This window comes from Leucobacter sp. USHLN154 (assembly GCF_037145595.1).
Taxonomy (GTDB): domain Bacteria; phylum Actinomycetota; class Actinomycetes; order Actinomycetales; family Microbacteriaceae; genus Leucobacter; species Leucobacter alluvii.
The window spans coordinates 344,405-393,924 of record NZ_JBBCXF010000003.1; the positions used below are offsets into that span (position 1 = coordinate 344,405).

The 49,520-nt window shown below is 67.4% G+C and carries 43 protein-coding genes and 2 rRNA genes (1 of these 45 cut by a window edge); 7 read left to right on the plus strand and 38 right to left on the minus strand.

The features are described 5' to 3' along the window. Positions 1-603, minus strand: partial view of an acyltransferase gene (locus WFH23_RS07735; RefSeq protein ID WP_336662113.1) — the 5' portion only. Its footprint begins 477 nt before the window's first position; only the first 603 of its 1,080 coding nucleotides appear in the window; its start codon is at positions 601-603; the stop codon falls past the left edge of the window. 189 nt (positions 604-792) lie between these two features. Between WFH23_RS07735 and WFH23_RS07740 the strand changes: the two genes are divergently transcribed. Next, the gene (locus tag WFH23_RS07740; protein WP_336662114.1) at positions 793-2,319 is read left to right on the plus strand and encodes a glycosyltransferase family 2 protein; all 1,527 of its coding nucleotides are present in this window, start codon (positions 793-795) and stop codon (positions 2,317-2,319) included. Between the two features lie 11 nt (positions 2,320-2,330). Here WFH23_RS07740 and WFH23_RS07745 read toward each other — a convergent pair whose 3' ends face one another. The 20 genes from WFH23_RS07745 to WFH23_RS07840 form a co-directional block, all read right to left on the minus strand. Then, on the minus strand, positions 2,331-3,248 hold the full coding sequence (locus tag WFH23_RS07745) for an RluA family pseudouridine synthase (protein ID WP_090149345.1): 918 nt from the start codon (positions 3,246-3,248) through the stop codon (positions 2,331-2,333). Continuing rightward, a complete protein-coding gene (lspA, locus tag WFH23_RS07750; protein ID WP_336662115.1) occupies positions 3,235-3,837 on the minus strand; it encodes a signal peptidase II in 603 nt (200 codons plus the stop codon). Before lspA ends, WFH23_RS07745 begins: the two co-directional genes overlap by 14 nt. An 8-nt stretch (positions 3,838-3,845) precedes the next feature. After that, entirely contained in the window at positions 3,846-4,541 is a 696-nt protein-coding gene (locus WFH23_RS07755) for a DivIVA domain-containing protein (protein ID WP_090149351.1), read from the minus strand. Between the two features lie 90 nt (positions 4,542-4,631). After that, positions 4,632-4,925, minus strand: coding sequence for a YggT family protein (locus WFH23_RS07760; RefSeq protein ID WP_090149359.1), 294 nt, complete (start codon positions 4,923-4,925; stop codon positions 4,632-4,634). A 2-nt stretch (positions 4,926-4,927) separates the two neighbouring features. Next, positions 4,928-5,425 (minus strand): cell division protein SepF, encoded by a 498-nt coding sequence (locus WFH23_RS07765; protein WP_090149362.1) that lies wholly within the window; start codon positions 5,423-5,425, stop codon positions 4,928-4,930. 30 nt (positions 5,426-5,455) lie between these two features. Beyond that, on the minus strand, positions 5,456-6,151 hold the full coding sequence (locus WFH23_RS07770; protein ID WP_336662116.1) for a YggS family pyridoxal phosphate-dependent enzyme: 696 nt from the start codon (positions 6,149-6,151) through the stop codon (positions 5,456-5,458). Positions 6,152-6,156: 5 nt separating this feature from the next. After that, entirely contained in the window at positions 6,157-7,389 is a 1,233-nt protein-coding gene (gene ftsZ / locus WFH23_RS07775; protein ID WP_090149370.1) for a cell division protein FtsZ, read from the minus strand. 145 nt (positions 7,390-7,534) lie between these two features. Continuing rightward, positions 7,535-8,572, minus strand: a complete 1,038-nt coding sequence (locus WFH23_RS07780) for an FtsQ-type POTRA domain-containing protein (RefSeq protein WP_336662117.1) — start codon at positions 8,570-8,572, stop codon at positions 7,535-7,537. 122 nt (positions 8,573-8,694) lie between these two features. Continuing rightward, positions 8,695-10,116 (minus strand): UDP-N-acetylmuramate--L-alanine ligase, encoded by a 1,422-nt coding sequence (gene murC, locus WFH23_RS07785; RefSeq protein WP_336662118.1) that lies wholly within the window; start codon positions 10,114-10,116, stop codon positions 8,695-8,697. Positions 10,117-10,202: 86 nt separating this feature from the next. Beyond that, the gene (locus WFH23_RS07790; protein ID WP_090149380.1) at positions 10,203-11,285 is read right to left on the minus strand and encodes a glycosyltransferase; all 1,083 of its coding nucleotides are present in this window, start codon (positions 11,283-11,285) and stop codon (positions 10,203-10,205) included. Next, complete coding sequence (ftsW, locus tag WFH23_RS07795) at positions 11,282-12,478, minus strand: putative lipid II flippase FtsW (RefSeq protein WP_090149383.1); 1,197 nt, start codon at positions 12,476-12,478, stop codon at positions 11,282-11,284. Before ftsW ends, WFH23_RS07790 begins: the two co-directional genes overlap by 4 nt. Then, the gene (gene murD, locus WFH23_RS07800) at positions 12,478-13,986 is read right to left on the minus strand and encodes a UDP-N-acetylmuramoyl-L-alanine--D-glutamate ligase (protein ID WP_336662119.1); all 1,509 of its coding nucleotides are present in this window, start codon (positions 13,984-13,986) and stop codon (positions 12,478-12,480) included. The genes ftsW and murD overlap by 1 nt, the downstream gene beginning before the upstream one ends. A gap of 11 nt (positions 13,987-13,997) precedes the next feature. Next, entirely contained in the window at positions 13,998-15,086 is a 1,089-nt protein-coding gene (mraY, locus tag WFH23_RS07805) for a phospho-N-acetylmuramoyl-pentapeptide-transferase (RefSeq protein ID WP_090149390.1), read from the minus strand. Continuing rightward, positions 15,083-16,492 (minus strand): UDP-N-acetylmuramoyl-tripeptide--D-alanyl-D-alanine ligase, encoded by a 1,410-nt coding sequence (locus WFH23_RS07810; RefSeq protein WP_336662120.1) that lies wholly within the window; start codon positions 16,490-16,492, stop codon positions 15,083-15,085. Before WFH23_RS07810 ends, mraY begins: the two co-directional genes overlap by 4 nt. Further along, positions 16,489-18,045 (minus strand): Mur ligase family protein, encoded by a 1,557-nt coding sequence (locus WFH23_RS07815; RefSeq protein ID WP_336662121.1) that lies wholly within the window; start codon positions 18,043-18,045, stop codon positions 16,489-16,491. The genes WFH23_RS07810 and WFH23_RS07815 overlap by 4 nt, the downstream gene beginning before the upstream one ends. A 23-nt stretch (positions 18,046-18,068) precedes the next feature. Further along, positions 18,069-19,865, minus strand: a complete 1,797-nt coding sequence (locus tag WFH23_RS07820) for a peptidoglycan D,D-transpeptidase FtsI family protein (RefSeq protein WP_336662123.1) — start codon at positions 19,863-19,865, stop codon at positions 18,069-18,071. A 28-nt stretch (positions 19,866-19,893) separates the two neighbouring features. Next, positions 19,894-20,502, minus strand: a complete 609-nt coding sequence (locus tag WFH23_RS07825; RefSeq protein WP_336662124.1) for a hypothetical protein — start codon at positions 20,500-20,502, stop codon at positions 19,894-19,896. Beyond that, positions 20,499-21,482 carry a 16S rRNA (cytosine(1402)-N(4))-methyltransferase RsmH gene (rsmH, locus tag WFH23_RS07830; RefSeq protein WP_336662125.1) on the minus strand — a complete coding sequence of 328 codons (984 nt, stop codon included), beginning with the start codon at positions 21,480-21,482 and terminating at the stop codon, positions 20,499-20,501. The genes WFH23_RS07825 and rsmH overlap by 4 nt, the downstream gene beginning before the upstream one ends. Before the next feature lie 12 nt (positions 21,483-21,494). After that, the gene (gene mraZ / locus WFH23_RS07835; RefSeq protein WP_090149408.1) at positions 21,495-21,926 is read right to left on the minus strand and encodes a division/cell wall cluster transcriptional repressor MraZ; all 432 of its coding nucleotides are present in this window, start codon (positions 21,924-21,926) and stop codon (positions 21,495-21,497) included. A gap of 458 nt (positions 21,927-22,384) precedes the next feature. Then, a complete protein-coding gene (locus WFH23_RS07840; protein WP_336662126.1) occupies positions 22,385-22,768 on the minus strand; it encodes a DUF3040 domain-containing protein in 384 nt (127 codons plus the stop codon). Between the two features lie 74 nt (positions 22,769-22,842). On the opposite strand from WFH23_RS07840, the gene WFH23_RS07845 reads away from it, so the two are divergent. Next, entirely contained in the window at positions 22,843-23,943 is a 1,101-nt protein-coding gene (locus WFH23_RS07845) for a polyprenyl synthetase family protein (RefSeq protein ID WP_336662127.1), read from the plus strand. A gap of 51 nt (positions 23,944-23,994) precedes the next feature. Here WFH23_RS07845 and WFH23_RS07850 read toward each other — a convergent pair whose 3' ends face one another. Continuing rightward, positions 23,995-24,360, minus strand: a complete 366-nt coding sequence (locus WFH23_RS07850; protein ID WP_370567870.1) for an Rv2175c family DNA-binding protein — start codon at positions 24,358-24,360, stop codon at positions 23,995-23,997. Between the two features lie 94 nt (positions 24,361-24,454). Between WFH23_RS07850 and pknB the strand changes: the two genes are divergently transcribed. After that, positions 24,455-26,410 (plus strand): Stk1 family PASTA domain-containing Ser/Thr kinase, encoded by a 1,956-nt coding sequence (pknB, locus tag WFH23_RS07855; RefSeq protein WP_336662128.1) that lies wholly within the window; start codon positions 24,455-24,457, stop codon positions 26,408-26,410. Positions 26,411-26,468: 58 nt separating this feature from the next. Here pknB and WFH23_RS07860 read toward each other — a convergent pair whose 3' ends face one another. Then, positions 26,469-27,836 (minus strand): class II 3-deoxy-7-phosphoheptulonate synthase, encoded by a 1,368-nt coding sequence (locus WFH23_RS07860; protein ID WP_090149426.1) that lies wholly within the window; start codon positions 27,834-27,836, stop codon positions 26,469-26,471. Between the two features lie 117 nt (positions 27,837-27,953). Beyond that, on the minus strand, positions 27,954-28,625 hold the full coding sequence (locus WFH23_RS07865; protein ID WP_200328648.1) for a 1-acyl-sn-glycerol-3-phosphate acyltransferase: 672 nt from the start codon (positions 28,623-28,625) through the stop codon (positions 27,954-27,956). Between the two features lie 119 nt (positions 28,626-28,744). Here WFH23_RS07865 and WFH23_RS07870 point away from each other — a divergent pair, with 119 nt between their 5' ends. After that, positions 28,745-30,595 carry an AMP-dependent synthetase/ligase gene (locus WFH23_RS07870; RefSeq protein ID WP_234037031.1) on the plus strand — a complete coding sequence of 617 codons (1,851 nt, stop codon included), beginning with the start codon at positions 28,745-28,747 and terminating at the stop codon, positions 30,593-30,595. A 48-nt stretch (positions 30,596-30,643) separates the two neighbouring features. On the opposite strand, the gene def is transcribed toward WFH23_RS07870, so the two are convergent. Together def and WFH23_RS07880 are read right to left on the minus strand one after the other, a co-directional pair. After that, positions 30,644-31,135 carry a peptide deformylase gene (def, locus tag WFH23_RS07875; protein ID WP_090149436.1) on the minus strand — a complete coding sequence of 164 codons (492 nt, stop codon included), beginning with the start codon at positions 31,133-31,135 and terminating at the stop codon, positions 30,644-30,646. 57 nt (positions 31,136-31,192) lie between these two features. Continuing rightward, a complete protein-coding gene (locus tag WFH23_RS07880) occupies positions 31,193-34,600 on the minus strand; it encodes a pyruvate carboxylase (RefSeq protein ID WP_336662129.1) in 3,408 nt (1,135 codons plus the stop codon). Between the two features lie 209 nt (positions 34,601-34,809). On the opposite strand from WFH23_RS07880, the gene WFH23_RS07885 reads away from it, so the two are divergent. Further along, positions 34,810-35,637, plus strand: coding sequence for an AAA family ATPase (locus WFH23_RS07885; protein ID WP_090149443.1), 828 nt, complete (start codon positions 34,810-34,812; stop codon positions 35,635-35,637). A gap of 154 nt (positions 35,638-35,791) precedes the next feature. Here the strand turns inward: WFH23_RS07885 and WFH23_RS07890 are convergent, their stop codons facing one another. From WFH23_RS07890 to WFH23_RS07905, 4 genes are all read right to left on the minus strand, one after another. Beyond that, positions 35,792-36,358, minus strand: coding sequence for a MerR family transcriptional regulator (locus tag WFH23_RS07890; RefSeq protein WP_090149858.1), 567 nt, complete (start codon positions 36,356-36,358; stop codon positions 35,792-35,794). Positions 36,359-36,592: 234 nt separating this feature from the next. Beyond that, positions 36,593-37,270 (minus strand): transcriptional regulator FtsR, encoded by a 678-nt coding sequence (gene ftsR, locus WFH23_RS07895; protein ID WP_336662130.1) that lies wholly within the window; start codon positions 37,268-37,270, stop codon positions 36,593-36,595. A 1-nt stretch (position 37,271) separates the two neighbouring features. Beyond that, the gene (locus tag WFH23_RS07900; protein ID WP_090149863.1) at positions 37,272-37,736 is read right to left on the minus strand and encodes an FHA domain-containing protein; all 465 of its coding nucleotides are present in this window, start codon (positions 37,734-37,736) and stop codon (positions 37,272-37,274) included. 139 nt (positions 37,737-37,875) lie between these two features. Then, positions 37,876-39,354: a helix-turn-helix domain-containing protein gene (locus WFH23_RS07905; RefSeq protein ID WP_090149450.1), complete on the minus strand. Its 1,479-nt coding sequence runs from the start codon at positions 39,352-39,354 to the stop codon at positions 37,876-37,878. A 138-nt stretch (positions 39,355-39,492) separates the two neighbouring features. Between WFH23_RS07905 and aceA the strand changes: the two genes are divergently transcribed. Together aceA and aceB are read left to right on the plus strand one after the other, a co-directional pair. Beyond that, positions 39,493-40,797 (plus strand): isocitrate lyase, encoded by a 1,305-nt coding sequence (aceA, locus tag WFH23_RS07910; protein ID WP_090149453.1) that lies wholly within the window; start codon positions 39,493-39,495, stop codon positions 40,795-40,797. Between the two features lie 52 nt (positions 40,798-40,849). Then, a complete protein-coding gene (aceB, locus tag WFH23_RS07915) occupies positions 40,850-42,526 on the plus strand; it encodes a malate synthase A (RefSeq protein WP_336662131.1) in 1,677 nt (558 codons plus the stop codon). A gap of 77 nt (positions 42,527-42,603) precedes the next feature. Here the strand turns inward: aceB and mnhG are convergent, their stop codons facing one another. The 8 genes from mnhG to WFH23_RS07955 form a co-directional block, all read right to left on the minus strand. Beyond that, positions 42,604-43,014, minus strand: coding sequence for a monovalent cation/H(+) antiporter subunit G (gene mnhG / locus WFH23_RS07920; RefSeq protein ID WP_090149461.1), 411 nt, complete (start codon positions 43,012-43,014; stop codon positions 42,604-42,606). After that, the gene (locus tag WFH23_RS07925) at positions 43,007-43,318 is read right to left on the minus strand and encodes a monovalent cation/H+ antiporter complex subunit F (RefSeq protein WP_090149466.1); all 312 of its coding nucleotides are present in this window, start codon (positions 43,316-43,318) and stop codon (positions 43,007-43,009) included. Before WFH23_RS07925 ends, mnhG begins: the two co-directional genes overlap by 8 nt. Next, on the minus strand, positions 43,315-43,893 hold the full coding sequence (locus WFH23_RS07930; RefSeq protein ID WP_090149470.1) for a Na+/H+ antiporter subunit E: 579 nt from the start codon (positions 43,891-43,893) through the stop codon (positions 43,315-43,317). The genes WFH23_RS07925 and WFH23_RS07930 overlap by 4 nt, the downstream gene beginning before the upstream one ends. After that, on the minus strand, positions 43,886-45,562 hold the full coding sequence (locus WFH23_RS07935; protein WP_090149475.1) for a Na+/H+ antiporter subunit D: 1,677 nt from the start codon (positions 45,560-45,562) through the stop codon (positions 43,886-43,888). The genes WFH23_RS07930 and WFH23_RS07935 overlap by 8 nt, the downstream gene beginning before the upstream one ends. Continuing rightward, positions 45,559-46,068, minus strand: a complete 510-nt coding sequence (locus WFH23_RS07940) for a Na(+)/H(+) antiporter subunit C (protein WP_336662132.1) — start codon at positions 46,066-46,068, stop codon at positions 45,559-45,561. The genes WFH23_RS07935 and WFH23_RS07940 overlap by 4 nt, the downstream gene beginning before the upstream one ends. Continuing rightward, complete coding sequence (locus WFH23_RS07945; RefSeq protein ID WP_090149866.1) at positions 46,065-48,956, minus strand: Na+/H+ antiporter subunit A; 2,892 nt, start codon at positions 48,954-48,956, stop codon at positions 46,065-46,067. Before WFH23_RS07945 ends, WFH23_RS07940 begins: the two co-directional genes overlap by 4 nt. A gap of 220 nt (positions 48,957-49,176) precedes the next feature. Further along, positions 49,177-49,293: ribosomal RNA gene (gene rrf, locus WFH23_RS07950) — 5S ribosomal RNA — on the minus strand. Between the two features lie 132 nt (positions 49,294-49,425). Next, positions 49,426-49,520: ribosomal RNA gene (locus tag WFH23_RS07955) — 23S ribosomal RNA — on the minus strand; the annotation flags it as partial.

A 49,520-nucleotide genomic window follows, 5' to 3' on the forward strand; every position in this document is an offset into this window, starting at 1 on the left:
GAGATCGAATCGCATGGAGCCGAGCACGTCGGCGAGGAGCTCTCCGGCGACCGGGATTCCCGTGAGCAGCGGAAGCACGCCGGCGAACGGGATGGCGAGCGCGACGAAGTACCAGGCGACACGGCGGTCCTCGATGACGGTGCGCAGAATCGGCGTTCCGAGGTTCAACCCGAGCAGGGCCAGCAGGAACCAGAGATGGAAGTGCCCGGTGACCGCGGCGCGCAGGAAGTCGGTCGCGTCGCCGTCGCCGCCGGGACCGTATACGCCGAGGGCGGCGTACGCTGTCGACCACACCGCATAGGCGATGAGCAGTCGGGGAATGCGTCGCCTGAAGAGCGAACGGCGCGATACCCGCTTCTCCGGATCGAGGAACAGCGCCCCCGAGATCATGAAGAAGATCGGCACGGAGAAGCGCAGTGCGCTGTTGATCCAGGTCAACTGCTCCCAGGGGGCCGAATCGGGCGGAATGGCGTGCCACTCCGTGATCGCGGCGTGGATCATGACGACCGCGATGATCGCGACGCAGCGGAGCACGTCGAAGTACTCGATGCGGTTCGAGGCCGAGCGCGTCGAAGGCGCACCGTTCCCCGTTTGCCGTCTCATGCCCACCCACGATAACAAAGCCGGCTCGGCCGGGGTCGCAGGAATCGATCGGGGGAATGCTACGCCGCGCACGGAGCGCCCGGCCGACAGGTTCCTCGACGGCGAGCGGGAGTAGGGTGAACCAGAGACGCGGCGCGATCGTCCCGCGTATCCCGGCCCGTCCTGCGCACCCGAATTCGAGGAGAGAATGTGACCGAGACCGCGCCCACCGTGAGCGTCGTGATCCCCGTGTACAACTCGATGCCGTACCTCACCGGAACTCTCGACTCCCTCCTGGCGCAGGAACTCGACTCGTTCGAGATCATCGCCATCGATGACGGGTCGATGGACGGCTCTGAAACCGAGCTCGACCGGTACGCTGCGGCTGACTCGCGCATCACGGTCGTGCATCAGCCCAACAGCGGGTGGCCGGGAATGCCGCGCAACCGCGGCCTCGAGCGAGCACGCGGCAGGTACGTGCTGTTCATGGACGCCGATGACACCATGTCGCCCGATGCGCTCGCGCGAATGGTCGCCCAGGCCGATGCGCACGACGCCGACATCGTCATTCCACGATTCGAGGGCACCGGCGGGCGCCACGTCCAGGCGCTGTTCGAGCGGCATCCCGAAGGGCCGATCGAGCTCGCCAGAGCCATGGAGACGCTTTCGCCCCAGAAGCTGTTCCGTCGCGAGATGCTCGAGCGGCTCGAATTGCGCTTCCCCGAGGGCCGTGTTCGCCTCGAAGACGGGATCTTCGTCACTCGCGCCTATGTCGAGGCTCGGCGCATCATGTTCTGCGGGGACTCGCCCCTGTACTTCATCGCCCTGCGCGACGACGGGCGGAACATCTCGAGCCAGAGCATCGACCCTGACAATTACGTCTCGTCGTGCCGCAGGATCGCGGAGACCCTCATCGAAGGAGCCGCCGACCCCGATGATGCGCGTGCGCTGGTGCGTCAGTTCTTCGGCAGGAAAGGTCTCCGCTTCTACGCGCCGAAACGCTGGCTCGCGATGGACGAGGGTGGGCGCGCTCACTGGGTGGCGCTGCATCGCGAGTTCTTGCGCGACCTCTTGCCGCCTTCCACGGATGCGCAGGTGACGCACCCAACGGATCGCCGCAAAGTGGAGCTGATCCGAGACGGTGACGTCGAAGGACTCGACCGGCTGATCCGGGCTGCCGCGATGCTCGAGCACACCGCGCTCGTATCGGGCGTCCGTGCCTTGCCTGGTGGGATCGAGGTCACGGTCACGGTTCGGCTGGACCATGACGAGGCACCTGCAGGAGCGGCAGGATCAGGCCTCCGCGTGCGCGTCGCGGATCGCCTCTACCGCCTGGTGCGCCCGCTCGTCACCCGCCGCCTCGTGCGGGGAACGAGCCGGCTCGCCGCGCGATTCCTGCTGTGGAATCGGCCGCACGCCATGCTGCTCCTCTCCGGGCGCAAGCGTGGCCGCGCCACGGCCGTGCCCGGAAGACTGGCGCCTCCCGAGCCGCGGACCGCCGAGGGGACGTACCGCGCGCGCGAGCCGCGGTACCGATTCGTGCTTCCGCATGACCTCCTGCGGCGATACCGAGGAGAACGCGTCGACGCGTGGACGGTGCTCTCCGGCCCGCATCGAGTGAGCGGCGACCGCTGCCGAGTGACCGCGCCGCCGGCGCTGGACCGTCGCGTCGACGGTATTCGCGCGTACGCGACGAATCGAGGCAACTTCAGTCTGCAGGTGCCCGGTCGGGGGTGACCCGACCTGGCTCAGCCCTCCAGCGCGTCGAGTGCGCGCTGGAGATCGGCGGGGTAAGCGCTTTCGAACTGCACGGGCTCGCCGGTTCCCGGATGCCTGAAACCGAGTCGCTTGGCGTGGAGCCACTGGCGGCTCAGCTGCAGACGGGCTGAGAGCGTCGGGTCGGCACCGTACATGCTGTCGCCGACGCATGGGTGCCGCTGCGCCGACATGTGCACTCGGATCTGATGGGTGCGTCCCGTCTCGAGCCGAATCTCGAGCAGGCTCGCGTAGGGGAACGCTTCGATCGTCTCGTAGTGCGTGACCGACGGCTTCCCGTCGCGCGTCACGGCGAACTTCCACTCGTGGCCAGGATGCCGGCCGATGGGCCCCTCGATCGTGCCCGCGAACGGATCGGGGTGCCCTTGCACCACGGCGTGGTAGATCTTCTCCACTTCGCGCTCTTTGAAGGCGCGTTTCAGCTCGCTGTAGGCGCGCTCGCTCTTCGCCACCACCATCAGACCACTCGTTCCGGCGTCGAGGCGGTGCACGACGCCCTGGCGCTCCGCCGGACCGGAGGTGGCGATGCGATAGCCGGCCCCCGCGAGTGCGCCGACCACCGTTGGCCCTTGCCAGCCGAGCGAGGGATGAGCCGCGACTCCCGCTGGTTTGTCGACCACCACGATGTCGTCGTCATCGTGCACGATGCCGAGGTCGGGAAGCACGACGGGAACCACTTCTGGCCCTCGCTTCTCCTCCCAGCTGACCTCGAGCCAGCCGCCGGCCGTCAGACGATCGGATTTGCCGAGTTCGCGCCCGTCGAGCTGGACGCCTCCCCCGTTTGCGATCTCCGCGGCGAAACTGCGGGAGAAGCCGAGGAGTTTCGCGAGCGCCGCATCGACGCGATCACCCGCCAGACCATCCGGAACCGGCAGGCTACGCTGCTCCATCGGTCTCCTCCGACGTCTGATCGGCCGCGGCCCGCCCGCGAAGGCGCGGACTTCCGTCGATGTTCACTCCGAGGAGCGAGATGATCACGAAGAGCACCATTCCCGACACGATCGCGATATCGGCGATGTTGTAGATCGCCTCGTTGAACCCCAGCCACATCCAGGGGGTCGATATGAAATCGATGACGTGCCCCTGCGGGAAGCCGGGCTCACGAGTCAGCCGGTCCGTGAGGTTTCCCAGTACGCCGCCGAGCAGCAGGCCGAGGAAGAGCCCCCAGGGGATCGACCGGAGTCGTCGGATCTGCCAGAGAATCACAACGACGACGATTGCCGCGAGAATCGTGAAGATCCACGTCGAGCCTGTTGCGAAGGAGAAGGCCGCGCCGGGATTTCTCACGAAGTGCCAGCGCAGGAACTCGCCGAGCACGGGCACGGTCTGCCCTTCGACGAGATGGGCAACCACCCAGTTCTTGACGAGCTGGTCGGCCGCGAACACTGCTGCCGCCACTCCGATGAGGAGCAGCGGCACCAGCGCTCGACGCCGTGACCGCGACGCGATACTCGCGATCGGCTCAGTAGCGTCGCTCACGCTCCCGGTTACTGGAGACCGTCGGGTGCGCCGGCGGGCTCGGGCGAGCCGTCGAGGCCGCGCAGCTGCGACTGGATGTACGAGCGCAGCGTCGAGCGGTACTCGCTCTCGAACTGACGAAGATCCTTGATCTTGAACTGGAGGTCGCTGCGCTCTTCACCGAGCTGGCGGAGTTCCTCGGAACGCTGCTTCTGCGCCTCGTCGACGAGCTGCTTCGCGGTGCGCTCGGCGTCCTGGATCATCTGGTCGCGCTTGGCCTCAGCCTCGGAGATGAGCTTGTCTCGAGTGGCTTCGCCCTCGTGCACGTGCTTGTCGTGGAGCTCGAGTGCGAGCTGCAGCATCGCGCTCGACTTCACGGCATCCGGCTGCGGGACGGCGGTGTTGTCGGCGACGGCCTGGCTCGCAGCTGGCGCGGCCTGCTGCGGCGCGGGGGCCGGAGCCTCCACGACGATCGTCTGCTCTGACGCTGCACCCTCTGAGTCGGAGTCGGAGTCCTCCGTGGCGCGGGTGCCCGACTCTGCGGCTGCGAGCTTGGCGGTGAGCTCTTCGATCTGCGAGCGCAGCTCCGCCTTCTCCTGCTCGTGCTGACGGAGCTCCTCGACGATCGTGTCCAGGAAATCATCGACTTGATCGAGATCGTATCCGTCGCGGAACTTGGTGATCGTGAACTTCTGATTCACGACATCTTCGGGAGTCAAGGCCATCGTTACGTCTCTTTCGCTTCGGGACCACTGCCGTGGTCTAGAACAACGCTAGCAAATAAAGTCGGGTTCGCGCAGGTGCACCGGTCGCGGCTACCAGGCGGAGAGGATCGCGATCAGGATCAGGCAGGAGATCATCGTGAGCAACCATCCCAGATCGAGGGCGACCCGGCCGAGCCGAATCGGAGGGAATACCTTGCGGAACATACGGATCGGCGGGTCTGTCACCGTGTACACCAGCTCCACGAGCACGGCCCAGAGCCCTCGCGGCCGGAATTGCCGGTTGAGCACCATGACCCAGTCGAGAATGAAGCGCGCCCAGAGCACGAATGTGAAGATCCTGAGTGCCAGCCGGAGAATGAAGGCGATCGCTGCGACGATCTCCACGCTCAGGCCGAGGGAGCTACGAAGAACGATCCGCTGTCGTTCTTCTGCGAGTGGTCGCTGCCGGTCTCGATGTGCTCGGGCGACAGCAGGAACACCTTGCTCGTCACGCGCTCGATGCGTCCGTTGAGCCCCATGGTCAGTCCGCTCGCGAAGTCGATCAGCCGCTTCGCGTCGCCGTCGGTCATGCGGGACACGTTGACGATGACGGGGATGCCGTCGCGGAAGCTCTCGGCGATCACCTGGGCGTCGGCGTAGGCCGTGGGGTGCACGGTCAGGATCTCGTTCATCGGCTGGCTCGACGGCTGACGGGTCGGTGTGACGCGGCGCAGCGGTGTGACCGCAGCGCGCTGCGCGGGGGGCCGCGCTGCCTCCGGCTTCGGTGCCGGTGCGGTCTGCGCAGCACGCGGGGCCGCCGGCTGCGCCGACTCGGTGTTCTGGGCGTCGAGGTCTTCCTCGGCGAGGCCCAGGAACACCATGGTCTTCTTCAGCGGGTTGCTCATGTTTTCTCCCAACGGTGCGGTGGTTCGAGACTATCGGGGCTCCGGGCGTTTCCCGGTGATTGCGCTTCCGATTCTGAGGTGTGTCGCGCCCGCCGCAATGGCTTCGCGATAGTCGTGCGTCATTCCTGCGGAGATGGCCGTGGCGCCCGGCGCGACCGCGCGCACGCGCTCCGAATAGCCGGCCAGTCGTTCGAACGCGGCCGGTGCCGGCTCCTCGAGCGGTGCCACCGCCATCACTCCACGCAAATGCAGCGCGGGTGCGCGGAGCACGTGCTCAGCGAGCCGTTCGAGCTCGGCAGGAGCGGCGCCGCCGCGAGCGGGGTCTTCCGTGAGGTTCACCTGGATGAAGACTTCGATCTCGCGCTCCATGTCGGCGATCGCATCGACGAGGCGCTCCCGGTCGATCGAGTGGATCGCATGCGCATACCTCGCTGCTTGACGGGCCTTCTTCGTCTGGAGCTGTCCGACGAAGTGCCAGCGCAGATCGAGTTCCGCGAGCTGCTCGGCCTTCGCCTGAGCCTCCTGGTGTCGATTCTCGCCGACGTCCCGCACGCCCAGGTCGGCGAGTGCCGCGACCAGCTCGACCGGATGGAACTTGGTCACCACGATGAGATCGATCTCGTCCGAGCTGCGCCCGGCGTCGCGGCACGCGTCCGCAATTCCTGATTGCACCTGGTGCAGACGATCGCCCAGGCCGGGGAAGCCTCGGTCGCTGGCTTCACTCATGCGGGTTACCTCAGGAACTCGGGAATGTCGAGGTCGTCGTCGTCATCGCCGTCGAAGGCGGGATCGGAGATCTGCGCCTCCACGGGCGGATTCGAGAGCACCTCTCCGAACTGCCCCGTCGGCGGGTTCTTCGACCCGGCATCCCCTGACGCGGAGAATCCGGCGTACCCCGCGCCGACGCCTGCAGCCGCGCCGCCGCCTGCTGCTGCGGTTGCTGGCGCTGCGACCTCATCGAGGCTCTCGACGTGACTGCCGCGACGACCCCGCTCCGAGTTGGCGACGGGAGCCGGCGTCTCATCGTCGAAGCCGGCAGCGATCACGGTCACGCGCACCTCGTCTCCGAGGGTGTCGTCGATCACCGTTCCGAAGATGATGTTCGCCTCGGGGTGCACCACATCCTGCACCAGCGTCGATGCCTCGTAGATCTCGCTCAGGGCGAGGTTCGACGAGCCTTGGATCGAGAGCAGCACGCCGTGCGCGCCTTCGACGGAGGCTTCGAGCAGCGGCGAGGCCACGGCGAGCTCCGCCGCTTTGATGGCGCGATCCGCTCCGCGGGCGGAGCCGATGCCCATGAGCGCGGCACCGGCGCCCTGCATGACCGATTTCACATCGGCGAAGTCGAGGTTGATGAGACCCGGAGTCGTGATGAGGTCGGTGATGCCCGACACGCCGGCGAGGAGCACCTGGTCGGCCGCGGCGAACGCCTCGATCATGCTGATGCCGGGCTCGCTGATGTCGAGCAGGCGATCGTTGGGAACCACGATGAGCGTGTCGACGGCCTCGCGCAGCGTGTGCACGCCCGAGTCGGCCTGAGCAGCTCGGCGCTTGCCCTCGAAGCTGAACGGCCGCGTGACCACGCCGATGGTGAGTGCGCCGATGGACTTCGCGATGCGAGCCACGACCGGGGCGGCCCCCGTACCCGTGCCTCCGCCCTCGCCTGCGGTGACGAATACCATGTCGGCACCGGCGAGTGCCTCTTCGATCTCCTCGGCGTGATCCTCGGCCGCACGGCGCCCCACCTCGGGATCGGCGCCGGCGCCGAGACCGCGCGTGAGCTCGCGGCCGACGTCGAGCTTGACGTCGGCATCGCTGAGGAGCAGCGCCTGCGCATCGGTGTTGACGGCGATGAACTCGACGCCCCGCAGTCCGAGCTCGATCATCCGGTTGACTGCGTTCACGCCGCCGCCGCCGACGCCGACGACCTTGATCACCGCAAGGTAGTTCTGGTTCGCTGACACGTGGTTCCTCCGCCCCTAACCTTCAACCTTTACTCGAGGTTAAGAGTTAGTATTGCCGTATACATTTCCTGCGCACCACCGTATGGGCCAGGAGCATGCGGCAACGCCTGACACGCCGCGAGCCCCTCGAAAGAAACCGCTCGCGCTACTCGAAGACGGGCGCTTCGGTCGCTGAGACATCGATTCGCGTCACCGGCTGCCCGGCGAGAGAGGCGAGCATCGCCTGCAGCACCACCGCCTTGCGTCGGCTCTCGTCGGCATCCCCCCAGAGCACCGTGATGCCGCTCGCGAGCGTGAACGTCACATCCTGAGCGCTCGAGGCGCTGGCGCTCGTGATCTGCGCGCGCAGATCCGCAGGCATGTCGCGGAGTGCGCGCGACGCCGACCGGAAGGCCGCGGAGCCCCGGTCCGTGAGCGCTCCTGCGCCGACCGGCACGCCCGCGGGTGCAGCATCCGCAGCCCCGAGCAGCACCCCGGCGGCGTCGTAGAGCTCGACGCCATCGGCCCCTGCGACCGAGATCACGGGCACTCGCTCTTCGATCCGCACGACCAGCGTGTGCGGCGGCACCCGCTCCACTGCGTAGCGCTGGATCAGGGGGAAGGGTTCGAGGGCGCGATGCACCTCGGCATCGTCGATCAGTGCGAGAGGCCGCCCCTCGAACCGCTCGAGTGCGCTGTGCACATCCGCGGCGTTCACGCTCTCCGCGCCGGTCACCTCGACGGTCTTCACCGCCATCAGAGGCGTGAAGACTCCGGCACCGACGAACAGGGCGAGCGCGCCGACGGCTGCGAACGCGATGATCCAGTGGCGCCTCCGACCGCGGGCCTCCGCCGAGAAGCGTCGCCGCTCGCGTCGAGCCTGCCGCTTCCGCAGGCGCGCCGCAGCTGCCACCCGGCGCTCCGCCTCGCGCACCGGGTCCGGTTCGCTTCCGCGAAACCGATCGAGACCGGAGCGAGCACGGGTGTCCAGTGCTCCGAGATCGACCGTCGGGTGCTCGTCGGAGAGACGAACGGCTCGCGCACCGTCGATCGCCCCGGAAGCACGCCCCTGGAGATCTTCCTCCGCCCGAGTGGCGGAGTCCGGAGCCTCCTGCTCAGGAGGCGCGTGTCTCGAAGCGCGCACATCGCTCAGATCGATGGTCGGCGAGACTCCGGTTTCAGGGACGTGAGCGCGCGCCGGCACCCGGCTCAGCCGAGGCCCGAGTCGCCCCGCAGCTTCTGAGACCTCGGCCGGAGGCCGCCCGGCGGGCGGCTCCGGCTCCGGACGCGGTTGATCGGGCGTCCGATCGAAACCGCCGGGGCGCTTCACCGGGCCTCGAGCTCGAACCGGTCGCGCAGCGCCTCAACCACTTGAGGAATGATGCGGTACACCGTGCCGCAGCTCATCGTCACCATGACGTCGCCCGGACGGGCGATGCGCGCGAGGTAGTCCGCGGCATCCTGCCACTCCGGCAGGTACGCCACGCGATCCGCGTCCGCGAAGTCATCGGAGACGAGTGCGCCCGTGACCTCCGGGACCGGGTCCTCGCGCGCTCCGTCGACGGCGAGCACCACCGTGTGGTCGGCCCCGCGCTCGAGCACCTCGGCGAACTCCCGATGGAACATGCGCGTGCGGCTGAAGAGGTGGGGCTGGTGGATCGCGATGAGGCGACCCTCGCCGACGACCGCGCGGGCGGAGTCGAGCAGCGCCGCGACCTCCGTGGGGTGGTGGGCGTAGTCGTCGTACACGCGCACGCCCTGCACCTCGGCATGGAACTCGAAGCGGCGCTTCGTGCCGCCGAACGCGGCGATCGCCTCGAGCGCGGCGCCCGGCTCGAACCCCAGGCCGGTGAGCACGGCGAGCGCGCCAACCGCGTTGACGGCGTTGTGCTTGCCGTATACGGCGAGCTGCGCCTCGTAGCGGTGCGCATCGATTTCCACCGCGAACCGAACGGGGCCCGAATCATCGATCTCGACGATGCGAACGTCGGCGCCGGGGGTCTCGCCGAACGTGCGGACCGGCGCGTGCCCGCCCTGGTGCTGCAGCGTGGCGAGCACTTCGCGCGCCCCCGGGTCGTCGGCGGAGATGACGATCTGCTCGCGCGCACCGCGCATGAAATCGACGAAGGCCTGCATGAAGGCCTCCCGCGATCCGTAGAAGTCGAGATGCTCCGGATCGACGTTGGTGACGAGCGCGACGGCGGTGTCGTAGAGCAGGAAGGACTTATCGGATTCATCCGCCTCGATCACGAAGAGATCATCGCCGCCAGTGCCGGAACTCACGCCGAGCGCTTCGATCACGCCGCCGTTCACGAACGACGGATCCGCACCCGCGCCGAGCAGGCCGGTCACGATCATGCCGGTCGACGTCGTCTTGCCGTGCGCACCGGCGACCGCGACGACGCGTGCGCTCCTCGCGAGCCAGGCCAGCGCCTGGGACCGGTGCAGCACCGGGAGCCCCTGGGCGAGGGCGCGCTGGTACTCCGGATTGTCCGTCCAGAGCGCCCCGGTGACCACGAGCGTGTCGGCATCGCCGACGTTGTCCGCATCATGACCGATAGAGACCGGGATGCCGAGCTCGACCAGAGCGTCCGTCGAGTAGTTGGCGCTTCGATCAGAGCCGGTGACCGTGACGCCGGCTTGGTGCATCATGCGAGCGATACCGCTCATGCCCGAACCGCCGATACCGACGAAATGGACCTGCCCGAGGTCTTCGGGGATCTCCAGTTCGAGATCGGGATAGATCATGGCGCCTCCTCAGCACGAATCGACAGTCAAGCGTACCGCGATGCGAGGCGCCCGTCGCCGAGGACCCGCTGAGCGATCGAAGTCGCTCATGTTCCAGCGGCGCCCACGGCCTCCCGCACGAGTTCGAGCAAGCGCTCAGTGCCGTCCAGCGCGCCGGCTGAGCGAGCGCGCCGCGACATCGCTTCGAGTCGGGCGTCGTCAAGCAGGAGCGGCACGAGCACGTCGTGCACCCACTGCGGCGTGAGTTCCCCGTCTTCCACGAGCAGCGCTCCCCCGGCCTCGACCATGCCGGCAGCGTTGAATCGTTGCTCACCGTTGCCGACGGCGTAGGGCACGAGTACCGCGGGAATCCCGAGGCCCGCGAGTTCGCTGACCGTCGTCGAGCCCGCTCGCGATACCGCGAGGTCGCAGGCCGCGAATGCGAGGTCCATGCGGTCGCAATAGGGAATCACGACGTACCCGGGCACGCCGGGGTCTTCGAGCTCGGTGAGACCGCCCCAGACGTGGAGCACCTGGATGCCGGCGTCGACGAGCATCTGTGCCGAGCCCGCGATCCCTCTGTTGAGCGCACGCGCACCGAGCGAACCTCCCGTGACGAGCAGGGTGCTGCGAGCCGGATCGAGTCCGAAGTGCGCGCGCGCCTCGTCGCGGAGCGCTGCACGGTCGAGTCCCGTGATCTCTGGCCGCAACGGCATTCCAGTGACCCGCGCCCCTGCGATCGGCGTGCCCGCGAACGTCACCGCCACGTGCGGCGTGCTCCTGGCGCCCCAGCGGTTCGCCAGGCCCGGTTTCGCGTTCGCCTCGTGGATGACGGTGGGAACGCCTTCGCGAGCCGCAGCACGATACGCCGGCGCCGACGCATACCCGCCGAATCCCACCACCACGTCGACGCCGCGGCTGCGGATCAACTCGCGCACCTGCGAGACCGCACGCGCGAAGCGCACCGGAAACCGCAGCGCCGCGGCGTTCGGGCGACGTGGGAACGGGAGGCGCTCGATATGCACCAGTTCGTAACCCCGCTCCGGCACGAGCCGCGCCTCGAGACCTTCGCGGGTGCCGAGCACGATGATGCCGGCCCCCGGTTCTTCCCGTCGAATGAGGTCGGCGAGCGCCAGAAGCGGGTTCACGTGCCCGGCGGTTCCGCCGCCCGCCAGCAGATACGTGGTCATGCGTGTCCAATCTCTTCCTGATGTCGTGCGGCATCGCGGGCGATCGAGATGACGACGCCGATGGCGATGAGGCACGCGATGAGGGCGGTACCGCCCGAGCTGATGAGCGGGAGCGGCACGCCGAGCACCGGCAGCACGCCGACGACGACCGCGATGTTCACGAACGCCTGGCCGACGATCCAGACCAGTACGCCGCCGACCACGGCTCGGCCGAACCGGTCGCGCGCCCGCACGATGAGGCGGAGCATCACCACGGTCAGCGCGATGAACAGCACGACGACGAGCAGTGCGCCGATGAGCCCCAGCTCCTCGCCGATGATCGCGAAGATGTAGTCGTTGTCGGCCGCGGGAAGCCACGACCATTTCGCCTTCGAATTGCCGAGCCCGACGCCGAAGAGCCCGCCGCCGGCGAGGGCCCACAGCCCGTGCGTCGCCTGCCAGTCGATGCCGCTGTAGTCGTCGGTCCCTCCGGCGTGGCTGAGCAGCCGCGCCATGCGGTTCGGGCTCGACAGCACGAAGAAGGCGACCGCGAGCGCCGCGCCGATGGCCGTCACCCCGAGCGTCTTCCAGCTCATGCCCCCGAAGAACATCGCGCCGAACACGAGGGCGGCCATGATCATCACCGTACCCAGGTCCTTGCCGAGCAGCACGACTCCCAGGGCGATCAGAGCCCCGGGGATGACGACCGGGATGAGCTCGTGCCGCATCTGGCCGAACAGCGGCTCCTTCCGCTGCATCACGGCCCCGACCCAGACCACCAGCGCGAGCTTCAGCGCCTCGGACGGCTGCGCAGTCACGCCGCCGAGCTGAATCCAGTTCCGGTTCCCGGCCACTTCGAATCCGAGCGGTGTGAACACCAGCAGCTGCAGCAGGATGCCGAGCCCGAAGAGCGCCCAGGCGTAGCGCTTCCAGAAGCTCACGGGCATTGCGGCGGCGACGAGCATCAGCGGGATGCCGATGACGGCGAAGATCACCTGACGCCAGAACCCTCCGAAGAAGCCCTGATCGGCGAGATACGAGGTGATGGATGATGACGAGAGCACCATGATGAGGCCGAAGCCCACCAGCAGCAGCGTGATGGTGTAGAGCGCGATGACCGTGCGATCGGAACCGATGCGCAGCATGCCGCCCAGCCGGATCAGGGCTTGGGCGGGAGCCCGGCCCGGTTCGCGCTCGCTCGTGCGCGCAGACATCATTCCAGCTCTCGGACCGCGGCTTGGAAGCGTCGGCCGCGGTCGGCGTAGCCGGCGAACTGATCCATGGACGCCGCAGCGGGTGAGAGCAGCACCGTGTCGCCCGGGTGCCCGATCGCACGGGCCTGCGCCACCGCGGACCGCATGATGCCGTCGGGGTCGAGCCCGGCGTCGTCGATCTCGACGACGGGCCGCTCCCCCAGGTGCCGTCTCAGTGCGGCGAGCACCGGCTCACGATCGACTCCGATCACCACGGCGCCGCGCAACCGGATCGCGTGCGTGCGCACGAGCTCGTCGATGTCGACGCCTTTCAGGAGACCGCCCAGCACCCACACGACATCGTGCAGCGCACGGAGCGACGCATCGGCAGCGTGGGCGTTCGTCGCCTTCGAATCATCGATCCAGCGCAGCCCCTGGATCTCGCCGAGCTGTTGCGCACGGTGCGGATCGGGCACGAAGGTGAGCACGGCTCGCGCGATCTCGCCCGGTTCCACGCCGCGGGACCGGGCGAGGGCGCTCGCGGCGAGCACGTTCTGCACCATGTGCGGGGCCGCGAGGCCTCGTTCTGCGAGTTCCTCGATCGTGACGAGCTCGAACGCCTCGCTGCGGCGCTCCGCGTGATAGCCGCGATCGACGAGGATCCCCTCGACCACGCCGAAGCCGCTCGTCGGAGGGGTGTCGAGCCCGAAGCTCACGGCCCGGGCGCCCTCCACCACATCCGCGGCCTCCACCATGCGCTCCGTCGCCGCGTCTGCACGGTTGTACACGCAGGCGACCTGCGTGTGCTGATACACCTTCGCCTTCGCCGCCCAATAGGCGTCATGGCTGCCGTGCCAGTCGAGATGATCGTCCGCGAAGTTCAGGCATGCGCTCGCGTAGGGCGAGATCTCACCCAGGCGCTCGAGCTGGAAGCTCGACAGCTCGACGACGATCGCGTCGTATCCCTGGGGGTCGCGCAGTGCATCGAGGATGGGAGTGCCGATGTTCCCAGCCGGCGTGACCCGCAGCCCGCCGGCCGAGAGCATGTGAGCCGTCAACTGGGTCGTCGTCGTCTTGCCGTTCGTGCCCGTGATGCAGATCCAGTCGGCGATCCTGCCCGTCTTATCGCGGAGGCGCCAGCCGAGTTCGATGTCTCCCCACACCGTCACATCGCGGGCGATCGCCCAGGTCGTGAGCGGATGGTCCGGCCGGTACCCGGGAGACACGATCACGAGCTCGGGGTCGAAGGCGGCGAGGTCGGCGAGCTGGGCCTCGTCCTCAGCAGACTGGAAGTACTCCGCCCCGATGACCTCGAGCAGTCGTTCGCGCTCCGAATCCGGCGCACCCGCGATTACCCGCACGCGCGCTCCCAGTTCGACGAGCGTGTCGGCGACCGAGAACCCGGTCACGCCGAGGCCGAGGACCGCGACGCGGAGTCCGGTCCAGTCGTGGTGCCAACTCGTCAGCGCATCGACACGGTCAGCGACCAGCTTCGCGTAGATCGCTGCGTCTCCGCCAGTGCTGTTCATGTCTGCTCCCATCACGACTGCTGCAGCAGCCATTCGCCGTAGAACGCGCCCACCCCGGCGATGACGAAGAGGGCGGCGATGATCCAGAATCGCACGACCACGGTCACCTCGGCCCACCCTTTGAGCTCGAAGTGATGATGGATCGGACTCATCAGGAAGATGCGCCTGCCGCGCGTGACCTTGAAGTACAGGCGCTGCAGGATCACCGAACCGGTCTCGATGATGAACAGTCCGCCGATCAGGATCAGCAGGACCTCGGTGCGGCTCAGGATCGCGAGCGCCGCGATGGCGCCGCCGATGCCCATCGAGCCCGTATCACCCATGAACACGTGCGCCGGGTTCGTGTTCCACCAGAGGAACCCGCCGACGCCGCCGAGGAATGCCGCCGCGATGACCGCGAGATCCATCGGATCGCGCACCTCGTAGCACCCGGGCTCCGCAGCGTTGCTCACGCAGCTCTGCGCGGACTGCCAGAACCCGATCACGAGGTAGGCGCCGAACGCGAAGATGGCGGATCCCGCTGCGAGACCGTCGAGACCGTCTGTCACGTTCACGGCGTTCGTCGTCGCCGTGACGATGACCATGACCCAGATGATCACGAGCCCGATGCCGATGATGGGGCCGAACGTCATGAAGTCGAAGGGCAGGTCGCGGAAGACCGAGACATGGGTCGACACCGGGGTGATGCCCGCGCCGTTCGCGAACTGGATGCCGAGCACCGCGAACGATACTGCGATGATGACCTGACCTGCGATCTTCGCCCAGCCGCCGAGCCCCGCAGATGCCTGCTGCCGCGTCTTCATGAAGTCGTCGATGAAGCCGACGAGCCCCGCTCCGACGGCCATCAGGATGACGAGCAGCGCAGATGGAGAGGGCTGCTCGCCCATGACGAGCTTGCCGACGAAGTAGGCGATCACCGACCCGGAGAGGAAGATGATTCCGCCCATCGTGGGCGTGCCGCGCTTGATCTCGTGCTCTTTCGGGCCGTCGACGCGAATCGGCTGGCCCCAGCGCAGCCGGTTGAAGCCGCGCACGAACAACGGCGTCAGGAGCAGCGAGTAGAGGAGGGAGAACCCGCCGGCGATGAGCAGCGCGATCATGCGTACGCCTCCCCGAGACGATCTCCGAGTCGCTGGAGGCCCGCGGCGTTCGAGGACTTCACGAGCACCGTGTCATCGGCGCGCAGTGTCTCGGTGAGGTAGGCGAAGGCTTCGTCCTGGGTGGGGAAGAAGGTGCTCTCCCCGTCCCAGGCGCCCTCATTGATCGCGCTGATGTGCAGCTGGCGCGCCTCGGCGCCCACGACCACCAGTTCGGAGATCCGCAACCGCACCGCCTGGAGCCCGACGCGTCGGTGCTCCTCGATGGAGTACTCGCCGAGCTCGCTCATCGCTCCGAGGACGGCGACCGAGCGCCCGGCTGGTCTGCGGATCTGTGCAAGCGTGCGCAGCGCGGCACTCATGGAGTCCGGGCTCGCGTTGTAGGCATCGTTGATGATCGTCACCCCGTCGCGCCCGCCGAGCACTTCCATGCGCCCCGGGGCGGCGAGGGTCGCCGATTCGAGCGTCTCGACGATCTCGGCGAGCGGGATCCCGAGCGCCCGCCCCACCGCCGCGGCCGCAAGCGCGTTCATGACGTGGTGCTCCCCGAGTACCCGGAAGTGCACGGGGAGGGACGCTCCGTCGGCGTGGATCACGAATCGTGTGCCGTCCGCCGATGCATCCACATCGGTCGCACGGACGTCGGCCTCCGAGCCGAGACCGAACCAGTGGACCTGGGCGCGCGTGAGTTCGGCCATCTGCGCGACGCGGGGATCGTCGCGGTTCAGCACGGCGATCGCAGACGCGGGCAGGTCGCACACCATCTCGCTCTTCGTGCGGAAGGTGGTCTCGATCCCGCCGAATTCGCCCGCATGGGCGAGTCCGACCGTCAGCACGACCCCGATGTGTGGCGGCGCCATCGCGGTGAGACGTGCGATCTCGCCTTCTGCGCTCGCTCCCATCTCGGCGATGAGCGTGCGCGTATCCGGTGCGACGCGGAGCATCGTCACGGGCCCGCCGACCTCGTTGTTGAACGATTTCGCTGAAGCGACGGTCGGGCCGGTGCGTTCTGCCATTGCGGCGACCAGGTTCTTCGTGGTCGTCTTGCCGTTCGAGCCGGTGATTCCGACGATCGTGAGGTCGCCCGCTTCGCGAACGCGTCGCACGACCTCGGTCGCGAGGGCGCCGAGCGCATCGGTGCTGTCGGCGACGACGATCTGCGGAACGCGGCTGTCCACCTCGTGCTCCACCACGAGCAGAGCGGCACCGGCGTCGACCGCTCGAGCGGCGTATCGGTGTCCGTCGGTCTCCTCACCGCGTCGGGCGAAGAAGATGTGCCCCGGTCCGACCTCGCGGGAGTCGGTCTGCGACTCGCCGTCGATGAGCGTCTCCGGCCCCGCTCCGCCGTCTCCGGGGACCAGGCGGCCGTTCACGGCGGTCGCGATCTCGGCCAGTGTCAGTGCAATCACGGGAGCAGTCCTGCCTCGCGGAGCGCACCGCGAACTTCGTCACGCGCCGAGTACGGGATGAACCGCCCGGCGACTTCTTGATGGTCCTCGTGTCCGGGACCGGCATACAGGATAACGTCACCGGGTTCGGCCAGTGAAATAGCGAGGCGCACGGCGGCCCGAGGATCGCCCTCCTCGATGACCTCGGCGTGCTGGGCCGAGCGGGCTCCGGCGAGCAGCTGAGCGCGGATCGCCTCCGGCGGCTCGGAGCGCGGGTGGTAGTCGCAGATGATGACGGTGTCGGCGCCCGCAGCCGCGATCCTTCCCATCTCCTCCCGCTTCGTCGTGTCGCGGTCGCCATCGGCTCCGAACAGGAAGATGATCTTCCCCGGCGCGACCTCTCCGAGGGCGTCGAGCATCGCCTCGAATGCCCCGGGCGTGTGCCCGTAGTCGACGTAGAAGCGCGGGCCCGTGCTGCCGCTCTCCGTGATCTGCTCGAGACGACCGGGGATGTACACCGGGATGCGACCCTGCTCGAGTCCCGCCTCGACCTGCGCGATCGGAATCCCCGCCTCGTGCAGCATGATCAGCGCGAGCGCGGCGTTCTCCGCCATGAAGCGACCGAACACCGGAACGCTTCCGCGGAAGTGGGCGCCCTCCGGCCCCTGCAGCACGAACGACACGCCGTCGAGCGTCTGGCGTGTGACCGCGAGGTGCCAGTCGGCGTCCCGCCCGTACTCGGTGGCGAGGCGCGTCACCGGGATCTGCGATTCGCGCGCGATGCGCTGCCCCCAGGCCGAATCGACGACGACGACGCCGCGTTCCGCGCGCTCCGGCGCGAACAGCGCGAGCTTGGCTGCGAAGTAGGTCTCCAGATCGCCGAATTCGTCGAGGTGGTCCTGGGAGAAGTTGTTGAACGCGACGACATCGAAGCGCAGGCCGTCGAGACGGTGGCGAACGACCGCCTGGGCCGACACCTCGATGGCCACGCCCTCGACGCCGACCTCGACCATGCGGGCCAGCAGTCCGTGCAGCTCGGAGGCCTCGGGGCTGGTGAGGTTGCTCACCACCACCTCGTCGCCGATCCGGCGCTCCGCCGTGGAGCTGAGCCCCGCGGTGATGCCTGCCGCGCGCAGCAGCTCGGCGATGAGGTACACGACGCTCGTCTTGCCGTTCGTCCCGGTGACGCCGAAGGTGCGCGCGGAGAAGCCGTCGGTGCGGTAGACGACCGCGGCGACGTCGCCGAGAATCAGGCGCGGGTGCGCGTCGGAGACGAGCACGGGCAGCGACGTCCCCGCTGCCGCGGCGAGCTCGGCGCCGGCCGCGTCGGTCAGCATCGCACTCGCACCGGACGCGGCGGCCTGAGCGGCGAACTCCGCACCGTGGCGCTGGGCGCCCGGCATGCCGACGTAGAGGTCGCCGGGTCGCACATCGCGCGAGTCGAGCGAGACGCCGGTGACGAACAGCCCCGTCGACCGGCCCGCGGCGCGCACGCCGAATCGCTCGACGATCTCGTCGAGCGGGACGGGGACGGGCTGCTGCGGGCGAATGCTCAAAGCATCTCCGGTACTCACGGGTGCTGGCCTCCTGGGCGTGATCAATACTCGGTGGGGAGTGGTTGGAACTCCCCCGTGGATGGCGGGATGTGGAACGTGCGGATCGTCGCCTCTGCGGCCTGCCGGAAGGCGGTGAGTGCGGCGACGCCACCATCTCCCGCCGTCGGGAACGCAATCGATGCTACCGCGACGTACTGCGGGTCGTCGGCCGGGAAGATCCCCGCGAACGAGTGCACGTAGTCCGTGCGATAGAGCCCAGTGGCCGGGTCGACCTGCTCCGCGGTGCCGGTCTTGCCGGCGATCCGGTACCCCGGGATCGCGATGAGGTCCTTGAACCAGCCCTCGGTGGTGACGGTCTCGAGCATGCCCATCATTTCGGCTGCGGTGCTCTCCGAGATCGCCGTGACCGGCTCGCCGTGCTCGGGCGCGGTCGTCGTGCCGTCGGCCTCCACGCACTCCTGCACCACGCTGGGCGGCACGCGCACGCCCTTGTTCGCGATCGCCTGGTAGACGCCGGCAGTCTGCACGACGGTCGAGGAGAGGCCCTGACCGAACATGGTGTTGTACGAGGTCTGGCGGTCCCAGTCCCCCGGCTCGTACAGCAGACCGGAATCCTCGACTGGCATTCCCGCCTGGGTGGCGGTGCCGACGCCGAATCGCTTGAGGTAGTCGTATCGCGTTTCGGCGTCGAGCTGCGCGCCGAGCATCGAGGTGCCGACGTTGGACGACTGCGTGAGGATGCCGGTCAACGTCCACGGCATCTCGGGATGGTTGAACGCGTCGCCGAAGCGCACGCCTGGCTCCGGCTCGAGGTAGTCGGGCGTGAGGTTCTGCGACGCGGGCGTCGCGACGCCCTGGTCGATGAGCGCCGCCGCGGTGATCGCCTTGAACGTCGAGCCCGGCTCGTACGGCGAGGTGAAGGATCGCGCTTCGCGCTTCGCCGGGTCTGAGGCATCGACGTCGTTCGGGTCGACCGAGCCGTCCTCCGCAACGGCGACGAGCTCGCCGGTCTGGACGTCCATCACCGTGAGCAGTCCGTACGCCGCGCCGACGGACTGCACCTGCTGGTTGATCGCCTGCTGGGCCTCCCACTGCAGGTCGCGGTCGATCGTGAGCTGCACCGTGCCGCCGTCCTGCACCTTCCTGGTGACGACGACGCTCCCGGGGAGCGCCACTCCGTCCTCGCTCCGCTCGTAGGTCTCAGTGCCGTCCACCCCGGTGAGGCAGGCGTCCTGCGACAGCTCGACGCCGGCCTGCGGCACGTCGTCGGCTCCGGAGAACCCCACGATGTTGCCGCCGACCGCGCCGTTGGGGTAGGTGCGCGTGTGCTGGCTCTCGAAGGTGAGCCACGGGATCTCGAGCGCCTTGAGCGCGTTCAGCTGGGTCAGATCGATGGATCGCTGCACGTAGGCGAAGTCTGACTTCGGGTTGTCGCTCAGCGCGTCATCCACGATCTTCTGGATCTCCTCGCCGCTCTGCCCGGTCACCGCTCCGATCTCCTCGAAGGCCTGCGCTGCGGTGACCTTGACCGTGCCCACGCCGCGTTCGGTGTCGAAGCGGTAGAACACGCCGTCGTTCAGACGCGTGTTCTTCGGCGAGAGCTGCACGTCGTAGCGTTCGTCCGTCGTCGCGAGCACTTCCCCGTCGCGATCGACGATGTCGCCGCGCACGCTCGGAATCGCGACGGGCACCGCGCGCTTGTCTTTCGCATCCTCGTTCAGGGCGGCGGCGGAAACCACCTGCACGTCCACGAGTCGCACGAGAAACACGATCGCAGCGACGACGATGATGGCGAGCGCGATGGCCCGGCGAAGCGAAGATCCGCGCAGTCTCAGCATCCGATTCCTCCCGGAGTTCTGCTACTGCCTAGTGCGTATCGGGAGCAGGCAGCTTGCCCGTCCACCGTACCGGCGGATCGATGTCTTCGGCCTGAGCACCCGCGGCCTGTCCGGAGTTCCGCGGCACGAGGAGGCCTGCGGCGTCCACCACCGGCATGCTCTCGAGGGTCGCATTCGGGATGAGGTTGCCAGAGGCCGCCGTCGTCTCCGAGTCGAGCGCCCCGAGCACTGCGCCGTCGCTCAGGCGGAGCGTCGCGGGCCGCGAGTTCTGCACCATGCCGAGCGCGGCCGCATTCTCCGCGAGGTTCTGCGGGGACGCGAGCTTGTCGACGTTCTGCGACAGCACTCGTTCCACGCGCCCGAGGTCGCGCTGCTCCACCTCGAGTGCGCGCGACTCGTATGCGCCCTGAGAGATCGCGATGCTCAGACCGAGCTGCGTTGCGAAGATGGCCAGGACGACGCCGACCGCGATGAGCGCTCCCGCGAGCGGGCTGCGCTGCGAGCGCTTCGCCGGCCGGGCCGCGGGGTGCGGCACCGGGCGCAGATGCCGCTCGGGCTGCGTGGGCGCCGGCGTGCCAGAGGGTGAGCCGAGGCGGAGCGCCGCCGCGTCGAACTCCATCGGAAGCGTCGTGCTCATCGTGCGACCCTCATTCGTTCGGCTGCGCGCAGGCGCACGGGGATGGCGCGCGGGTTGCGCGCGCGCTCGGCGTCGTCGGCGAGCTCGGCTCCGCGTGTGAGGAGGCGGAACTCGGGACGATGCTCCGGGAGCTCGACGGGCAGGCCGGCGGGCGCGGTCGACGCCGTGCGACGCGCGAATTCGCGCTTCACGAAACGATCTTCGAGCGACTGGTACGACATGACGACCGCACGGCCGTCGACCTTCAGGAGATCGAGCGCAGCGGGGATCGCGCGCTCGAGTACTGAGAGTTCGGAATTGACCTCGATGCGCAGCGCCTGGAATACGCGCTTCGCGGGGTGGCGCTGGTCTCGCACCGCGGCCGGGGTCGCCGCCTGCAGCACCTCGACGAGCTGTCCGCTTCGCAGAATCGGAGCGTCGGCCCTGGCCGCGATGATCGCGCGAGCGTAGCGGCCTGCGAGGGGTTCTTCGCCGTATCGTTCGAAGATCGCGCGCAGGCGGCCCTCGGGCGCCGCAGCCAGCACGTCGGCCGCGGTCTCCCCGCTGCTCTGGTCCATGCGCATGTCGAGCGGAGCGTCCTGGGCGTAGGCGAAGCCGCGGTCCGCCTCGTCGAGCTGCAGCGATGAGACGCCGAGATCGAAGAGCACGCCGTCGATCCGCGAGAAGCCGCTGTCGGATACGGCCTCGGCGATTTCGTCGTACACCGCGTGCACGCGGATCGCGCGGTCCCCGAATCGCCGGAGACGAGCGCCTGCGAGTTCGAGTGCCTCGGTGTCGCGGTCGAGACCGATCACGGTGAGCCGGGGGAAGCGGTCGAGGAGCGCTTCACTGTGCCCGCCCATGCCGAGTGTCGCGTCGACGATCACGGGCGTGTCGCCCTCGGCGATGCCCTGCGCCACCGGAGCGAGCAGTTCGAGGCAGCGCTCGAGCAGCACGGGGGTGTGCAGACCACTCGGATCGCGTGTGTTGTCGTGTGTCATAGGGATTCCGGGCTAGAACATGCCCGGGATCACCTCCTCCTCGATCTCGGAGAACGCTGCTTCCTGCGCCGCCAGGTAGGTCTGCCAAGCCTCCGCATCCCAGATCTCCGCGCGCGAACCGGCGCCGATGACGGCGAGCTCGCGATCGAGCCCGGCGTACTCGCGGAGGTTCTGCGGAATGGTGATGCGACTCTGCTTGTCGGGTGTTTCGGGGTGCGCCCCTGAGAGGAACACGCGGAGGTAATCGCGCGCCTGCTTCGAGGCGAGCGGTGCGCTCCGCAGTCGCTGATGCATCTCGGCGAACTCGGTTTCGCTGAACACGTAGAGGCAGCGCTCCTGCCCGCGGGTGATCACGAGGCCGTCGGCGAGTTCGTTCCGAAACTTCGAGGGAAGAATCAGTCGGCCCTTTTCGTCCAGGCGCGGCGTGAAGGTTCCCAGGAACATGGGACCTCCTTTCGCCGACTCGTCCTCGAGCGCCAGTTTACTCCACTTTCCTCCACTTGTTCCTAAACACACTCCACTTTGCTGGCGGAATCGAGAGAATTCGCGAGAATACGCGGCGACGACACAGGGAGGCCCGCACGGTGACGGGCAGCACGCCGACGGATTCGAGCCTGCAAGCTCCCGAGAAAGCCCGTCTTCACGCGGCTCGGACCCCGGCGGAAGGTTCGAATGGAGCAAAGTGGAGTGCATCGCGGGGCGCGCGCGCCGAATACCGGCAGGACCTGCAGTCGAGCGCCGCGTCAGATCGCGAGCATCGCCGAGCGGGCGCAAAAAAAGCGCCAGGTCATTGACCTGACGCGATCGATCCGGTTCGCCCCCGCAGCGGGGGCTTCACATCGGGAGCGGGCTCGCCCTCAACTGGTGCCGTAGCGCACGCGATGCGCGCAGCATTGGTCGAGCTACCGCTCGCCCTCCATGCGCTGATCCCACCGGCGCTCCATGCGCTCGCTCAGCGACTCTCGCGAGCGGGAGGCCTTCGGACCCGAACCGGCGGAGGTGATGTCTTCGACGGTGAGCGGCCCGGAAGAGCGACGCGACAGCATGAGGATCACGCCGCCGAGCATCACGGCGAACCCGATGAGCCCGAGCCACAGCAGCTGCACTGCCACTCCGGTGACGAGGACTCCGATTCCGAGGATCACGACGATGATGCCGAGCACGAGCGACCGATAGTTCAGTCGACGGGGTTCCGACGAGCCAGCCTGGAGAACGTCGGCTTCGCTCTGATAGAAGCCGCGCTCCATCTCGTCGAGCAACCGCTGTTCGTGCTCTGACAGCGCCATGACGGCCCTCCTGCGCTTCGGGAAAACTTGGTACCGATCAGTCTACGACCCGCAGCCGTGAGTAGGCTAGGCGCGTGCAAGAAACGACGCGACTCGCAGGCCTCATTCAGGAGCGCATCGGCGACATCCTCGATCAGCATCGCAACGAGCTCGCGGCGCTCGGGGCGGACGCCGCGCCGCTGCTGGATGAGGCGAAGCGCTTCCTGACGGGTGGGAAGCGGTTCCGTGCGCAGTTCGCGATCCTGGGCTACCGGTCCGTGCGCGAGCTCGACATCATCGACGACGTCCACGGCCCGGCCGCCCCGGTGCTCGATGCCGCGTGTGCGCTGGAGTTCTTCCACGCCGCAGCACTCATCCACGACGACATCATCGACCGATCGGACACCCGTCGCGGCCGCCCTTCCGTGCACCGCGTGTTCGCCGAGCTGCACGGCGGCCATCGCTGGGCCGGCGACCCCGAGCACTTCGGAATCGCCGGCGCGATTCTGCTCGGAGATCTCCTGCAGTCGTGGGCCGACGAACTCATGCAGCGTGCGTGCGCCGCCGCGATCAGCCCGGGCGCGGCGCAGGCCGCGCGAGCGCATTTCAACCGCATGCGGAGCGAGGTCGCCGTCGGTCAGTACCTCGACGTGCTCGAGGAGCAGCAGATCGAGTTCGCCGCGCACGACGAGCAGTTGGAACGCTCGACCCGGGTGCTCGTCTACAAATCGGCGAAGTACAGCGTCGAGGCGCCGCTCCTGATCGGCGCGGCGCTCGCCGGCGCCGATGAGGAGCAGGAGCAGGCCCTGCGGGACTACGGCCTCCCCATCGGCGTCGCGTTCCAGCTCCGCGACGACCTCCTCGGCGTATTCGGAGACGCATCGATCACGGGCAAGCCCGCGGGCGACGACCTGGTCGAGGGCAAGCGAACTGTCCTGGTCACGCTCGCGCGCGAGAACCTGCCCGGAACCCAGCGGCGCATCTTCGACGACCTGCTCGGCAACGATCTCGAGCCGGAACAGGTCGCGATCCTCCAGCGCACCATTCGCGAGAGCGGGGCAGTCGATCGAGTCGAGCAGATGATCGCGCGCAATGTCGAACGAGCGATCTCCTCGCTCGAGCATTCCCCGACCCGCCGTGACGCGAGCGAGGCGCTGACGCGGCTCGCCGACCGGGCGGCGCGACGCGAGTTCTGAGATCGCCCGAGGCGCGACCCGGAGTTCTCAACGAACCACGCGCACGAGAGGTCAGAAGGCGAGCGACTGCGTCGCGCGACGCACCGCGCTCTTCCGGCCGGCCTGAAGCGAATCGATCGGCCGCTCCCCCAGTTCGTCGTTCACCGAGAGCATCCAGAGCACCGCTTCCTCCTCGGAGAAGCCGGCGTCGTCGAGCACGAGCAGCGTGCCGCGAAGCGATGGCAGCGGCTCGTCGCCCTGCAAGAACTCTGCAGGAACCCGCAGGACGCCGTCGATGCGCACCGACGCGAGTACGCGATCCTCGATGAGGCGATGGAGCCGGCCGGGAGTGATGCCGAGGCGGTCCACGAGTTCGGGGACGCCGAGCATGGGAGCGGTCGTCAACGGGCTACGGTCTGAAGCGGTGTTCTCTGCCACGGGTCCACTCTGCCAGCGGCAACGGGTGAACGCAATCCGCGCGAGCCCGGCGCGCATCATGAAACGGCCATCGAAACTTCCGTAGACTCTCCGGGTGACCACCGTGCCCTCCGACCCGCTGATCGGGCAGACGCTCGACGGCCGTTACGCGATCAGGTCGCGCATCGCGCGCGGCGGCATGGCGATGGTGTACCTCGCAACGGATCTGAGGCTTGAGCGCCGCGTCGCCGTCAAGGTGATGCACGAGCATCTGGCGGAGGATGCGAACTTCACGCGCCGCTTCGAGCAGGAGGCCAGAAGTGCGGCCCGCCTCTCCCATCCCAATCTGGTCAACGTGTTCGACCAGGGGCACGATCTCGGGCGCACCTACCTGGTCATGGAGTATCTGCCGAGCATCACGCTGCGGGAGCTCCTGAAGCAGCAACGGCATCTGACCGCCGAGCAGTCGTTCGAGATCGGGGATGCGGTGCTCTCGGGCCTGGCCGCAGCCCACGGGGCGGGGATCGTCCACCGCGACCTCAAACCCGAGAACGTGATGCTCGCAGACGACGGGCGGATCAAGCTCGGCGACTTCGGGCTTGCCCGCGCAGTCAGCGCGAACACGACCACGGGTCAGGCGCTGCTCGGCACCATCGCGTACCTCTCGCCCGAGCTCGTCACGCGGGGAATCGCCGATGCGCGGAGCGACCTCTACGCATTCGGCATCATGCTCTACGAGATGCTCACAGGCGTGCAGCCATTCGTCGGCGAGCAGCCGATGCAGATCGCCTACCAGCACGCCCACTCGGACGTGCCCGCGCCATCGCTCCAGAGCGCTGAGGCGAGCCCGGCGCTCGACGCGCTCGTGCTCTGGATGACCCGGCGCGAGCCCGACGAGCGACCGCGCGATGCGAGCGAAGCGCTCGAGTCGCTGCGGGCGATCACCCGGGGGGAAGCCCCCGCCGGTTCGACGCGCGTCCTCCCCCGCATCTCCGATGAGGGAACCCCGACGCCCTCGATGTCCGTGCTCGATCCGTCCCAGCGGTGGGCGGTCGGCAGCGCCCCCGACGCTTCAGAGACCGCAGTCGCCCCCGAGCTCAACGCCAGTGCCGCTGCATCGTCGACGGCCGCTCCCATCGATCGCGCGGCGGAAGCCGGCCGAGTCCGTCAGCGACGCGGCCGGCTCTCGGCTCTGCTCGCCGTGCTCCTGATCGCCGCCGCCGGCGGCTTGGGCTGGTGGTTCGGTCAAGGACCGGGATCCCAGGTGACCATCCCCGACGTCTCCGGCGCGGAGATCGCGGCCGCGCAGGCGACGCTCGAGGAGCGCGACCTCGTCGTGACGCTCGCCGAGTGCTCGAGTCTGGAGGTGCCAGAAGGACACGCCTCGTCGACGGAGCCAGCGTCTGGTGCGCGCGTCGATCGCGGCACGCCGATCCAGCTCTGCCAGTCGACGGGCCCGCAGCTGCTTCCCGTTCCCACCCTGGTCGGCTTGTCGCTCGAGGAGGCCGAATCCCTGATCGAAGAGCAGCGGTTCACGGTCGGCCAGGTCTTGGAACAACGCTTCTCCGACGATGAGCCCGGTACCGTGCTCGCGGCGCTCGGGTCGAACGGCGACGCCCTCGGCGACACGTATCCCGAGCGTGCAACCATCGACCTGATCACCTCGGCGGGCAGCGTTCCCGATGTGGCGGGACTCACGGCGGATGCCGCGACGGCCCGCCTCGCCGAGAGCTCGCTGACCGTTGATCCCGCAGCTGGGAGCGAGTCCTACAGCAGCGACGTGGAGCAGGGCTCCGTCATCGCCCTGCTCCCCCAGACCGACCCGATGCGCCCCGGCGATGCCGTGGGCCTCGAGATCTCGCTGGGCCCCGAACTCTTCCCCGTGCCCGACGTGTCCGGTCTCGACCTGCAGGAGGCCATGGACACCTTGAGCGCGGCCGGCTTCACCCCGACCACGCTCGTACCCGACGCGCTGCGCAGTTTCGCGAAGGCCACGGGAACCGACCCGGCCCCCGGCGAGAAGGTACCAGCGGGCACCGAGATCCGCATCAGAAGCACGATCTCGCTCTAACGCGCGGTGCCCGCGCTCCGGAAACGATCCGAAACGCGGGCACCTGAACGCGAGCGGGCTAAGAGATCTTCTTCAGCTCTTCTGCCACCTGGAACGCCAGCTCCAGCGACTGCATGTGATTCAGACGGGGATCGCAGACCGACTCGTACCGCGTGGCCAATGTCGCCTCGTCGATGTTCTCCGACCCACCCAGGCATTCCGTCACGTCGTCGCCCGTGAGCTCGATGTGGATTCCACCGGGGTAGGTGCCGACTTCACGGTGCGCCTCGAAGAAGCCTCGCAGCTCGTCCATGACGTCGTCGAAGCGGCGGGTCTTGTATCCGGTCGCCGTCGTCATGCCGTTGCCGTGCATCGGATCGGTCACCCAGAGCGGTGTCGCCCCCGCATCGCGCACTCCGGCGAGCAGGCCAGGAAGGACATCGCGGATCTTTCCGGCGCCCATTCGGGTGATGAAGGTCAAGCGGCCCGGCTCGCGCTCGGGATCGAGCTTGTCGATGAGACGGAGAGCGTCGTCGACGGTGGCCGTCGGTCCCAGCTTCACGCCGATCGGATTGCGCACGTGCGAGAGGAACTCGACATGGGCGCCGTCCAGATCGCGGGTGCGCTCTCCGATCCAGAGCATGTGCCCGGAGGTGTCGTACAGATCTCCCGTGCGCGAATCGACACGCGTCAGCGGGCGCTCGTAGTCGAGGAGCAGGGCCTCGTGGCTGACGTAGAACTCGGTCTGAGTGAGCGCCGTGTTGTCGACGCCGCATGCCGCCATGAACCGGAGTGCGCGGTCGATCTCGCCGGCGAGCGATTCGTACCGCTGGTTCGCCGGATTCGAGATGAAGCCCTGGTTCCAGGCGTGCACCTGCCGCAGGTCAGCGAAGCCGCCCTGCGTGAACGCGCGGATCAGGTTGAGCGTCGAAGCGGAGACGTGGTAGCCCTGCACCAGGCGTGCGGGATCGGCCGTACGGGATTCGGTGGTGAAATCGTAGCCGTTCACCAGATCGCCGCGGTAGGCCGGCAGGGTAACGCCCTCGCGAGTCTCGTCGTTGCTCGACCGCGGCTTCGCGAACTGCCCCGCCATGCGCCCGACTTTGATCACGGGCATCGAAGCGCCGTACGTGAGGACGACCGCCATCTGCAGCAGCGTCTTCACGCGATCGCGGATGCGGTCGGCCGTCGCCGCGGAGAACGTCTCAGCGCAATCGCCGCCCTGCAGCAGGAACGCCTCGCCGCGCGCCGCGGCCGCGAGGCGGTCGCGCAGCTGGTCCGCTTCCCCTGCGAACACGAGCGGCGGCTGCGACGAGAGCTCGCGAGCCGAATAGGCAACGGCGTCAGGATCGGGCCAGACGGGCTGCTGCTTGGCCTCGAGCGCCTGATAGGCGTCGAGCTCCGCGAACGCTCGTTCGGCAGCAGTCTCGTGAATCTGGCTCGTCATGTCGATCCCTTACGTGAGTGGGTACAGAAATATCGCGGCGATCGGCCGCGACCGTATCAGCCTACTGCCTCACGGGGCGCAGGCACGAAGTGCGACCGATGCCCGCAGCGAACGGCGCTAGCGGTTGCGGACGCTCGACGCGTAGACGTCGACGTAGGTCTGCCCGCTGAGCTTCTGGATCTCGAGCATGATCTCGTCCGTGACACTGCGCAGCACGAACCGATCGGCGCTCATCCCCGAGAAGCGACTGAAGTCGAGGGGCTTGCCGACGACGGTGCCGATGCGACGGATCTTCGGGACCTTCGCGCCGATCGGCATGGCCTTCTCCGTGTCGATCATCACCACCGGGACGACCACCGCCCCCGATTCGAGCACGAGACGAGCGACGCCGGTCCGACCGCGGTAGAGCCGCGCGTCGGGGCTGCGGGTGCCCTCGGGGTAGATGCCGAGCACGTCCCCGCGATCCAGCACGCTGAGCCCGGTGTTCAGCGACGCCTCCGACGCCTTGCCCCCCGACCGGTCGATCGGAAGCTGGCCGACTGCGGTCATGAAGGACTTCACCAGCCAGCCCTTCAGCCCCTTCCCGGTGAAGTAGTCGCTCTTCGCGAGGAAGTACACGCGTCGGTCGATCATCGTCGGCATGAAGAAGGAATCGATCACCGAGAGGTGGTTTCCTACAATGATCACCGGTCCGGTCGCCGGAATGTTCTCGGCACCCTCCAGCCACGGGCGGAAGATCGTTTTCAAGATCGGCCCGATGATCAGGTGTTTAAAAATCCAGTAGAGCACAGCCCACGATTCCTCTCGACTGAGAACACCCTACCGGAGCCGGGGGTGCGACGGAGGTATGCATATAGGGTGGCAGAGCAAGGTGCGACGCGAGACGCCGCGTCGCGTATGACGGATACATGAGTATCGAAGGAGCTGCCGTGAATCAGTCCGAGACCCCGATCCTCGTCCCACCGGTGCCAGAGGACAACATAACGGACCTCCTGGAGCAGCGGGTGCAAGCGACCCCCGATCGGGCCCTGTTCGCCGTTCCGGCCGGCGATGGCTGGCGCGACATCAGCGCGACCGCTTTCCGCGCGGACGTGGTGGCCCTCGCGAAGGGATTCGTCGCTGCCGGCATCGAGCCCGGCGATCGCATGGCGTTCATGTGCAAGACGAGCTACGAGTGGACGCTCGTCGATTTCGCGATCCACTATGCCGGCGCGGTCATGGTGCCGATCTACGAGACCTCTTCGCCGCTGCAGGTGCACTGGGTGCTCGAGGATTCCGGTGCCCGTGCCGTCATCACCGAGACGGACGATCACGCTGCGCGATTCGAGGAGATCCGTGACGATCTCCCTGCGGTCGGGCTGACGTGGCGCCTCGACCAGGGCGCGCTCGCCGAGCTTCGCGCGGCCGGCGCGGGCGTCGACGACGCGGAGATCGATCGCCGTCGCGCGCTCGCCCAGGGCGCGGACATCGCGACCGTAATCTACACGTCGGGATCGACGGGGCGGCCGAAGGGGTGCGTGCTGACGCACGCGAACTTCGTCGATCTCTCGCGGAACGCGGCCGCGGCGCTCTCCGACGTCGTGCAGCAGCCCGGTGCCGCCACGCTGCTGTTCGTCACCCTGGCTCACGTGTTCGCCCGTTTCATCTCCGTCATGTCGGTGCACGCCGGCGTGCGCGTCGGGCACCAGGCCGACACCAGCCAGTTGCTCCCGGCGCTCAGCTCGTTCCAGCCGACGTTCCTGCTCGCCGTGCCGCGGGTGTTCGAGAAGGTCTACAACTCGGCGGAGCAGAAGACCGAGGCCGAGGGCAAGGGCAAGATCTTCCGGGCCGCGGCCAAGGTGGCCGTCGCCCACTCCGAGGCGCTCGATGCCGGCAAGGTGCCGTTCATGCTCGGCGTGAAGTTCCGCGTCTTCGACAAGCTGGTCTACGGCAAGCTTCGCGAGAAGCTCGGCGGCAAGGTGCGCTTCGCCGTCTCGGGCTCCGCTCCCCTCAGCCACTACCTCGGCCACTTCTACCGCAGCCTCGGCGTCAAGATCCTCGAGGGCTACGGTTTGACCGAGACCACGGCGCCCGCCACCGTCAACCTCCCGAACAAGTTCAAGATCGGCACGGTCGGCCCGCCGCTTCCCGGACACACGGTCCGAATCGCGGAGGATGGTGAGATCGAGGTCAAGGGCATCGATGTCTTCAAGGAGTACTGGAACAACCCGGAGGCCACCCGCGAGGCGTTCACCGACGACGGGTTCTTCCGCACCGGGGACATCGGCTCGCTCGACGACGACGGGTACCTCTCCATCACCGGACGCAAGAAAGAGATCATCGTCACGGCAGGCGGCAAGAACGTCGCCCCAGCCGCACTCGAAGATCCCATCCGCTCGCACACGATCATCGGTCAGGTCGTCGTCGTCGGAGATCAGCGTCCGTTCATCTCAGCGCTCATCACCCTCGATCCCGAGATGCTCGCACCGTGGCTGAACAATCACGGCGAGGACGCGACGATGACTCTCGAGGAGGCTGCAGTGCACCCGAAGGTGCTCGCTGAGGTGCAGCAGGCCGTCGACCAGGGCAATGCGTACGTCTCCCGCGCCGAGTCCATCCGGAAGTTCGTGATCCTGCCGACAGAGTTCATCGAGGCCAACGGTCACCTCACTCCGAAGATGAGCATCCGACGGGACAACATCCTCCGCGACTTCGCGGGAGAGATCGCCGACATCTACGGAGAGCATCCGCAGACGGAGAACGTCTCCGTCGTCAGGTAGTCGGCGCCGCATCTCGGGCGGAGGACCACCGGGCCGCGCCCGGAACGATCAGAACCAGCTCGAGGTGCGGATCTGGCGCATGGCCTCGCCGCGCGTATCGCGATCGAGACGCGAGAGGTAGAGCTTTCCGTCGAGGTGATCGCATTCGTGCTGCAGCGCCTGCGCGAGCAGGCCATCACCGGCGATCTCGACCGGGTGCCCGTCGAGGTCGATGCCGCGCACGGTCGCCCGAGGGTACCTCGCCACGTCGAACCAGAGGTCCGGCACCGAGAGGCATCCTTCGCCGGTCAGCACCGGCTCCCCCTCGAGCGCGACGATCTCCGGATTGATCACGTAACTGAGTTCGCCGTCGATGTGCAGGCTGAACACCCGGAGCGTGTGTCCGATCTGCGTGGACGCGAGCCCGGCTCGGCCCTCCATATCGACAGTGTCGAGCAGATCCTGCACGAGGGCCCTGACACCCTCGTCGATCTCGACGACCGGATCGCACACGGTGCGGAGCACGGGATCGCCGAAGACCCTGATTTCACGAATTGCCATGGCACCCGAGCCTAGCGCCTCGTTGCAGCGCGAGTCTGCACCGAGGCGCTCGTGCTACTACTCCGCCCCGGAGACGACCGCGATGAGGTCGCCGGATTCCAGTCCGCGCGTACCCGTGAAGACGATCCGCTCGATGCGACCGGAGATGGGCGCCGTGATGGCGGCCTCCATCTTCATCGCCTCGATGGAGGCGACCGGCTGACCGGCCTCGACGACGTCACCCTCCGCGACCTTCACGGTCACCGTGCCCGAGAACGGTGCAGCGACGTGCCCCGGCGCCGAACGATCGGCTTTCTCCGCGAGCACCGCCTCGACCTTCACGGATTCATCCTTGACGAAGACTTGACGCAATTGGCCGTTCACGCGCACCATCACGGTTCGCAGGCCCTTGTCGTCGGCTTCGCCGATGGCCTCCAGTCCCACGTACAGCCGCACGCCCTTCGCGAGATCGATCGCGCGCTCCTCGCCCGATTGCAGGCCGTAGAGGTAGTCCGCCGTATCGAGCACCGAGACGTCGCCGTACTGCTCGCGGACGTCCGAGTACTGCTGGGTCGGCTGCGGGAAAAGGAGGCGATTGAGCGTCTCGCGCCGCTCAGCGCTCGACCCGTTCAGCAGCGCAGCGTCCGCATCGGAAACGGGCGCGACATCGATGTTCACGGTGCGACCCTTGAGCACCTTGCTGCGGAAGGGTTCCGGCCACCCGCCCGGGATCTCGCCCAGCTCTCCGGCGAGGAACCCGACCACTGAGTCGGGGATGTCGTACTTCTCCGGGTGCGCCTCGAAGTCCGCCGGATCGGCGTCCACCGCCGAGAGGTGCAGGGCGAGATCGCCGACGACCTTCGACGACGGTGTCACCTTCGGAATGCGGCCGAGGATGCGGTCGGCGGCGGCGTACAGATCCTCGATCTTCTCGAAATTGTCGGCCAGTCCCAGCGCGATCGCCTGCTGCCGCAGGTTGGAGAGCTGCCCGCCAGGGATCTCGTGCGTGTACACGCGCCCGGTCGGGCTCGGGAGCCCGGATTCAAACGGGCGGTACACGGAGCGCACGGCGTCCCAGTACGGTTCGAGCGCGAAGACGGCGTCTTGCGAGAGGCCCGTATCGCGATCCGTGTCGGCGAGCGACGCCACCAGTGCGGACAACGACGGCTGACTGGTCGTGCCCGACATCGGCGCCGATGCGGCGTCGACCGCATCCACCCCGGCAGCACTCGCCGCGAGCAGCGTTGCGAGCTGCCCGCCCGGAGTGTCGTGCGTATGCAGATGCACCGGGAGATCGAACCGCTCGCGGAGCGCGGTGACGAGCTTCGCCGCGGCAGCCGGGCGCAGCAGCCCCGCCATGTCCTTGATCGCGAGCACATGCGCGCCGGCATCGACGATCTGCTCGGCGAGACGGAGATAGTAGTCCAGGGTGTACTTGTCCTCCGCCGGGCTCAGCAGATTGCCGGTGAACGACATCGCGACCTCGGCGACCGCTGTGCCGGTCTCTCGCACCGCGTCGATCGCGACACGCATCTGGTTCACGTCGTTGAGCGCGTCGAAGATGCGGAAGACGTCCACTCCGGTCGACGCCGCTTCCCGCACGAAGGCCTGTGCGACCTGCTCGGGGTACGGGGTGTATCCGACCGTGTTCTGGCCGCGCAGCAGCATCTGAATCGGTACGTTCGGGAGCGCCTCGCGCAGCTTCGCAAGTCGCTCCCAGGGGTCCTCCCCCAGGAACCTCAGGGCGACGTCGTACGTGGCACCGCCCCACGCCTCGACCGACCACAGCTCGGGCGTCATGCGCGCCACATACGGAGCCACGCGCGCGAGATCCTTCGTGCGCACCCGCGTCGCGAGCAGCGACTGATGGGCGTCGCGGAACGTGGTCTCGGTCACCGCGAGCGCGGTCTGCTCGCGCAGCTGACGCGCGTAGGCTTCCGGCCCGATCTCCAGGAGGAGCTGCCGCTTCCCCGCAGGCGCTGGCCGTGACAGATCGATACGGGGCAGCTTGGCCTCGGGATCGATGAGCTCGGGACGGGGGCCGTGCGGCTGGTTCACGGTGACGTTCGCCACGTGCTGCAGCAACCGTGTCGCGCGATCCTTGGACGCGTTCATCTTGAGCAGTTCCGGGCGTTCGCCGATGAACTGGGTCGAGATGTCGCCGGACTGGAAATCGGTGTCGGCGAGAACGGCCTGGAGGAACGGGATGTTCGTCGCGACGCCGCGAATGCGGAACTCGGCGAGCGCCCGCTGCGCGCGGCGCACCGCGTCCTCGAACGACCGCCCGCGGCAGGTGAGCTTCGCCAGCATCGAGTCGAAGTGCGGGCTGATCTGCGCACCGACCTCGATCGTGCCGCCGTCGAGGCGCACCCCGCCGCCGCCCGGCGAACGGTACGCGGTGATGCGGCCCAGGTCGGGCCGGAACCCGTTGACCGGATCCTCCGTGGTGATCCTGCACTGCAGCGCTGCGCCTCGCAGCTGAATGCGATCCTGGGTCAATTCGAGTTCAGCCAGAGTCGCCCCCGCCGCGATCCGCATCTGCGCACGCACCAGATCGACATCGGTGACCTCTTCGGTCACCGTGTGCTCGACCTGGATGCGCGGATTCATCTCGATGAAGACATGCTCCCCGGCGCGCTCGCCCGCGGTGTCGAGGAGGAACTCCACGGTCCCGGCGTTCTCGTACCCGATCGATTCCGCGAACGCGATCGCGTCGCGTGTGAGTTCTGCCCGCTTCTCCTCCGTCAGGTTCGGAGCCGGCGCGATCTCGACGACCTTCTGATGGCGGCGCTGCACGGAGCAGTCCCGCTCAAACAGGTGCACCGTCGCCCCGGTCGAGTCCGCGAGCACCTGCACTTCGATGTGCCGCGGGCGCAGCACGGCCTGCTCGATGAACATCGTCGCGTCGCCGAACGCGGACTCCGCTTCGCGCATGGCCGCAGCCAGCGCGTCACGCAGATCCTCGACCCGCTCCACTCGCCGCATCCCTCGTCCGCCGCCGCCGGCGACCGCCTTCGCGAACACGGGGAACCCGATCTCCTCGGCGCCGGCGACCAGCGCTTCGATGTCGGTCGACGGCGGGGTGGATCGCAGGACGGGAACCCCCGCCGCGATCGCATGCTCCTTCGCGGCGACCTTGTTGCCCGCCATCTCGAGCGCGGTCTTGCCCGGCCCGATGAACCGAATGCCGGCGGCATCGGCGGCCGCCGCGAGATCCGGATTCTCCGACAGGAAGCCGTACCCCGGGTAGATCGCATCCGCGCCCGACTCGACGGCGACCCGCACGATCTCGGCGACGTCGAGGTATGCGCGGACCGGATGCCCCACCGAGCCGATCAGGTACGCCTCGTCGGCCTTCAGCCGATGCAGGGAATTGCGGTCCTCGTACGGGAACACTGCGACCGTCTGCGCACCCAACTCGTGCGCCGCTCGAAACGCCCGAATCGCGATCTCACCACGATTCGCCACCAAGATCTTCTGGAACACTCCGCCTCCTTGCTACTGTTCTCGCCGCCGGGTGCTCGCACCGTCGAACTGGTTCGATATCAAGATACATGGTCGGTCACGCGCGAGTGGTCATATGGCGAACTGCGGCGGGAGCCGCCGGCCCGGGGTCGACGATTCCGTTCGCCCACGACGAAGTCAGGCGACGCACGGGGCGAATCCACTAAACTTGCCACGTGCATGTATTGAGTGTGAGTTCCCTCAAGGGCGGCGTCGGCAAGACGACCGTGACGCTCGGCCTCGCTTCAGCCGCGTTTTCCCGCGGCCTGCGGACACTGGTCGTCGACTTCGATCCGCAGTCCGACGTGTCGACGGGTCTGGCCGTGAACCCCGAGGGGTTCGCCAACGTCGCGAACGTGCTCGAGAGCCCGAAGGAGAAGACGGTTCGGAGCGCCATCGCGCACAGCGGCTGGAACGACTACCACGAGGGCGGCAAGATCGACCTCCTCGTCGGCAGCCCCTCGGCGATCAACTTCGACGGCCCCCACCCCTCCACACGCGACATCTGGAAGCTCGAAGAGGCCCTCGCGGTCGTCGAGTCCGAGTACGACCTCGTCCTCGTGGACTGCGCACCTTCGTTGAACGCCTTGACCCGAACCGCATGGGCGGCGAGCGATCGCGTGCTCGTCGTCGCTGAACCGAGCCTGTTCGCCGTCGCGGCCACCGACCGCGCGCTTCGCGCGATCGAAGAGATTCGGCGCGGCGTCAGCCCTCGTCTGCAGCCGCTCGGAATCCTCATCAATCGCACGCAGCCCCAGTCGCTGGAGCACCAGTTCCGCATTCGGGAGCTCCGCGAGATGTTCGGCCCCTTGGTCCTCAACCCGCAGCTCCCTGAGCGCCTTTCGCTGCAGCAGGCGCAGGGCGCCGCGAAGCCGGTGCACATGTGGCCGGGCGAAGCCTCTCAGGAGATGGCCGCGAACTTCGACCTGGTGCTCGATCGGATTCTTCGATCTGCCGGTATGGACGCCGGGCGCGCCGGAGCTTCGAACGCTCCCACTGCTACCGTCGTGGAAAACTGAGCGCGAGCTCTCGCACTGCGTGGAGCGCTCTGCCTCGACGCGCTCGATATTGGGCATCGCGGAGCTGAGCCCTCGCGAATCTGAGTCGTCGCAGAGCTGACCCCGTTCGAGTTCGCAGGACGCGCGCCGCTCCGACGCGCGCCACTCCTCCGAGTCAGGAGATCTTGCGGGTCTCCCGCCGAGCTGCCAGCTCGTCGACCGCGGTCCCCGTCGTCTCCGACGCGGTCTCCTCACGGTGCTCGTCCATGTCGACCAGAGACGTCTCCACTTCGCGGAGCACCTTGCCGACGGCGATGCCGAAGACCCCTTGCCCGCGGCTCACGAGGTCGATGACCTCGTCGTTCGAGGTGCAGAGATAGACGCTCGCTCCGTCGCTCATGAGCGTCGTCTGCGACAGGTCGTGGACGCCGGCTTCGTGCAGCTGCGCCACGGCGGTGCGGATCTGCTGCAGTGAGATTCCGGTGTCGAGCAGACGCTTCACGAGCTTGAGTACGAGGATGTCTCGGAAGCCGTAGAGGCGCTGCGAGCCGGATCCCTTGGCGCTGCGCACGGTCGGTTCGACGAGGCCGGTGCGGGCCCAGTAGTCGAGCTGGCGGTAGGTGATGCCGGCTGCGCGGGCTGCCGTGGCGCCTTTGAATCCGCCGTCCTGATTCGGGCGCGGAAGGCCGTCGTCGAACAGCACATCAGCGTCGATGGAGAACGAGGTGAACGACTCGGCCATTGCTGCCCCGTCCGACTCCGTGCCGACGTGCGCCGGCGGAATCGCCGCGTCGGCGCCGGGCCGCTGAGTGTGCTCCATCGTGTTCCTTTCACATCGGCGCACGCAAGGATGGGCGCCGAACTTCACCAACGCTATCGAGCACTTCGCCCTGGTGCAACGACCGTTGAGGGTTAATTATCGCGTGTCGACCTCAAGTGGAACTTGAGGGTTGAAAACGCGCCGAAGTTCGCGTCGTCAGGCGTTGCCGATCCTCCGTCGCAACACGCCGGCGCGCACCGTGTCGAGGTGATCCGCGATCTCGAGCGCCCCTTCCATCGCAGCAGGCGACGCCGCCTTCACGCCCCGCGTCGAGACGGCATGAGCGATGAGTTCGGCCTCGCGCTCGGCCGCGACGCGCAGCGGCCGGAGGTGACGCGGAGTGATGCCCTGCTCGGAGAGCTTCAACAGCGCGGTCACCTGCGCGACCGCGTCGTGCGGAAACACCTCGGCTGCTGGCAGCAGGCCAGCCGCGATCGCCTCGCCGATGAACCGCGGGCTCGCCCCGGTCAATCGCCGCAGCTCTTCACTGCTCAGCACGCGCTTCGGCGCCAGAACGCTCGAGGCGCTGCGCGGCGCAGCTCCGGGGATGATCGGGTCACGGCCGGCGTCGAGTTCCTCGAGCACCTCCGCGATGACTTTCAACGGCAGGTAGTGATCGCGCTGCAGCGTGAGAATCAACCGCAGGCGTTCGATGTGCGCCTGCGAGAATTTTCGATAGCCCGACTTCGTTCGCTCAGGCGTGACGAGCCCCTGCTCCTCGAGGAAGCGCAGCTTCGAGGGGGTCAGGTCGGCGAAGTCATCCTGCAGCCGGGCCAGCACGTGACCGATGCTGAGGAGACCTGAAGGGTTTTGGCGGGCCTGGGAGGCCGCCACGCTAGTTCTCCTCGGCGAGATCGAATCGGGAGGCGAAGAAGGTGAAGCGGAACTTGCCGACCTGCACCTCTGCGCCGTCCTGCAGCACGACCGAGCCGTCGATCCGGGTCCCATCGCAGAAGGTGCCGTTGAGCGAACCGAGGTCGGCGACCGAGAACGTCGTACCGCTGCGGCGGAACTCCGCATGTCGTCGGGATACGGTCACGTCGTCGAGGAAGATGTCCACCGCCGGATGACGACCGGCGACCGTGACGTCCTGGTCGAGGAGGAAGCGCGCGCCCTGATCGGGGCCGCGCCTCACGACGAGAAGCGCCGCACCGGAGGGCAAGGCTTCCACCGCTTCCCGCTCGTCGATCGTCAGATCGGTCGCCCGCGTGCGAATGAGTGCGCCCAGATCTTCTCGGAACTGCTGGGTCGATCGCACTTCCGTGCTCTCTGCGCGACGGGCATGATTGTCGCTGCTCATGTCCTCACCCACTTCTTCACTCGGGGCCTCAGCAAGCCATTCGGCTCGACACTTCTACGCTATCGCAGGCGAGGCTCCCGGCGCACGTCGGCGGCGACTTTTGTCGACGGTCACGGCGTGGCGTACAGCAACTTCCCCGCTATTCGTGAGATTCGAGAAATGCGTAGACCTCGTGGGCGTCGACGCCGGGAAACGTTCCCGTCGGCAGCGCCGCGAGCAGGCTCGTCGGCGTCGCCGCCTCGGGCCACGCAGCCGCCTCCCACTTCCGGGTCAATTCGGCCGAGGCCTGCCGGCAGCACTGATCGTCCGGGCAGAAGGACTGAGAACGATGGGCCGTCTCCCGCCCACGGAACCACTTCACGTCGGAGAAGCGCACCCCGACGCTCACGGAGTACTGCCCTTCTTTCGCCTTCTCGACCCGCGAAGTGCACCAGTAGGTGCCCCCCGCCGCCATGTCGGTGTACTGGTACCACGGGTTGAACCGGTCGGGCTGCCCGAAGACCGTGCGCGCGGTCCAGTTCCGGCACACGGTTGCTCCCTCGAAGTTCCCGAGCGCGTCCGACGGGAATCGCACTCCGTCGTTCTCATACGCCTTGATCAGCGTCCCCGATTCGTGCGCCTTCATGAAGTGCACCTCGAGCCCGAGTCGCTCACTCGCCAGATTGGTGAACCGGTGGGCCGCCATCTCGTAAGAGACGCCGAAGGCATCGCGCAGATCCTCCATCGAGATCTGTCGCTGCTGCTTCGCTTCGGCGAGCAGCGGAACGGCCGCCGCCTCCGGGAGCAGCACGGCGCCCGCGAGATAGTTGGCCTCAACGCGCTGCCGCAAGAACTCGCCATAGCTGCTCGGCTCCTCGTGCCCGCAGACCACACTCGCGAGCGCTCGCAGGATCGGGGCGCGCGCATCTCGCGATGGGACCGCGCCGCTCAGATACACCCTGCCGTTGCGGCGATCGATCACGGAGCGCGTCGAGTGCGGCATGTCGGAGACGTAATGCAGACTGAACCCCAGGCGCTCCGAGATGTTCGCGATCGTCTGCTGCGACACCGGGCCGCCCGCGTACCCGACGCTGTCGAGGAGACCGGTGGCCGCGCCCTCGAGTTCGGCGAAGTAGTTGCCGACGCTGCGCATCTGCGCCCGGAGTTCGGTGTTCGCACGCCGAGCCTCCTCCGGCGTCGCAGCGCGCTCCCGATGGAGCCGTTCGACTTCCTGATGCAGCCCGAGGATCGCCTGGAGCGTCTCGTCGCTCGTCGCCTTGGAGACGCGGATCGGCTGCAGACCGAGTGACTGGAACACGGTTCCTCGCTGCGCGCGCTCCACCGCGATCTCGAGGGCGGCGCGCTCCGAGGGTGCCTCCGTGTCGAGCAGCGTGTCCACCGTCACGCCGAGCGCCACCGCCAACGACCTGAGCATCGGGAGCCGGGGTTCCCGTTTCCCATTCTCGATCGCGGAGAGCTGGGACGGTGCGCGGTCGACGGCACGCGCCAATTGCTCCAGAGTCAGGCCCCGCGAGGTGCGCAGCGCGCGGACGCGGCGCCCGAGGAGCAGCGCATCGCCCGCGGCTTCGCCGCTCGTCGCCTGCGCCGGATCGATATCGAGAAGAGTCATGCGGCTCATCCTCGCAGACGCACTTTCTTCCGGCAAGTGAAAATACTCCAATTCTTCACCCCCCGAAGTGCCCAATCCGACTGGTGAGCACCCCTCAGGATGGAACTACACGGAAAACACGCCTTCGGGCCGAACACAGGAGTCATCGTGACCAACGACGCATCGCAGACCCCCTCATCCGCCGAGCAGCTCGCCTGGGACTGGGAGAACGACCCGCGCTGGGACGGAATCACCCGCGATTACACCGCCGCCGACGTCGTCAAGCTCAGGGGAACCGTGCAGGAGGAGCACACGCTGGCGCGCCGCGGCGCCGAGAAGCTGTGGAGCCAGCTCACCAGCGAGACCCCGACCGGCGGCTACACGAACGCCCTCGGAGCACTCACGGGCAACCAGGCCGTGCAGCAGGTGAAGGCCGGCCTGCGCGCGATCTACCTCTCGGGCTGGCAGGTGGCCGCCGACGCCAACATCTCGGGTCACACCTACCCCGATCAGTCGCTCTACCCCGCGAACTCGGTGCCGCAGGTCGTGCGCCGCATCAACAACGCACTCCTCCGCGCCGACCAGATCGAGCACTCCGAAGGCATCAGCACCGTCGAGGACTGGCTGGTTCCGATCGTCGCCGATGCCGAGGCCGGCTTCGGCGGACCCCTCAACGCGTACGAGCTGATGAAGTCGATGATCGCGTCCGGTGCCGCCGGCGTGCACTGGGAGGATCAGCTCGCGAGCGAGAAGAAGTGCGGTCACCTCGGCGGCAAGGTGCTGATCCCCACGCAGCAGCACGTGCGCACGCTGAACTCCGCGCGCCTCGCGGCCGACGTCGCCGGCGTGCCCAGCGTCATCATCGCCCGTACCGACGCCGAGGCCGCGACGCTCATCACCTCGGACGTCGACGAGCGCGATCGTCCGTTCGTCACCGGAGAGCGCACGGCGGAGGGCTTCTACAAGGTCACGAACGGCCTCGCGCCGTGCATCGCGAGGGCGAAGGCCTACGCACCGTACTCCGATCTCATCTGGATGGAGACCGGCACCCCCGACCTGGAGCTGGCGCGCCAGTTCGCCGAAAGCGTCAAGGCCGAATTCCCGGATCAGATGCTCGCCTACAACTGCTCTCCCTCGTTCAACTGGAAGAAGCACCTGGACGACGAGACGATCGCGAAGTTCCAGCGCGAGCTCGGAGCGATGGGCTTCTCCTTCCAGTTCATCACCCTCGCGGGATTCCACGCACTGAACTCGTCGATGTTCGACCTGGCGCACGGCTACGCCCGCGACGGGATGTCGGCGTACGTCGAACTGCAGGAGCGCGAGTTCGCAGACGAGGCGCGCGGCTACACGGCGACGAAGCACCAGCGCGAGGTCGGCACCGGATACTTCGACGCGATCTCCACCGCACTCAACCCGGACGCCTCGACCCTCGCACTCGTCGGCTCCACCGAAGAGGGCCAGTTCCACTGAGCGACGGTCCCCACCGAATTCACCCGACACCACTCATATCGAGGAGCAGATCATGACGACGACCCAGGCGGGACTGGAGCTGCAGACCGCCACCACCGAACGCACCAGCACATCCGAGAGCACGACATCGCCGTCGCGGTTCGAGGTGCTCGGACGTCCATTCCCCCGCAGCGAAGAGATCCTCACGCCCGATGCCCTCGAGTTCCTGACTCGTCTGCACGATCGCTTCGCCAGCACTCGGCACGAGCGTCTCGCCGACCGACAGCGACGCCGCTACGAGATCGGCAACGGACGCGATCCGAAGTTCCGCGAGGAGACTCGGGCGATCAGAGAGGATCCGAACTGGCGCGTCGCCGGCGCGGGCCCGGGTCTCGAGGATCGGCGCGTGGAGATCACCGGCCCCACCGACCCGAAGATGACGATCAACGCGATGAACTCCGGCGCTCGCGTCTGGCTCGCAGATCAGGAAGACGCGACGAGCCCGACGTGGCGCAACGTCATCGGCGGCCAGATCTCGCTCTTCGACGCGATTCGCGAGCAGCTCGCCTTCACCAGCGAGGCCGGCAAGGAGTACCGGGTCACCGCCGAGCGCACCCCGACGATCGTCATGAGGCCCCGCGGGTGGCACCTCGTCGAGAAGCACCTCCGCTTCACGGACACGCATGGACGTGCCGGTGCAGCGTCGGGCAGCCTCGTCGACTTCGGACTCTACGCGTTCCACAACGCGCGCGAGCTCGTATCGCGAGGACGGGGACCGTACTTCTACATCGCCAAGCTCGAGTCGAGCGAAGAGGCGAAGCTGTGGGACGACGTCTTCACCTTCACCGAGGAAGCGCTCGGTCTCCCCCACGGCACCATTCGCGCGACCGTGCTCATCGAGACGCTTCCAGCGGCTTTCGAGATGGAAGAGATCCTGTACGTGATGCGGGACCACATCGCCGGACTGAACGCCGGGCGATGGGACTACATCTTCTCGATCATCAAGAACTACCGCGGTCGCGGAGCTCGCTTCGTGCTCCCGGACCGCAGTGAAGTGACCATGACCGTGCCGTTCATGCGCGCCTACACCGAGCTGCTCGTGCAGACCTGCCACAAGCGCGGCGCCCACGCGATCGGCGGGATGAGTGCCTTCATTCCCAACCGTCGGGACCCGCAGGTGACAGCGCGTGCGGAGGAGAAGGTCCGCGCGGACAAGCACCGTGAGGCCGGCGACGGGTTCGACGGCACGTGGGTGGCGCACCCAGACCTCATCCCCGTCGCACAAGCCGAGTTCGATGCGGTGCTCGGTGAGCGCCCGAACCAGGTCGATCGGCAGCGCGATGACGTGCATGTGACCGCGGCTCAGCTGCTCGACGTGCGGATCGGTCGGGATATCACTGAGGCCGGCGTGCGCGAGAACGTCTCGATCGGCATCCGGTACATCGAGGCCTGGCTCCGCGGACTGGGCGCGGTCGCCATCGACAATCTGATGGAGGACGCGGCGACCGCCGAGATCAGCCGTTCCCAGATCTGGCAGTGGATCCATCAGGATCAGTCGACTGCCGAGGGCACGCGGATCACTCGGGAATGGGTCGCCGAGCTCGTCGCTGAGGCCGTCGCCGGTTTCGAACGCGCGGACGGCGATCGCTACGACGACGCTGCTGAGCTCTTCACCGACGTGGCGCTCGGCGACGACTTCCCGACGTTCCTGACCGTTCCGGCCTACAGCCGATACCTGGTCGACGCGTAGCGAGGCAGTTCCACCACGACGCGCACGAGGAGTCGTCGACAGCGAGCCGGGTCCCGTCGGGCCCGGCTCGCTGCACGTCAGCCGGATTTCGAAGGCTCCGATCCAGCGTCGTTCTCCCGTTCAGGGCGACGCGCGAATGACTCCTCGCTGCGCTCGATGGCCGGCGCCAACTCGTCGACCACGAGCGTGGTCGTGTCGAGTTGCCCCGTGCGATACGCAGCGCGACCCACCATGTGCGCGGCCACGGGAGCGGTGAGGGATTGAAACACGAAGACCGGCACCAGGGCGAGCAGCGTCGCGACGGACCGTTCCTCGAGCGCGATCGCCGTGATCGTCAGCAGAAGCCCGAAGATCTGGGGCTTCGTTGCCGCGTGCAGACGGCTGAGCGCGTCGGGGAACCTGATGATACCGACTCCCGCCGCGACCGAGAGCACGGCGGCGAGGAAGATGCAGACGGCCGCGATCAGATCGAGTACGGCATCAAACATGTCCCGTCTCCTTCGGCTGCTGGTGGGGAGGCTGCTCCGCGCGCCGCTTCACGAAGCGGGCGACGACGATCGTCGCGAGCGTCGCAGTGGCGGCGATCACCGTCATCAGCGGGATGGTGTCGGTGTGACCGCGGGCCACCATGTCGGCGCCGACGGCGAGCATCAGCGTCGTGAGGAGCACATCGGAGGCGATCATGCGATCCAGAATCGTCGGCCCGCGTACGATGCGCACGATGGCGGCGAGGGCGGTCACGGTGAGACCGATGCCAGCCGCGATGAGCAGGAGCTGCGTGATGTTGCTCATGTCAGGGCCTGCACTTCCTGCTTGGACCCGGCTGCCATCACCAGCAGGCGCTCGATGGTGTACACGCTGCGTCGCATCTGCGTCAGCTCGCGCTGCGTCGGCGTATTCAGCACGTGCAGGTACAGCGTCGAGTTGAATCGATCGATCTCGGTCACGAGAGATCCTGGGATCAAGGAGTTCGTGAGCGCGACCATCGTCATGATGAAGTCGGACCGCGTGGTGAGCTTCACCGCGATGATCGACGTCGTCGGCACCGGTCCGGGGCGCACGGCCAGCCATGCGACTCCCCATGAGGCGCGCGCCAGGTGCCAGATGAAGTACCCCAGGTACCGCAGTGCATGCCAGACATTGAATCGACCGGCGAGCTCCACGGGCGGGAGGTAGAACAGTCGCATGACGAACACGGCGATGACCAGACCGCTGAGCACCGAAAGCAGTGACACCTCGTGCCAGAGCATCATCCAGAGAACGACGAGACCGATCACGAGGGGCAGTTCGTGCAGCCGCACGCCGAATTCGCGTCGACGGGCTTCGCGGGGTGATTCCCCCGCGAGCTCCGTGGGTGCATCACTCATGCGATTCCCCCTCTTCGAGCGTGGTCTGGCCGCTCCCACCGCCGGGTCCGCCCGAGCCGGCTCCAGAGCCGTCGCCGAGCACCTGTTCCACGACGATACCCGGCTCGGCGAGAGTTTCTCCTGCCCGGGTCGCGTACGCGTAGAGCGGACCCGCGAAGATGGTCAGTGTGACGCTGATGGCGACCATGCCGGTGGTCGCCACGAACATCAGCTTCGGGATCTCCTTCTGCTCGGCCTGCGGCTGCGCATCTGGCGCGTCCTGCAAGCGCTCGAAGAGCGCCTGCTCGCGCTCGCGCAGCATGACGGCTTCCGTGGTGGTGGGCTTCGCGGATTTCGGATCGCTTCCCTGCTGCGCCGGTGCTCGCCAGAACGCGAGCACCCACGCGCGCGCCAACGCATAGAGGGTGAGGAGGGAGACGAGCGCCCCGATGCCGATGAGCCAGTACGCTTCTGGGCTCGCGACATCGGCGGCGACCGTGAAGAGCCCGAGCTTCCCGATGAACCCTGAGAACGGGGGGATGCCGCCGAGGTTCAGCATCGGGATGAAGAAGAGGATGGCGATGAACGGCGCAGTGCGCATCAAGCCGCCGAGACCGGAGATCGAGGTGGTCCCGCCTTGTCGTTCGACCAGACCGACGGCGAGGAAGAGGGTCGTCTGCACGATGATGTGATGCGCGATGTAGTAGATCGTCGCGGCGAAGCCGGCTGCATTGGCCATGCCGATTCCGAAGATCATGTACCCGATGTGGCTGATGAGCGTGAACGACAGCAGCCGTTTGATGTCGAGTTGCGAGACGGCGCCGAGAATGCCGACCAGGAGCGTCAGTCCCGCGATGATGAGGAGCAATCGGTCGACGCTCGAATCCGGGAACAGTTTCGTCTGCGTCCGAATGATGGCGTACACGCCCACCTTCGTCAGCAATCCGGCGAACACCGCCGTGACCGGAGCCGGGGCCGTCGGGTACGAGTCCGGCAGCCAGAAGGCGAGTGGGAAGACGGCGGCCTTGATGCCGAACGCGATGAGCAGTGCCAGATTGAGCAGGAGTTGCACCTCGCTCGGCAGCTCCGCGATCCGCACCGTGAGCTGCGCCATGTTCACCGTGCCCGTGGCGCCGTAGATCAACCCGATCGCTGCGAGGAAGAGCACGGACGACACGAGCGACACGATGACGTACGTCACGCCGGCGCGAATGCGCTGCGCAGTCCCTCCGAGCGTGATGAGCACGTAGCTCGCCACGAGCAGGATCTCGAAGCCGACGTAGAGGTTGAAGAGGTCGCCCGCGATGAACGCGTTGAACACGCCGGCACCGAGCACGAGGTACGTCGGGTAGTAGATCGACACCGGCGTGTCTTCGTCTCCGTCGGCGAGGCCCTGACCGAGCGAGAAGAGGAAGACGCCGAGGAGCACGATCGATGACACCGTGAGCATGAGCGCCGACACCCGGTCCACGACCAGTGCGATGCCGAACGGAGCCGCCCAGCCGCCGACCTCCATGACGAGCGTGCCGTGCGCATCCACCAGGAACATCAACGCGCCGCTGAGCAGCACGACGGCACTCAGGGCGAACAGCGTGATTCCCTGCTGCAAGCGGCGGTGCCCGGGCACGGCAAGTGCGAAGGCGGCCCCCGCGAGCGGGATGAGCACGGCGAGCGGAACGAGCTGAATCATGTCTTCGGCTCCCCCGCGGTCTCGGATGCATCGGAGGCTGGCTTGCCGCTCGGTGCGATGTCTGCGCCGGATTCGGCGTAGTCCTCGTCGTCGTACTCCTGCGTCTCCGCGAGGTCTTCGTCGGTGACCTCGGTCGCTGCCAGTGCGCGCGTCGTGGCGAGCTCCAGATCGGAATCGTCGTCCTGCACGCGGTCGTCATGGTCGTGCGCGAGGCGCCACGACCGGTAGATGAGCGCGAGCAGGAAGGCGCTGACGCCGAATGTGATGACGATGGCCGTGAGAATGAACGCCTGCGGGAGCGGATCGCTCATCTCCTCGGCCGACGCCTCTCCGTAGATCGGCGCAGCTCCGAAGCTTCCCGACATCAAGAAGATGAGCAGGTTCGTCGCATTGCCCACGAGGAGGAAGCCGAGCAGCAGGCGCGTCAACGACCGATCGAGCATGAGGTAGACACCGCAGGCGTACATCATCACCATCACGGCGACCAGAACGAGTGGCATCGTCATCGCGAGCTCACCTCCTCTTCCTCGAACGAGGCGATATCCGCCTCTTCGTGCTCATCGATTTCGGCGCCGAGACTCCGGAGCACGTCGAGAATCAATCCGAAGACGACCAGGTACACGCCGATGTCGAAGAGCGTCGAGGTCACCAGCGGAATGGAGCCGAAGATGCCGAGATCGATATCGACCCACGCCGACGCCAGTGCCGATTGCCCGAAGAGCATGGGGATGAACGCCATCGACACCGCGATGGCGAGCCCAGCGCCGAGAATGCGGCCGGCATCGAGCGGAACCGTAGCCCCCAATTCGTGGCGGCCGCCTGCGAGGTACCGCGCGACGAGCGCGAGCCCGGCGACGAGCCCGCCCGCGAATCCGCCTCCCGGCGAGTTGTGCCCGGTCAGGAGCAGGTAGATCGACAGAATGATCAGCGCGTGGAAGATGAGTCGCACCACGACTTCGAGCAGGATCGAGCGGCGCGCCGGATCGAGGTGCCGTCCCGCCAGAAGCCAGGTCATGCGGCGCGCGGGATCGTTGGGGTCTGCGACGCGGAGCAGGTGTTCCTGCGCGGCCCTCCGCGCGTCCCGCCGGCTCAGCTTCGGGCGGTTGTCGACACGGGTACTGAGGAAGACGAGCGACGCCACGCCGGTCGCGGCAGCCAGAATCACGGAGAGCTCGCCCATCGTGTCCCAACCGCGGATGTCGACGAGCATCACATTGACGACGTTGCTCCCGTGGCCGCCGGCGTACGCGAGCTCGGGCAGCTGCAGGGAGATCGGCTCCGCGATGCGCGATCCGAGTGCGATGACCGCCAGCATGCCGAAGACGAGCCCGACGCCGATGCCGATGCCCGCACGGAGCCACCTCTTGGGGCGGCTCGCGCGATGACCGATCCGCTGGGGCAGGCGCCGGATGACGAGCACGAATGCGATGAGCGTGACGGTCTCGACGAGCGCCTGGGTCAACGCGAGATCTGGGGCCCCGTGCATTGCGAAGATCGCGGCCATGCCGTATCCGGTCAGGCCGACGAGCACCACCGATTGGAATCGCGTGCGTGCGCGCAGGGAGAACAGGGCGGCGATGATCATCACCAGTGCGATCGGGATCTGCACCGGAGAACTGATCAGCACGAATTCGCCGGGCCATTCGGCGGTCGCGAGTGCGGTGCCGCCCAGCGTTCCGACGAGCACGATCAGGATCACCGCGAGATAGAACGGAAGCGAGCCGCGCTGCGTGATGGACGTGAGCTTCACGGCGATCGAATCGACGAAGTGCGTCACGATCCAGTAGGCGTGCGATGCCGAGAACCGCTCGACGGGAGGCTGCATGCGCCGGGTCGTACGACTGAGCACCCAGGCCAGCAACGACCCGCCGATGAGCACCCCCGCCGAGGCGAACAGGGCCGGCGTCACACCGTGCCACAGTGCGAGGTGCTCGATCTTCACACCTGCGGCTTCCGCGTTGACCAGTGGAAGCAGCACCGCGTCGGCTGCAGGCGCGACCAGCCCGATCAGGAGTGTCGCACCAGCGAACACGCCGGGAGCGATCAGGATCGAACGCTCGGGCGCGTGAGCGACTCGGCAGGTCTCGACGTGCGGCTTCGATGCGAATGCGCCCCAGACGAACCGACCCATGTATGCCACCGTGAGCACGCTGCCGACGACTGCGACCACGAATGCCGCCATCGCCAGAGGCCGCTCCTGGCCGACCTCGAGCAGCTCCGTGAACGCAGACTCTTTCGCGATGAAACCGAAGAACGGCGGGAACCCCGCCATGGACGCCGACGCCAGCACCGTGATCGCGAAGAGCACCGGCATCTTCTTCCCGAGCCCGCTGAGCTTTCGCAGATCGCGGGTTCCGGTCGAATGGTCGATGACGCCGACGGAGAGGAAGAGTGGCGCTTTCGCGAGTGCGTGCGCGAAGAGCAGCGCGAAGCCGGCGAAGGTCGCCCGCGGGTCGCCCACCCCGAACACCATGACCAGCAGCCCCAACTGGCTGACGGTACCGTGAGCCACGATGAGCTTGAGGTCGAACTGGCGAAGCGCACGAATGCCGCCGTTGATCATGGTGATGGCGCCGAGAACGACCAGCGTCTCCCGATAGCCGGGCACGTCGCCGAACGCCGGGGTGACGCGGGCGATCAGGTAGATGCCTGCTTTGACCATGGCCGCCGCGTGCAGGTACGCGCTGACCGGCGTCGGCGCCGCCATGGCGCCCGGCAGCCAGAAGTGGAACGGGAAGATCGCCGATTTCGAGAGTGCTCCGGCGAGGATCAAGAACACCGCCGTGATGCCGACGCCACCCTGGGGAGGCGTGGCGACGATATCCGAGAGCAGCGAGCTGCCGACCTGATTCGCGAGAAGCACCAGGCCCACGAGCATGGCGAGTCCGCCGAGCGTCGTCACCATGAGCGCTTGGAGAGCGGCGGCCGTGGACGTGCGCAGACGGGTGAGGTGTCCGATGAGCAGGAACGAGAAGATCGTCGTCCCTTCCCAGAAGATGAAGAGCAGATAGACATCGTCCGCGAGCACGAGGCCGAGCATCGACGTCGCGAACCCCATGAACACCGCGGCGAAGCGCTCGAGCCCCGGCTCGTGCGCGTCGAAATAGCGACTGCAGTAGAGCAGGACCAGCGCGCCGGCCCCCGAGACGAGCAATGCGAAGAGCACGGAGATCGTGTCGAGCCGGAACGTCAGCGTGAGGTCGAGCTGCGGCACCCAGGCGAAGGACTCCACGACCGGCGCACCGCTGTACACCTGGACCGCGAGCACGGCGAAGAGGCCGGTAACGGCTGCGAGGAGCGCCGCCCCTACGAAGAAGACGTTGCGGCCGAGTACTCGAGCCAGCGGGTGAGTCGCGATGGATACGACAGCGAGGATGAGCAGGACACTCATCATCGCTCCCATAGGCGACCCACTTCCGGTTCCGTCGGCGTTCAGTTCTGGAACCAGTCTACTGGAAGGGAAACACCCATTCCCCTGAGAACGAACGCTCGAAGCCCCGATCACGACCGGGAAACCTGTTCATCGTCGACGGCGAGAGCCCTATAAATGGCGAAAGGGTCGTACAGTGTGTGCCGTCTCTGGCTTACACTGTACGACCCTTTCTGTAAAAGGTGTCCGGCGGTGTCCTACTCTCCCACAAGGTCCCCCTTGCAGTACCATCGGCGCAATCAGTCTTAGCTTCCGGGTTCGGAATGTGACCGGGCGTTTCCCTGACGCTATGGCCGCCGTAACTCTATTCACATATGACCACACCCCACCCCAAACAGGTGGACGTGTGTGGCCGTACGTCTAGAACCACAAAGTGGACGCGAAACAATCGTTACTGAAGATACTCATGCCCTCCCACATTCAAGGGGAGGAAGAAATCAAGTCATCGGCTTATTAGTACCAGTCAGCTCCACACCTTACAGTGCTTCCACATCTGGCCTATCAACCCAGTAATCTACTGGGAGCCTC

What these genes read in the sequence shown, in the direction of transcription:
- WFH23_RS07755 (WP_090149351.1), bottom strand. Translation starts at nt 4,541, where the DNA reads ATGGCCTTGACTCCCGAAGATGTCGTGAATCAGAAGTTCACGATCACC.
- WFH23_RS07940 (WP_336662132.1), bottom strand. Translation starts at nt 46,068, where the DNA reads ATGACGATGCCACTCGTTCTGGTCGCCGTGATGGTGATGATGTACGCC.
- def (WP_090149436.1), bottom strand. Translation starts at nt 31,135, where the DNA reads ATGGCAATTCGTGAAATCAGGGTCTTCGGCGATCCCGTGCTCCGCACC.
- WFH23_RS07745 (WP_090149345.1), bottom strand. Translation starts at nt 3,248, where the DNA reads ATGGAGCAGCGTAGCCTGCCGGTTCCGGATGGTCTGGCGGGTGATCGC.
- aceB (WP_336662131.1), top strand. Translation starts at nt 40,850, where the DNA reads ATGACGACGACCCAGGCGGGACTGGAGCTGCAGACCGCCACCACCGAA.
- WFH23_RS07890 (WP_090149858.1), bottom strand. Translation starts at nt 36,358, where the DNA reads ATGGCCGAGTCGTTCACCTCGTTCTCCATCGACGCTGATGTGCTGTTC.
- mraY (WP_090149390.1), bottom strand. Translation starts at nt 15,086, where the DNA reads ATGATCGCGCTGCTCATCGCCGGCGGGTTCTCCCTCCTCTACTCGCTG.
- mraZ (WP_090149408.1), bottom strand. Translation starts at nt 21,926, where the DNA reads ATGTTCCTGGGAACCTTCACGCCGCGCCTGGACGAAAAGGGCCGACTG.
- WFH23_RS07925 (WP_090149466.1), bottom strand. Translation starts at nt 43,318, where the DNA reads ATGAGCAACATCACGCAGCTCCTGCTCATCGCGGCTGGCATCGGTCTC.
- WFH23_RS07900 (WP_090149863.1), bottom strand. Translation starts at nt 37,736, where the DNA reads ATGAGCAGCGACAATCATGCCCGTCGCGCAGAGAGCACGGAAGTGCGA.
- WFH23_RS07860 (WP_090149426.1), bottom strand. Translation starts at nt 27,836, where the DNA reads ATGACGAGCCAGATTCACGAGACTGCTGCCGAACGAGCGTTCGCGGAG.
- WFH23_RS07905 (WP_090149450.1), bottom strand. Translation starts at nt 39,354, where the DNA reads ATGAGCCGCATGACTCTTCTCGATATCGATCCGGCGCAGGCGACGAGC.
- rsmH (WP_336662125.1), bottom strand. Translation starts at nt 21,482, where the DNA reads ATGACACACGACAACACACGCGATCCGAGTGGTCTGCACACCCCCGTG.
- ftsW (WP_090149383.1), bottom strand. Translation starts at nt 12,478, where the DNA reads ATGTCTGCGCGCACGAGCGAGCGCGAACCGGGCCGGGCTCCCGCCCAA.
- WFH23_RS07790 (WP_090149380.1), bottom strand. Translation starts at nt 11,285, where the DNA reads ATGACCACGTATCTGCTGGCGGGCGGCGGAACCGCCGGGCACGTGAAC.
- WFH23_RS07770 (WP_336662116.1), bottom strand. Translation starts at nt 6,151, where the DNA reads ATGAGTGAAGCCAGCGACCGAGGCTTCCCCGGCCTGGGCGATCGTCTG.
- WFH23_RS07930 (WP_090149470.1), bottom strand. Translation starts at nt 43,893, where the DNA reads ATGAGTGATGCACCCACGGAGCTCGCGGGGGAATCACCCCGCGAAGCC.
- WFH23_RS07825 (WP_336662124.1), bottom strand. Translation starts at nt 20,502, where the DNA reads ATGAGCACGACGCTTCCGATGGAGTTCGACGCGGCGGCGCTCCGCCTC.
- murC (WP_336662118.1), bottom strand. Translation starts at nt 10,116, where the DNA reads ATGATCTATCCCGATCTCGAACTGGAGATCCCCGAAGACCTCGGGCAG.
- WFH23_RS07820 (WP_336662123.1), bottom strand. Translation starts at nt 19,865, where the DNA reads ATGCTGAGACTGCGCGGATCTTCGCTTCGCCGGGCCATCGCGCTCGCC.
- WFH23_RS07945 (WP_090149866.1), bottom strand. Translation starts at nt 48,956, where the DNA reads ATGATGAGTGTCCTGCTCATCCTCGCTGTCGTATCCATCGCGACTCAC.
- WFH23_RS07935 (WP_090149475.1), bottom strand. Translation starts at nt 45,562, where the DNA reads ATGATTCAGCTCGTTCCGCTCGCCGTGCTCATCCCGCTCGCGGGGGCC.
- WFH23_RS07870 (WP_234037031.1), top strand. Translation starts at nt 28,745, where the DNA reads ATGAGTATCGAAGGAGCTGCCGTGAATCAGTCCGAGACCCCGATCCTC.
- WFH23_RS07840 (WP_336662126.1), bottom strand. Translation starts at nt 22,768, where the DNA reads ATGGCGCTGTCAGAGCACGAACAGCGGTTGCTCGACGAGATGGAGCGC.
- WFH23_RS07765 (WP_090149362.1), bottom strand. Translation starts at nt 5,425, where the DNA reads ATGAGCAACCCGCTGAAGAAGACCATGGTGTTCCTGGGCCTCGCCGAG.
- murD (WP_336662119.1), bottom strand. Translation starts at nt 13,986, where the DNA reads ATGAACAGCACTGGCGGAGACGCAGCGATCTACGCGAAGCTGGTCGCT.
- mnhG (WP_090149461.1), bottom strand. Translation starts at nt 43,014, where the DNA reads ATGTTTGATGCCGTACTCGATCTGATCGCGGCCGTCTGCATCTTCCTC.